Consider the following 48554-nt stretch of genomic DNA (forward strand, 5'->3'; position numbering starts at 1 on the left):
AAGAAATAGTCTTTTCCTTCCAGCCACTCGTCAACAATCTGACAAACAATTTTCTTTTCTATCATAGATTAATCCTATAAGAACGAAAAAGAGGAGCTTTATCGCCCCTCCACCTTTCATCCGTTTCCGGTTGCAAAGATACAAATAATCTGTTCGACTACAAAATATTAGAAGAAAAAAAGAATATTTAGCATAAAAGTGAAGTCTTTATGTCATAATCAACAGATCACTTCTTTCCAATCTTCTACCGTCATCGTCTCGGAAGAGAAATTCACACCGATACAGACTACCTTTCGCTTGTCCGCAATATAGGATTTGGCATAGTTCTTTTCTTCAATCTGACGAAGCGCCTCGTCGGCCGAGCCATTGAGCTTGAACTCGAAGATGTAAACGTAGTCTTTCAGTTCGATAATACAATCCACACGCCCCATAGCCTGAGGTTTCTCATTGATAAGACGGCAATTACCTTCGCCTATCAAACGTAAAATGAGGTAGAATGTGTATTGAAAATATTTCTCGGTAGCTTCAGAAGTCTTCAATGTTGCCGTTCTTAGGCTTCAGATAACTATTGGCTATCATGGTAAGAAAACCTTGACGGACTTCGTTATTGGGGAAGTCCAACAAATAGCTGTCCCTGCGCAGGTCGTAGTCCTTGATGGTGAGGTAAGGATATTCCAGCCAATCCTGCTCCAAGTCAGCAATAGTCAATCCTTCGAAAAGTTCTTTCCGTCCACGATAATAGGCCTCAAGCGTACTCACGAATAGGATATTTCATATTCTTTTTCCTTTCTGTCTTTCATTCCTCTTCTTGCAAAATTAGTCTATTCCTGCGAGTTGTCCAAACATAAGAGGGAAAATCATAAGTCGGAATCCACCTGTCGAACAGCCTTCACATAATGCTTCTGATTTCCTCGTCCACGACTTACAATCACTCCCTTCTCCACAAAGAATTTTAAGTCCTGTGCTGCTTTCCATTTCAGCCGCCCGGTCAGTTCGCTGTAGGTCACTCTATTGATGAACGGATTGTTATCCAGATAGTTCATCAACCGCTTCTCCAACTCATCCATACCCAGACTGCTGGACTGGCGGAACTTTATTGTCGGCACGCGCGATAGTTCTCCGTTCAACGTTTTTTTGAACTTGGCGGAAGGACGGAAATTTACATCGTTAAAACGGATGGACTGTGATCGGATATCTGTTTTCTTCTCCACCAGTCGTTCTCCTTTTACCTTGCCGGTAAAGAAGCCGAACTCACCAACCTCCACGGCAAATCCCTTGTTTATCCAGTCGGTAGCTGTATCGAAGACACTCATCAGCACTCCTTCTATTTCTCCCTTACGGAATCCGAATCGCTTAGATACTAATTCAAGGAACTCATCCGACGGAATAGTTCCTGCTGTAATAGCTTGAACATAGAACAGCTCTTTTTCTCCCTCTTTGGTGGTAAGTGCGGGCTTCTTCTTTAAATCATAATACGCCATATCTATTTATATTTTAAACGTTTACCTCTTGCCGAAAAGAATTAATCTCTGTACTGCGGAAAACTAACTTCCAGATTGCCAAAAACAAGTTCCGTTGTAGCTACAAATAAGTGAGTTGGTAGCAACCAACTAATGAGTCGTCTATAAACAACCGATGGGCTGCCTGCAAACAACCCATGAGTCGTTAGCAAGCAGCCCATCTATTTGTAGTCACAAAGATAATTGTTTTCTCTGACTAAAGAAATACTTTTAAGGGATTCTCGAATTACTGATCAGTATTATTTTTATGTACATACTCAGCAGGTGAAATGCCATAATAATCTTTGAAACAGTTGGAAAAATACTGATGAGATGAAAATCCTATGGCATAGGCTACCTCAGAAATAGATATCTTCTTTCCTTTGAGTAAAGTTGCCGCATACTCAAGTCTTACATTTCGTAAGTAGATACTCGGGGTAAGATTAAATAATTCTTTTATTTTGCGATGCAAGTGTACTCTGCTAATCCCGATTTCATAGCTAATGGACTCTATACTCAAGTCAGAATCACTAATATGTTTTAATATAACCTGATTCAGTTTCTCCACTAATTTATCATTAGCGCTTTTCACTTCCATATTATTCATTTCGGACACTTGTCCAATAGCTTGTTGTGCCTTTATCAAAGCTCGTTTCTTTAACAGGTTTGCTATATTCATCAATAGATATCGCAAGTCAAAAGGTTTGTTTATATATACATCAGCTCCGGCCCCCAAGCCTTCCAGACTGTCATTAACAGTAGTTTTAGCGGTAAGCATAATAATCGGTATATGGCGAGTATGGTTATTCTCATTCAGTTTCCGGGTCATATCAATGCCATTCATTCCCTCCATCATAATATCTGTTATAATCAGATCGGGTAGTTGTGTGGCAGCTATCTCGTAACCTTTCTTACCATCAGAAGCTTCCAACACGTTGAAACGACTCCGCAATTCATTTCTTAGTAAAGCACGTATATCAGGATTATCCTCAACAACCAACACCGTGGGATTATTTTTAGATACCGGAGCATTACTCTCACCCTCAAGTAACTCTGTCTCGTCCAAATGCAACAGAAGATCAATCTCTCCTGAGGATATATGAGTGGGATAATCAACTAACACATTAGTCTTTTCTTCTGCTGAATAATCGGCTTTCAAATAGGGTATAGTGAAAGTAAAGACACTTCCTTTACCAGGTATGCTATCTACGTCAATAGTACCGTGATGCAACTCAACAAGCATCTTACAAAGATGGAGTCCTATTCCCGTACCGGTTCTGGCAACATTCTGCTGATTATTCACCTGATAGAAGCGTTCAAAGACCTTTTTTACATATTCGGGGGCAATCCCCTTTCCGTTATCTTCAATCTTAAAATTCAGTCTATTTTCTTTAGAGATGCTTAGTTGAATGATGATCTTACCACCATTATCAGTATATTTAAAAGCATTCGACAGTAGGTTATAGAGTACTTTATCTATAAAATCAGAATCAAGCCAAACAGTGTCAGGCAAGTCTTTGGCGACAAATTCCAAACGGATATTCTTACTTTGACTCAAGGGGATAAAAGAGTCTACGATGTCTGTAACAAACGAAACGATATCTACTTCGCGCACAGAAAGCTGCATCTGCCCTCGATCTATTTTCCTTATATCCAGCATTTGATTTACCATACGCAGTATTCGGGAAGCATTTCTGTACATAATGTGATATGTAGAATTATGTGCAAGGTTCTTATTTTCTTCAATCAACTTCAGCAAAGGAGCTATTATCAAAGTTAATGGAGTTCGTATCTCGTGAGAAATGTCGGTAAACAATTGTAACTTGGATTGTGACAATTGTTCCCTATGCTCTTTGGCCAGCATAAGTTGTTTTTCTTTTTCACGAATCAGAATGATTCGGTACATACCATACAACATAGATAGAATAAGGATAGCATATAAGACCTTTGCCCACCATGTAAGCCACAACGGAGGTAAAATAGTAATAGCCAATTGACGAATTTGTTCATGACCGGAGCCTGTATATGCTTTTACCATAAACAGATATTGTCCATGAGGAATGTTAGTATAAACGGCCGTCCGGCTACCATCTTCAGATAATTGCCACTCATTATTCAAGCCCTGGAGCTTATATTCGTATTTAATTCTTTCAGGCGCTATAAACTCAAGAGCGTCAAAGCCGATAGAAAAGTTATTTTGATCATGTCGTAAAGTAATCTCCTCAACGCATTGAAGAGATTGAGGTAATATGATGTTCCGATCATAAGCTACTCCTACCGATACCTCTTTATTGAAAAGCATCAGCTTAGAAAAGACTAACCCTGCAAAGGGGATTTCTTTATTCATATCTTGAGGATTAAACCAAGTAACTCCATCAGTTCCGGCAAAATAAAGATATCCGTTGGGACTAGCGGTAGAAGATCGCGGCTTAAATTCAGTATTATTCAGTCCATAGGCTATTCCATAATTAATAAATTTCTCTTTACCTTTTATGTATTGGGCAATCCCATTATTGGTGCTTACCCAAAGATTCCCCTCCAAATCTTTCTGCAGGGAAGCAATTACATTACTTGGAAGTCCGTCTCTTGTGGTAAACAGAGTTATCTTCCGCGTTTTCTTATCCAATCTGCCCACTCCCCACTGGGTTCCTATCCAGATATGCCCGTCATTGTCTTCACAGAAAGCACTTATTACATTATTCATTATCAGTTTATCGTCTTTGGTATAAGACTTCTTTTTATATGTATTCAAGTCCATGCAGCAGAATCCGACATACGTCCCCACCCATAATGTATTATCATTATCAATAATTATCGTGTTGCACCAATCACTAAGCAACACATCATCCTCATTTTGTATGCCTTGCCGGTAATAAGTAAAGCTCTTATTATTTTGTTCCATTTTATTTACCCCTCCGCCGTTGGTCGAGATCCAAATGTTACCCTCTTTGTCTTCCGCAAACCCCGTAATATGATTACAGTTCACTGAGTTATGGTCATTACTCTTATTGAAATTCTTTAGAGTTCCATGCTGCGGACTATATAAATAAAAACCATGAAGATATGTACCTATATATATATTACTTTCAGTATCCTGGTATAAGCAAGTAATTACATTCTCTTCCGGCAGGAATTTGTCTTTTGATACATAGCGGTCTCCATTAAAAGTGAGTCGATAGAGTCCACTTCCATTAGTTCCTACCCATAAAACATTCTCCTTATCCACCAATAGAGAACCTATACTTTGATCTGATATGTTCAGGTTGCTATAAGGATTGTTAGTGAGATACTCAAATCCACTCTTTTGCGAAGGTATAATCAAGACTCCCTTCTCCATATATGAGACCCAGATATTCCCTTGCTGATCTTCATAAATATTTTCTATCTTCCCGGTCTTCGGATCAAAGCCAAAGCTATCAATCATATAAGGAGTAAACGCTTCTTTCCTTTCATCGAAAAGCCACAAACCACCACCATCTGTACCTATCCATATCCTATCTTTGCTATCACGCAGAATAACCTGTGATAGTTTAAGTTCCGGAGCCCCGGACATATCTCCAATAGGTTGTATTATGAGCGTTTGAGCATCCACTTTAAACAAACCTCCTCCCAAAGCGGCTACCAATATATCCCCTCTGTTATCCTCGCAGAGTGAAAAAGCCTGATACTTAGTGAGTACCTCATTAGTGGGATATAGAGTGTTTATGTTTTTCATTTCTCCTGTATGCGGATAGAAGATCCCAACCCCATCATTCTTGTTTGCCAACCATATCTCGCCTTTTGCAGAGAGTATCATTGTCATAATATTCAATTTCTTTATAGCCGGATCATTATACAAACGGGTAGAGTTGTCTTTAAGATTGATACAAAGAAGCCCTTCATCATTCAAAGCTATCCAAACATGCTTATCCCGGTCCTCAATAATACAAGAAACTTTGGTATTCGAAATAAAAGGATACTTCTCTTCAAAACATGAACTAAAAGTTTCAGTTTTATAATCGTATAAATAGAGACCACTCAAAGTACCTACCCAAAAGTTATTCTCGGAATCTTCAAACACCGTCAGTACATAGTCATTAGGAAGAGAATCCTGATTGTCTAAAGATTGGATAAACACTTTTATATCGTTACCGGTAATGCGATTCAAACCATAATCAGTAGCAACCCACATATTACTACGGTTATCTTGAAAGATATAATGTATACTGCTATTCGACAGACCGTCTTTAACCGAAATAAAACGCATGGATGCATGGAGTATACCACCAGACAAGAATACAAGAATCTCAAGAATGATTATCAAGCTTCGATTAATTTTGAGAGAATGACTTTTCATAGCATTTTTCCAATGATAGATAACAGACACAAAATTAGATGAAAAATCGGACTTACAAGATTATTAAGCCTTATTTCAGGGGCATGTTACATAATCTTTAAGATCTGAAACAGTTCCAATAGGAATATTACATAATCACCAGCTTCATGTTACATGGTAACAAAAGCTTTTATTATATTCTCAATACATTTGCCATGCTGATACTTCAGTAAAAAACATATCTAATAAATAACATCAATCTTTAAGTTATGAGAAGGAAAACACTACTTTCTAATTGCAAAGCATTATGCCTGCTAAGGTATACATTATTATGTTTTGCTATTTTGCTCTCAGCATCAATGAATGCCCAAAGCATGAGCAGTCACAAAATTGGTGGGCAAATCACCTCTGCCACTGACGGTCAACCACTCATCGGAGTGAGTGTATTACAAAAAGGCACAACAAATGGAACAATTACTGACATTGACGGTAATTTTGAATTGGCAGTTCCAGCCGGCTCTACGCTTATTGTTTCATACGTAGGGTTTAACACACAAGAAATCGCTGTAACTCCAAACAAGACTCATTATCCTATTCTATTAAAGGAAGATGCACAAATACTGGATGAAGTAGTAGTAGTAGGTTACGGAGTGCAGAAGAAGAAACTAATCACAGGAGCTACCGTACAGGTAAAAGGCGATGATATTCTGAAACAGAATACGGTTTCACCATTATCAGCCATACAAGGTCAAAGCCCAGGAGTAACCATTATGAAGAAATCCGGTCAGCCAGGCGAAGGCTTCAAGGTAAATATCCGTGGTATTGGTACGGTGGGCAACTCACAGCCTTTATATATAGTAGACGGCGTGGCTAGAGATAATATTGATTATTTAAGCCCATCTGACATAGAATCTTTAGATGTACTCAAAGATGCTGCATCAGCAGCGATCTACGGGGCACGTGCAGCCAATGGAGTTGTCTTAGTTACGACCAAACAAGGCAAGGCCGGAAAAGCACTGATTGAATACAATGGTTATTACGGAATACAGAATGTTTATAAAAGAGCGCCACTATTGGATGCACAACAGTATGCCACAATCATGAATGAGGCTCAGGTTAATTCCGGACTAAAAGAATACGCCTTTGACACTCTGTTAGCTCCCGGTGATTGGGACCGTATCCAGAAGGGGACATGGAAAGGAACCAATTGGCTAAAAGCAATGGAGAACGAAGATGCTCCTATACAAAGTCATGCGCTGAATATAGCCGGTGGTACGGAACTGTCTATTTATTCCATCGGCCTTTCATTCTCTTCACAAGAGGGTATCTATGGTAAACCAGTAGAGCCTGAATATTCGCGCTATACAGCCAGAGTAAACACAGAACACACACTATATAAAGCCAATAATCTGGACGTGATTAAGTTTGGCGAGAATCTCTCTTACTCATATACCGAGAAGAATGGAATTGGTATTGGCGACAATTTTTGGAATGATATTAGTAATGCATTACGCGCAGCACCTTTCTTGCCTTTATGGGCACGCGATGCAAATGGTAATGATATTGTAGGACAGTATCATTATGCCTTGCCGTGGAACAACCGTGAGCCGAACCCTGTTGGAGTTATGGACTACACAAGAGGACAGAACATGTCTAAGAATCACAACATCAACGGGAATTTCTATTTTGTGATTCAGCCTATAAAGGATTTGACCTATCGCAGTAGCTTCGGGGTCAACGTTAATGCTTATAGCTACAGGGCATACACCCCTAAATATAAATTAGGACCGGAAACATTCAGTGACGAAGATTATGTAAGCCAGAATTCAGGCAACTCCATAAGCTGGACATTTGAGAACACGCTATCTTATAAGTTCAAGATCAAAGAGAGTCATAGCTTCGATGCCCTGATCGGAACATCTGCCGAACGTTGGGGATTAGGCGAAGGATTATCGGCAGGAAATGCCAACTCATTATTTAATGATTTCAACCATGCTTACCTGGATAACGCAAAGGTTATCAACACCTCTAAAACAACTGTAGGTGGAGCACCAATGGGCAAAGGCGGTATTCTCTCTTACTTCGGCCGTATAAACTACAATTACCAAGAAAAGTATATGGTTACCGTAGTGATGCGTGCGGATGGTTCTTCGAACTTTGCTAAGGGAAACCGTTGGGGATATTTTCCTTCAATATCGGCAGGCTGGGTAATGACCAATGAGAAATTCATGGAGCCTGTGACCCACTGGATGGACTTCATGAAACTCCGTGCAAGCTGGGGACAGAATGGTAACCAATCAATCTCGCCCTTCCAATATTTATCGACTATCTCTTTCGACGGAGCCTACTTCTTCCAAGGAGATGACAAAAACAAGATTCAATTGGGAGGTTATCCCGATATTCTGCCGAATCCCGACGTTACTTGGGAAACATCGGAACAGCTGGACTTAGGCTTCGATGCCCGCTTCTTGGCCGGAAGGTTAGGAGTAGCATTCGACTGGTACAAAAAAACGACGAAGGACTGGCTGATTCAAGCCCCTATCTTGGGTAGCTATGGAACAGGAGCACCTTATATCAATGGTGGTAACATTGAGAACAAAGGTATTGAGTTAGGATTGGACTGGAAAGATAAGTTAGGTAACTTTACCTACTCCGTTGGAGCCAATATTGCATACAACAAAAATGAAGTAACTCGTATTGCAAATAATGAAGGTATTATCCGTTCAGGAGTCAAAGTAGGCTACAATGCTTCTACATTCCCACGGGCAGAGGTAGGACAACCCATCGGATACTTCTGGGGTTATAAAACAGATGGCATCTTCCAAAATGAGCAAGAGGTACAAAACTATAAGAATTCGAAAGGTGAAGTCATTTTACCCACAGCTGTCCCCGGAGATATCCGATTTGTAGATATTAATGATGACGGTATCATTGACGACCGTGATAAAACAAACATTGGCGACCCTAATCCGGATGTAAACTTCGGCTTTAATTTCTCACTGGGTTATAAAGGCTTCGATCTTTCTGTAAATACCAGTGGAGTTCTTGGTAATCAAATCTATAAACAATATCGCGGTGATAACTCTCAAAACAACTACACCACTGAGGTATTAGGCCGATGGCATGGTGAAGGAACCTCGAACAAGATTCCACGTGTAACCAGCGGTGCACATATTAATGAAATCTATGTTTCGGACCGTTATGTAGAGAATGGAGACTATTGGAGAATTAACAACCTAACTCTGGGATACGACTTCAAGAAGCTATTTCCCAAAGTTCCACTTCAACAAATGCGCTTGTATTTCACTGCTCAGAATCTGTACACATTCACCGGATACTCTGGCATGGACCCCGAAATCGGGACAAGTACCAATGATGGCGAGTCGGCATGGGTGAGCGGTGTAGACGTAGGTTTCTATCCCCTCCCAAGAACGTATATGTTTGGCTTAAATCTAAAATTTTAATACTCAAGAAACAATGAAACCAATAAGTATATTACTATTAATTGTAAGTCTGTGCTTTGCAGGCTGCAGTGATTTTCTTGATACAGACAACTTAGTCAAGAAAGACAATTCGAACTTCCCTAAATCGCCGGAAGATGCACTTCAGGCATTGTATGGTGCATACTCCCCTATCTTTGGTATGGGTGCCGCACAGAATCCGGTTCTGATCAGCGATCTACTTTCGGACGACCGATTTGGTGGAGGCGGACAAAACGACCGCGAACCACAAGCTATCAATGTATTCAAAGCCACATCCGACAATCAGTTTAAAGAAGCATGGGGTTGTTTCTATAAAGGTATCTTCCGCTGTAACATGCTCCTTTCATCTATCGAGCAGATTACGACTTGGGAAGGTGAAGCCCAAAAGAACAAGATACTGGGAGAGACCTACTTCCTCAGAGCATTCTATTACTTCAATATGGCTCGCATGTGGGGTACAGTACCTTTGGTTATCGACCCGCTTCCACAAAACAACCCGAAGGCAGAACCGGCAACTTTGTTCGGCCAAATCCTATATGACCTAAAGATGGCTGCAGAACTTTTACCAGCCGTGCAGCAGTCTACTTCCGAACTTGGTCGTGCAACCAAATGGGCATCTGAAGCACTGATGGCTCGTGCATACCTATTCTATGATGGTTACTATAAAGCCAATGCAAAATCGGACGTACAATTGCCTGATGAGAGTACATTAACTTCTGCTAAAGTGATTGAGTACCTGACTGATTGTATAAAAAACAGTGGTCATGAGCTAGCAAGTGATTTTAGAAACCAATGGCCATATTCAGTTAATATACCCGAAGCTGACTATAAGTATGCCAAAGACAACAACCTGAGTTGGCTGGGCGAAGCCGGAGGCAATAAAGAAACTATTTTTGCAACTAAATTCTCGATACTCGGCGGATGGGATCAAAACGATAAGATACCCAACAATCAATTACTAACCTGTCAGGGAATAAGAGATCAGACACTGACTCCTCTTGGTCAAGGCTGGGGCTTTGGTCCCGTAAATCCTAAGTTCTACGAGCAGTGGCCACAAAACGATTTACGTAAACAAGGTTCTATCTGCAACGTAAACGATGCCAGCGAAGGAATCTCTGGCTACAAATGGGGCGGTGACATGATGTGGCAGGAGACCGGATATTGGCAGAAGAAGTACATGCCAATCAATGTCAAAAGAAAAGATAATAATGGTAATGAAGAAATATGCAATTATAGTTGCGTACTGTATGGCAGAGCATCTAACTTCCAAACGAATAATACGCAAGACTTGGTTTACATCCGTTTTGCCGATGTTTTACTAATGCATTCTGAATTAACACAAACAACTGAGGGAATCAATGCTGTTAGAGCACGTGTTAATCTACCTTCAATCAGCGTATATACCGATGAAGCATTAAGACAAGAGAGACGCTATGAACTGGCATTCGAAGGAATCCGCTATTATGATATGCTGCGTTGGTATGGTGCAGAAGCCGGTACCATTATGAAGCAGAACATGACCGGAGCAAAAATCTTCAATATGGGAGCAGAAACTACCATCAACAATGATAGAAACAATGGCTATTTTGACGAAATAGACAAGCGCATTAAAGAAACCGGTGGGTTCCTGCAAATTCCAAATGAAGAAATATCTTTGTCAGGAGGTATTTTGAAACAAAACTCCGGATGGGAAGGATCATCTGTAATGTTTAACTAAAAATTAAGAACAGCAACTATGAAGACGATAACAATTTACCTGTCAATACTCATGTCCTTACTTCTTGCAGCATGCAATACGATTGAGGATAGAGACAATGGAGGAAGGTTACTAACCGAAAATGAACTCCAGTTCGACATGATACAAACCCCCGTCGGCTCTAATACGGTCATACTGGAAAATAAGACTAAAGGTGTTATCCCTTATTTCGATTGGGGAACAGGCTACTCCAATAAGCAAAAAACAGAAGCTTATTTCCCCTTTGCTGGCGAATATACATTAACTTTCACGGCTTACTGTGACGGAGGTGCTGTAAGTACTACCCGCACATTCAACGTAGCCCAGAACGACCCGGCATATTTTGAAAATCCGGCATGGGGATTGCTATCCGGAAATAATAAAGGAAAAACATGGGTATTTGCAACCGATATTCCGAAAAGCAGTTACGAGGGACGTATCTGGGGGAATGGTGGATATAAGAGAATGCCACAAGGGCCCGACTGGTGGGGACGTACTGCTGCAGATGCACACGAGGATAAGATAGACCTCAATGCTGAGATGTATTTTGACCTCGAAGGTGCAGCCAACTTCAAAGTAACCTACAACGGAACTACCACCAATGGCATTTACGACTTGAAGTTAGATGAACAAGTAAAGAATGACGATGGCAGTTTATGGTCGATAGGTAGCCTGCAACTAAGTAGTGCAACCATTCCTCATGGTATCAGCGTCAACGAAGGCAATAAAACCATTTATAAGTTCGACATCTGCATACTGACCGAGGATGAATTAGTGCTGGCCTATCTTAATCCAACAGTAGATTATGGCGAAACATGGTATTGGCGCTTTAAGAGAAAAGGATTTAATTATTAGTTAAAACAGTTTTCAATAGGTATTAAATTATATATTACAGTTTATTTATCATTCAGCTATGAAACCAATTAAGTATATTCTTTTGTTTGTTTTATCCGTTCTTTGTTTGGGGAACTCCTCGTGTACAAAGCCAACAAATGTTTTTGTGACCACCAATGGAAAATGTTTTGAAGTAGACGGGAAACCTTATTACTTCATCGGAACAAATTTCTGGTATGGAGCCATCCTGGGTTCGCAAGGTAAAGGCGGCAATAGAGAACGACTGATTAAGGAACTCGACTTCCTACAAGAAAATGGGGTAAATAACCTCCGCGTACTGATAGGAGCCGATGGACTTGATGGAGTACCGGCTAAAGTAATGCCAACCCTACAACAAGAACCGGGCAAGTATAACGAAGAAGTATTTGATGGATTAGACTTCTTGCTATCTGAAATGGGGAAACGGAAAATGTATGCCGTTCTCTATTTCACCAACAGTTGGGAATGGTCAGGAGGCTACGGACAGTATCTAAGCTGGGCAGGCCATGGAAACGCACCTATTCCCATTGTAGATGGATGGGATGCTTTTACAAAATATGTAGCTCAATATGCCTCTTGCGATGAATGTAAGGAACTTCTAAAGAATCACATTAAAGCAGTCATCACCAGAACGAATAAATATACCGGCAATATCTACTCGGAAGACCCAGCTATTATGGCCTGGCAAATCGGCAATGAGCCACGTGCCTTCTCCGACGAGAATAAACCTCTGTTCGAGACATGGATGAAAGAGGTCACTGCTTACATCAAAAGCCTCGATGCAAATCATTTAGTCTCAACCGGATCAGAAGGGTCAGCCGGTTCTGAAGGAGATATCGACTTATACGAACGCATTCACAGCGATCCAAATGTAGATTACCTGACCATACACATCTGGCCCAAGAATTGGGGATGGTTAGATCCCAAAGATATTCCGGGTTCTATAGACGAAAGCATCGTGAAGACTAATCAATACATAGGTCAACATTTGGCTCTGGCCAAGAAGCTGAACAAACCTATTGTATTGGAAGAGTTTGGATTACCACGTGACCACCATTTATATGAATTATCCGACCTCACTACAAGCAGGGATAAATATTACCGGAATGTATTTGAGCTGATTAATATCAATGCCTCTCAAAAAGATGCTTTAGCCGGATGTAATTTCTGGGCATGGGGAGGGTTTGGCCGCCCTAGTAATAAGTTCTGGAAGCCGTGGGATGATTATATAGGCGATCCGGCTCAAGAGGAGCAAGGGTTGAATGCGGTCTTCAACACAGATTCAACCATACAGCTTATAAAGGAATACACCAATAAGTTACTTACGAAATAATCAATAAAAAAATATGAAACGATTGTTTAGCACAATACTATTGACAATGCTCTTCTTAAACATGATGTCACAAGAGCAGATTCCATTGCCTGAGCATCCCCGGCCGGATTTTGAACGAGCTGAATGGATCAATCTGAATGGTAACTGGAGGTTTACCTTCAATGAACAACTGGCAAACAATGCCTTACAGCAGAACAATATATCCGGATTTGATCTAAACATTCAGGTTCCTTTTGGTTGGGGGTCGAAACTATCAGGAGTAGAGGATAAAGGAGATAAAGGCTGGTATGCCCGCGAAATACAAGTTCCACAAACGTGGGAGGGAAAACGCATTTATCTGGTAATCGGAGCGTCGGAATGGGATACTCACGCATGGATAGATGGAAAACAAGTAGGAGGCCATCAAGGAGGATATACGCCTTTCGAATTTGAGATTACCAATCATATCCAATTTGGTAAATCGCAGCAGATAGTCATCAGTGCCGATGATACCTATACCAATGAACGTTTGGAAGGGAAACAAGGCTATGGCAATGTGCGAGGCATCTGGCAGACGGTCTATTTGGAAGCACGAGGAAATAATTACATAGACTATATCCACTTTTCACCGGACATTGACCAATCGGTTGTTAAGGTAGAATTAGGATTGAATACTGAAATACAAAAGAATACTCAGATACAGATTAGGTTTAAGAATAGTGAGCAGGCTGCATTTACCTACTCGCCTAGAAACAAGAAATCGAAGATTCATCAATTTGAAATCAAATTGGAGAATCAGCAATTGTGGGATCTCGACAATCCTTATCTGTATGAAATAGAAGCCACTCTTACGAATGGCAAACAAGTAATAGATACCGTGAATACCTACTTCGGCCAACGTAAGATTAGTGTCACCCGACTTCCAGGGTTTAACTTCCCGTATGTAGCCTTGAATAATCAACCGATATATCTTCAACTCACACTCGATCAAAGTTATCACCCGGAAGGATATTATACTTTCCCAAGTGATAAGTTTATGCGAGATGAGATACTATTGTCCAAAAGTTTGGGACTAAACGGTAACCGTACGCATGTCAAGGTAGAGATTCCGCGTAAACTATATTGGGCGGATAAGCTAGGATTACTAATTATGGCAGATGTTCCCAACTTCTGGGGACTGCCCACTGATAAGGCTAAAACTGACTGGGAATATTGTATGCGCAACCAAATAAAGCGCGATTACAATCACCCTTCCATATTCTCATGGGTAAACTTTAATGAGACTTGGGGACTCTTCACCCCACAAGAGGTAGAAAGAGTATATCTTGCCGAAACACAGGATTGGGTACGGAAAATGTACCGGGAAACTAAGAAACTGGATCCGACACGACTTGTAGAGGATAACTCTCCCTGCAACCATGACCATGTAGAGACTGATCTCAACACATGGCACGCCTATCTTCCGGGATATGAATGGAAAAAGATGCTGGACTACGTTACCGAACAAACTTACCCCGGTTCAACATGGAATTACAAAGATGGTAATAAACAAACTGACATTCCAATGTTTAACAGCGAATGTGGCAATGTATGGGGATATGAAGGAAGTACTAATGACGTAGATTACACCTGGGACTACCATATTATGATGAACGAATTCCGTTCACATCCCAAAGTTTCCGGATGGCTGTACACAGAACATCACGATGTGATCAATGAATGGAATGGCTATGTACGCTACGACAGGTCGCCTAAAATCGACGGACTGGATTCTTTTGTTCCGGGAATGACAATCGCCGACTTCCACACTGCTTATTACATTGCTCCGCAGGGAGAACTTTGTCAGGAAGTTCACGCCAGTTCTTCTATTGAGGTTCCTCTTTTTGCCTCTTTCATGACCGATTGTGATCCTGGAACTCTAACCTTAGAAACTCATCTCATAGGCTGGGATATTCTTGGACATCCAATTGAACGTACCAACGCAGGAGATTATCCGGTAACCTTCAAACCTTTCAAAAATGAGCTTATCGCCCCTGTACAGTTTCAGGCTCCTGCCGAATCAGGTCTGTATGTACTACAATATGAGTTAAAGAACAATACCGGTCAAATACTTGGACGTAATTTCTCATTATTCATTATAAAAGACGGTAAGCAACCTGCATCAACTAAGAAAATGACATTAACTTCATTTGCTCCAAACTCGTTCCAGAACAATAGTTGGTCACTCAAACAATGGAATGTATTGAATGGGTTGAAAGTCAATGGTGCAGGAGACGGTTTCTTTGAATATGCAATAGCATGGCCCGAAGGTGTCAAGAAGGAAGAGTTAGAGTCCGTATCACTAGTGTTTGAAGCTTCAGCAAAAGAACTCTTTGGAAAAGATATAGAGGGTTCGGATATGACTGACGTCGATATTGACTATATGCGCGGTGGAGGCAGCTTCGATCCATGCAAAGGGCAGAATGCTTATGCAATGACTGATTTAAAAACACATCCTTCAAGGGTAAATATAAGCGTAAACAACCTTTCCTGCGGAAGCACCTACCTTCCCGATGATCCGGCCGACCACAGAGGTGTGCTATCATGGGCATCACAACCTCGCAATAAGACTTTATCCGAAGCAGGTTCATACGGTTACTTAGTTGAGACCATGATACCTAAAGAAATATTGGTAGAAGGAAAACCTATTATTATTCGTATGGAAGTACCCAAAGGTATCAATGGAGGACTGGCGATATATGGCAAGGATTTTGGACGCTATCCACTCGACCCCACTCTTGTATTCACAAAAAAATAACTCATAAATAATCATGAAAGCAATTTTAGCACTCATTGCAATGTCACTCCTTCTTGCCTGCGGAAAACAGGAAGAAGTAATCGCAACTGTTGACAAACAGGCCACAACAGAAACCAAGCAATTATACAATCAATTACAAGGATTACAGCAGAAAGGAATTATGTTCGCCCATCAGGACGACTTAGCGTATGGGCATAATTGGTATAAAGAACCAGAGCGTTCAGATGTTAAGGATGTATCTGGCGATTATCCGGCCATGATTGGATGGGAACTAGGGCACATTGAGATAGCAGCTCCTTTCAATCTTGACTCCGTCTACTTCTCGGACATGAGAAAATATATACAAGAAGGAGACCGTAGAGGTTCTATCAATACATTGAGCTGGCATGGTGATAATATTGTTACTGGCAATACAGCTTGGGATTGTGAGCAAAACACTGTAGTAAGAAGTATATTACCAGGTGGTGAAAATCACAAGCAATACCTGACATGGTTGGATCGGTTATCTGCCTTTTTCTCTAGTCTAAAGAATGATGAGGGCAAACTGATCCCGGTAATCTTCCGAATGTACCACGAGCATACCGGCAGTTGGTTCTGGTGGGGTAAAAAGCAATGTACATCCGAAGAGTACAAGCAACTATGGCGAATGACTGTGGAGCGCCTTCGCGACAAGAACAATGTGCATAATTTGCTTTATGCTTACTCTCCTTCGGATGCGGAAGTAGAGAATGAAGCTGATTATCTAGACCGCTATCCAGGCGATGAATATGTAGACATCATAGGATTCGACTGTTATGCTTCCGGAAAAGATTCGGCATCCATTGAGAATTACAACAACAGAATGGCACTTAATCTGGATATCATCACAAAATATGCTGCTAAAGCTAATAAAATCCCTTGTGTAGCTGAAACTGGGATGGAGAGTGTTGCCGACTCGACCTATTTCAGCGAGATACTGTACCCATTAATCAGTAAGCATAAAATCAGTTATGTTCTTCTTTGGAGAAATGCATGGGAAGAAGATAAGCCTAATCATTATTATGTCCCCTTCAAAGACCATCCGGCAAGCGAAGACTTCAACAAGTTTGTAAACAAACCGGATATCTTGATGTGCAAAGATATTGCTAACTCAAAACTAACAAACGAAAAATAACGATTTCATCAAACTAAAATTGAACTGATATGAAAACAAGAATCTTTTTAGCTTTCCTAATCATGAGTATCTTTACAGCAAAAGCCGCTGTATATAGCGTTCTCGATTTTGGAGCAGACAATTCAGGAAAAGGACTCACAACAAAACACATCCAGGCAGCAATTGATCGTTGCTTTGATAATGGTGGCGGAGTAGTATATGTTCCATTGGGTAAATACCTCACCGGAACACTAAACCTCAAGTCGAATGTTGAATTCAGATTTGAGCATGGTGCCACATTGGTAGCTACAACAGACCTCAGCCAATACCAGCAACATAACGAGCATCTGGCAGGAGTATTCTATACCGAGAATGCAGAGAATGTATCAATCACCGGACAAGGAAAGATTCATGGACAAGGCATGGAGTTTATGTATCAAGATAGTGCCAAGGTAATCTTAGGTGACGTGCTGAACCATGTACGTCAGAAAAAAGACCTAAGGAGAGTAGAAAGTGGGTTGGGTGATGGTCCTGTTCATCCCAAAGACCGTTATCACCAGATGATTGTATTCTCTAACTGCAAGAACATAAGACTTACGGATTTTGAATGTATCGATGCTCCATACTGGACATTTCTACTTGTTCATAGTGAAAGAATATTTGTTTCAAAACTGTCCATAAACAACAATCTTTTGATACCGAACAGTGACGGACTTGATATAAACTCTTGCAGCAACGTAAATGTATCCGATTGTATCTTTACTTGTGGTGACGATGCTATTGTAGTGGCAGGATATGCACATCACTTTGGCGACCCCGGCTATAAGGATATCCTTGCACCTTCAAAGAATATCAATATCTCTAACTGTGTGTTGCAATCACGTTCAAGTGGCATCCGTATCGGGGGATGGGATCAAAACCACATGTCTAATTATAACTTTAACAATATTACCATCTTTGACTCCAATTGCGGAATCAACATAACCGTAAGAGACGAAGGATCTGCACAAAAGATGAACTTCACCAATATCCGCATCGAAACACGCCTCCATACCGGTGATTGGTGGGGAAATGGCGAACCTATTAAAATATCAGCCATGCGTGGTGCTCCCAGTAATCTGGTAGGTATTATCAAGGACATTAAGTTTACTAATGTATCTTGTGTAGGCGAAAATAGTATTCTTATGTATGCTTCAGAAGATTCTAAGCTAGAAAATATTACCTTTGACAACTTCGATTTTACATTACGCGAAAGTCCTCTTGAGAAAAGTACCGGAGGTAATTTCGATTTAAGACCGACCACAGTAATGGGCAAAGAGTTTTTTGCGGCAGACATTCCGGTGGTTTACATTGAAAATGGAGAAAATATAACCTTCCACGAAGGCACTATTAACTGGGAAGGGAAAATGCAACCTTACCACAAACATGCCATTGAGGCTGTTAAAGTTAAGGACATACATATTAATAACGTTAAAGCTCAGCCATCGCCATCTAATAAGAATTTACCGGCGATAAAGCTGACTCAGAGTATAAAATCAAATTAAATCAACTATTATGAACAGATCCTTATTCACACTTTTGTTTTTCTTTCTTGTAGTACCAAGTATGCAAGGACAGCAAAATGAATACCACAACCCGGTTATTCGTGGCGATGTACCCGACCCCTCTATCTTGAGGATTGATGATACCTACTATGCTACCGGTACCTCTGCAGAATGGGCGCCTCAGTATCCGGTATTTGTATCTAAGGATCTGATTAATTGGAAACAAACCGGCCATATCTTTCAGGAAGTGCCCGAATGGACTTCACAGTCGTTTTGGGCACCCGAATTATACTATTATAATAATAAAGTATATTGCTATTACACAGCCCGTAGAAAGTCCGATGGGACATCTTATATCGGTGTTGCAGTAGCCAATAGCCCGACAGAGACATTTACCGACCATGGATTATTGGTAGAGTATGGTACAGAAGCAATCGATGCATCTGTATACAATGATAACGGACAGCTATACATATCATGGAAAGCCTATGGCTTGGATAATCGTCCCATAGAACTGCTAGGGAGCAAACTTTCTTCGGATGGATTGAAACTTGAGGGAGAACCTTTTTCTCTGTTAAAAGATGATGAAGGAAAAGGGATGGAAGGTCAATATCATTTCAAGAAAGGCGATTATTACTACCTCATTTATGCTGCCCATAGTTGTTGTGGTCCTCTGAGCGATTACGATGTGTATGTAGCACGCTCCAAAGATTTCAAAGGACCCTACGAGAAATATGAAGGCAACCCTATTCTTTATGGAGGAGAAAGGGATTTCCAATCTTGCGGACACGGAACAATTGTAGTCACGCCAGACGACAGACTATTCTACCTATGTCATGCCTATCTGCCGGAAGCCGGTTTCTATGCCGGACGTCAACCCATTCTACAAGAAATAGGTGTAGGTGAAGACAACTGGCTACACTTCAAAACAGGTACGGTGGCTCAGATAAAACAGCCTGTGCCATTTAAAGGAACCAAGCAAGAATCAAATTTCGATTTCAAAGATGAATTTAAAGATGAAAGTCTGAAAGTTGATTGGACTTGGAGCTTTCCATTTAGCGATCCACAAATAAACATTGGCAATGGAAAACTCTATCTGAGTGGAAATCCTAAAGGCAGTAATCAATATGGAACAGCACTCTGTGTAAGAGCCAATTCACCTCATTATACCTATGAAACTCAAAATGTGAATCCGAATAAGAGCATTGGTGGCCTGACAATGTATGGCGACGATAAAAACTTGATTATTTGGGGAACGACCAACAATAAGCTACAGCTAAAGCTGGTTGAGGAAGGAAAAGAAACCATTCTTTTTGAGCATTCTTTAGCACAACCCTCTGTATTCTTGAAAATAGAAGTTACGGAAGGATGTCATTCCGATTTCTATTGGAGTAGCAATGGAAAGAAATGGAGTAAAGTGGATACTCCCACAATCAATTTCAAAAAGTTAGTACGCTGGGAAAGAGTACCCCGTCCCGGTTTAATACATATCGGAGATAGTACCTACCCGGTGGAATTCTCTTACTTCAAACTAGAAAACATATAGGTATTATTCCACTCTAAAAATAAATAGCCGCCAGTTTTAAAGTCTGAAACTGGCGGCTACTGTATCTATCAAGGAGATTTTTGCTTATTTATTCGGCGTTTCCCACTTCTTCGTATCCGTACAAACCACATTCAACACTTGGTTACCCGCCTGAATGCGGAAATCACCTTTCTCCAGAATCCATTTGCCGTCATAACCTACAAAAGCAAGATCGCTGCCTTTCAGTTTCAGGGTAACGGTTTTGGTTTCACCGGGTTGCAGTTCTACCTTTTCGAAGGCACGAAGACGACGGTTGTCAGGAGTAAGAGAAGCTACCAGGTCGCTGCTGAACAACAGAACGCTTTCCTTGCCTACACGATTACCGGTATTCTTCACGTCGACTGCGAAGGTCAGTTCATCGTTGGCATTGAAGTTGGGTTTATTGACTTTGAGATTGCTGTACTCAAAAGTGGTATAGCTCAGACCATAGCCGAATGCCCATTGTACAGAAACTTGAGCATCATAGTTATAAGCGCCTTCCATTTGCTTGCCGATGTGTTCGCAAGGCTTATAATCGTAGGTAATCAAGGAATTGATTTCCTTGGGATAAGTGAAAGGCATCTTGCCACTGAAGTTAGCATCGCCGGCTACGAGATTAGCCAGTGCATCGCCACCATAATTGCCCGGAAGCATGATGTCTACCACTGCTTTTGACAATGGTTCAATATCAGCAATCAAGCGGGGACGGCCTTCACTCAAAATCAAGATGACAGGCTTACCGGTCTTCGCAAGGGCTTTCACCAGATTAAGCTGGTTTTCGGAAAGGAAGAGATTGGTCAAGTTACCCGGAGTCTCGCAATAAGAGTTCTCACCGATGCAAGCTACGATGTAGTCGGCATTGGCGGCGGCAGCTACGGCTTTATCTATTTCAGGAGCATTTTCATCCTGCCAGTTACCCTTTTCATTGTAGGTCACACCGGCTTCGTAGATAATATTGTCGGCACCAAATTTGTTAGTGAACGCCTCGAGGATTGTGTTATAATCTGCGGCACATGCCTCCGCATTGCTACCTTGCCAAGTATAAGACCATCCACCGTTCAAACAACGCATAGAGTTGGCATTCGGGCCGGTCAATAAAATCTTCTTTCCTTTTGCTAGCGGCAGAATACCATCTGCATTCTTCAGAAGTACCAAAGATTCTTCGGCGGCTTTCAAGGCAGCGGCAACGTGTTCTTTACCTCCGAACAGAGGATAATCTTTCAGGTCATTATACGGCTTTTCAAACAAACCAAGGCGGTATTTCATACGCAATACACGGGCAACGGCATCGTCAATGCGGCTCATAGGCACTTCGCCTTCCTGTACCAGTTCTTTCAGCAGTGTACAGAACTTCCAGTCATACGGGTCCATAGACATGTCGATACCGGCATTGATGGCAAGTTTAATAGCTTCTTTCTTGTCTTTGGCAATGTGGTCGCGGCTGTAGAGATTATTGATATCCGCCCAGTCGGTAACAATCATACCATCCCAGTTGAGGTCTTCCTTCAGCCATTGAGTCAATAGTTCATAGTTGGCATGGAAAGGCAGACCGTTGTTCATGGCAGAATTAATCATTACGGAGAGTGCTCCGGCTTTCACCATTTCAAGATAAGGAGCGAAATGCTTCTCGCGCATATCCTGCTCAGTGATAGAAGAAGGAGTACGGTCTTTGCCAGAGACAGGGACACCATAGCCCATGTAATGCTTCATACAAGCGGCAACGTTGTTATCGCCAATGCGGTTGGGGTCTTCACCTTGGAAACCGATGATAGCTTCGCGTCCCATTTCGGCGTTAACGTAAGCATCTTCACCATAATTTTCCCACATACGGGGCCAGCGAGGATCACGTCCTAAGTCAGTAACAGGGGCATACGTCCAGGGGATACTTCCGGCTTTGGTTTCGTAGGCAGAGATACGGGCACCTTCACGAGTCAGGGCACGATTGAAAGTAGCAGCCATATTGACGCCTTGAGGGAAGAATGTACCACCCAAGGTATAGGTAGTTCCATGTATCTGGTCTACACCATAGATACAAGGTATGCCGATCTCCTTCATGGACTTCTCTTGAATGCGCTTAATAATCTCCTGCCACTTCTCTACACTTTGAGCGACACCGTTGGGTACATTGAGGATGGAACCCACTTTATACTTGCCAATAATGGTATCAAGCATAGCTTCATCCATCTGATAGCCTTTTTTGCCTTCGATACCTTGGATGCGCATATAGATTTGCATCATAACCTGCTGGTCGGGCATGCCTTTGGAAAGGTCGTATTCCTTCTCCAGCTTGTACGTCTTGAGTATCTTCTTGAGGTCTTCTACTTTAAAGTTCTGCGGATCTACACCGGCAAAAGGGTTGGTGCGTTTTTGCAGAAGGTCGATGGTAAGTTCACACATCTGCCCTACCTTCTCGTCGAGGGTCATCTTCTTTAGCAGAGTCTCAATCTGCTGTTCTATTTTCTCGTCTCTTGGAATGGCTGGAGCAACTTTAGTTTGTGCGGTTGCGGTCAATAACGTCCCAAAGAGGGCAAAAGATAAGATTAACTTTCTATTCATGATTTTGATATTAGTGTTACGTTTGCAAATATAGCAACATCCTGCTACACTCAAGGATATAGCAGGATGCTTTTTAGGGGTTGTTTTGTAATCTCTTCGAGCTATAATCCATTATCTTTTCAGGAGATTGATGGGTTCTTGCAATTTCAGGAGATTGTTAGTCTTTGTAGTAGCAGCGGCCACCTCTGCATCCAGTGTCGCTTTGATGTCGCGTGAAGAAGCTCCGACGAGGAACTTGTAGTTTCCGGCATCTACCATCCAAGACGAATTAGCCTCATCGAAAGAAGCCAAGTCGGCAGCTTTCACGGTCAAGGTAACAGTAGCCGTCTCTCCCGGTTTCAGTTCCTTGGTCTTGGCAAAGGCTTTCAGTTCTTTTTCGGGTTTGTTCATCCGGGCACTATTCGGGGCGGTAACATAAAGCTGAACTACTTCCTTACCGGCAATCTTACCTGTATTCTTAACATCAACAGTAACGGTATATACACCATTATCAGCTTTAATAATAGGATTACCATATTCGAAAGTCGTGTAAGAAAGACCATAACCAAATGGATAAGATACCTCCTTACCAAAGCTATCGAAGTAACGATAGCCCACGTAGATATCTTCCTCATAGCGAGTGTAGTCCACATCCTTGAGGTTTTGCTTCTTTTCACCCTTGTTGCTGTTTACGATATCGATGTCGGACTTCAAGTTTATCGGGAAATTCACCGTTGAAGCATGATCTTCAAATCTCACGGGGAAAGTCATAGTCAGTTTGCCGCTGGGCGAAGCTTTTCCGCTCAGTACGTCTACCACACTGTTACCACCTTCTTGTCCACCTTGCCAAGCGCAAAGAATGGCATCAGGTTGCGACTTCCAAGAGGCGGTTTCGATAGCTCCGCCAATATTCAGGACCACTACTACTTTCTTTCCGGCAGCATGGAAGATGCGGCACACATCACTCAACAGTTGTTGGTTCTGCTTACTTAAATAGAAGTTAGCAGACTCACGGTCCAAGAACTCACCGGAGCCACGTCCGATGGTAATCAGGGCTACATCGCTCTGGCCTGCCAACTCTTTCAAATGGTTGGCATCAATCACCATTTCCGTAGGCAATACCACCGGCATGAAAGCCGAATATTTTCCATCCTTCGGTTCCAGTCTCTCTTTTTCGACGGCAATATGTGTTTCGTATGCAGCTTTCAGGCTCTCATCTGTCTCGTAACCGGCATTCTTCAAACCATCGAGCAGAGAAACCGTATAAGCCCGATTTACATTCCCCGAGCCGGTACCACCTGCAATAAAGTCGTAAGAAGTGCAGCCAAACAGTGCCACACGTTTCACATCTGAAGCCAACGGCAAAGCAGTATTCTCATTCTTCAGCAACACCATACCTTCCGTAGCACTCTGACGGGTGACGGCGGCATGTGCCTTCAAATCAGGCTTGTTAGAGAAGTGATAGCCTTTGAAGCGAGGTGTCTGGAGAATTAGTTCAAGGATACGCTTCACGTTCCGGTCTAATACAGCCTCATCCAGTTTACCCTCTTTGACACCTGCCACAATATCTTGATATTGTTTATCATAGCCCGGTTGCAGCATATCATTGCCCGCCTTCATCTGTGCCACAGCATCTTTTCCACCAAACCAGTCTGTCATCACCATACCCTTGAAACCCCATTCGTCGCGCAAAAGGGTGGTTTGAAGTTCGGGATTCTCGGAGGTGTAAAGACCATTCAAATAGTTATAAGAAGACATTACTGTCCACGGTTCGGACTCTTTCACGGTAATTTCGAAACCTTTCAGATAAATCTCACGCAAAGCACGAGCAGATACCTGCGCATCATTTGCCATGCGATTCGTTTCTTGATTATTGACCGCAAAGTGTTTAATGGATGTTCCCACACCGTTGCTTTGCACACCACGCACGTAAGCTGCGGCAATCTTTCCGCTCACCAAAGGATCTTCGGAATAATATTCAAAGTTACGTCCACAGAGCGGGTTACGATGAATGTTCAAGGCAGGAGCCAACAGCACATCCGCACCGTACTCCAATACTTCGTTTCCGATTGCCTTACCCACGTTTTCTACTAAGTCTTGATCCCAAGTAGAGGCAAGCAGAGTTCCAATAGGGAAATGAGTACAATAATAAGTAGCCGAATCTCCGTCACGCGTGGGACTGATGCGCAGTCCGGCAGGGCCGTCGGCAAGTACTACAGCCGGAATGCCGAGGCGTGCGATGGGATAGGTTGTTCCGGCAGCACCCGGCACCAAGCTACGTGTCTCACCCACTACAGCGCTATCACCGTTGCCAAAGCCTTCCATACCGGTACCTACAACCAAATGTGCCTTTTCCTCCAGTGTCATAGCTCCTATTACATCATCCAAGGAGGCTTTTCCAAGTTGCGGCACGTTAGGACCACAAGCCAGTAGGGTTACTGCGGTAAGCGCCATTGAGAATAATTGTTTTTTCATTGATATATTTTTATAGATTCATTGATATATGGGGGATTTACCCCGCGTTTAAAGGTACTGTGAGGGCGATTTATTGGGCATATATATCCAGCGTGCTGGAAGTATATATCCAGCGCGCTGCATGTATATATCCAGCACGCTCAATATATACATCCAACAAACTGCATCTTACTATCGGAACAACAGAGGTGCAAACTCCGTCAGATAGATGCGCCAGTTCTTCCAGATATGGCCTTCGCCTGTTTCATAATAGGTATATTTGTAACCTTTCTCATCGAGCAACTTGCGATATTCTTCATTGGCCTTATACAAGAAGTCTGTATTGCCGATACCAATCCAGTAGAGAGCCGGTTTCTTAGCGAACTGAACTTTCAACTTACCTTCTATATCGTCATAAACAGGAGATTTCACATTCTTATCAGGCATAATGGCTGCAGAGAACAAACCTACATAGTTGAACATATCCGGGTATTGTTTGGAGATATGCATAGAATGGTAGCCACCCATAGACAATCCTGCAATGGCACGTCCTTGTTTACTCTTGATAGTGCGATAATTCTTGTCGATAAACTTCACTACATCGGGAAAAGCCGTTTCAAAAGAGCCTTCCATCGTCTTGGGTTGTTGCATGCTAGGTGCAGCAAATCCTAATGAAGATTCACCGGGAGCAGCCTCTTGCGCAGCGTTACCATTGGTCATAACTACGATCATCGGTTTGGCTTTACCTTGCGCAATGAGGTTATCGAGAATTTGTGATGTGCGTCCAAGGGCGATCCAGGCTTCTTCATCGCCGCCCATACCGTGAAGTAAATAGAATACCGGATAACTCTTTCCACTGTTTTCATAACCGGCAGGTGTATAGACTGTCAGACGGCGGTCCATTCCCAGTGTCGGGCTATTGTACCATACACGTGAAACAGTTCCATGAGGCACTTTATTGACTTTGTACAAATCGGCCCGATCACCACCTATGATAAATACATTGGTTACAGAAGCGACGTCACGAATCATATAAACATTACTCGGGTCCATCATCTTCAAGTCGTCAACAATAAAGGAATAGCTGTAAAGTTCCGGTTTCAAAGGTTCAGGGGTAGTAAATTCCCAAACACCCTCTTTACCCTCTTTCAAATCGACCACACCCGGTCCGTCGAACTCACCAAAGGGAGTCTTAATCTTCTGTGTCGGCAAGAAATCACCGGTTAGTTGTACTTTCACCGCTTTCGGTGCCTTCATTCGGAAAGTAACCGTGTTATTGTCGTGAATTTCGGGAGAAACTACCGGAGCGCCTCCCCACAGTGCTTGTTGTGCAAAAGTAAATGTACACATCAGCAGCATAACTGATAAAAATAAGATTTTCTTCATACTAATATTTGTTTTATAATTAAGAATCGCATTTACTGATACAAAGGATAAAAGCTTTGTATCATAGGGATATAAGCGGTTGGCGGAATTAATCGGGTCTTCCTCTGCACCCTCTCCGTATCTGGTCCGTATCCGGTCCGTATCTACTCCTTATAAAGGTACCTTTTTACGGAGCAGATACGGAGCGGGTACAGGGTTGTCCCCTTGAAAGACACCTTGCAACTGTGATTTGCAGGTATTTCAATTCCGCTAACAGATTATCTTTAAAATAACTTGGGAGCAAACTCCGTCAGATAGATACGCCAGTTCTTCCAGATGTGACCGCCATCGGTTTCAAGATACTCGTATTTATAACCTTTCTCGTCCAGCAGCTTACGGAAGTCGGTAACACCTTTCATTACAAAGTCCGTTTTGCCACAAGCAATGAAGTAAAGTGCCGGCTTCTTGTCAAATTGCACTTTCAGCTTTCCTTCGAAATCAGCATATACAGGACTGGTAGATTTGTCGTTCTTTGCACTTGCGCCCGAGAACAGACCTACATAGTTGAACATATCAGGATAGAGCTTGGAGATATTGCAAGAATGAAAGCTACCCATTGAAAGTCCGGCAATAGCACGATTCTTCTTGTTGGCTAGTGTACGGAAATTCTTATCCACGAATTTTACGATTTCAGGAAAGGACAATTCGAAACCACCTTCGGGAGCCTTTGCTCTTTCTTCAGGACGCATGGAAGGAGCAACGAAGCCTTTAGGAGACTCTCCTGCCGCAGCTTCTTGCCAAGCATTGCCATTAGTCATTACTACAATCATAGGTTGGGCTTTACCTTGTGCTATCAGGTTGTCAAGAATCTGAGAAGTACGTCCCAGGTTAATCCAAGCTTCTTCGTCACCACCGGCACCATGCAATAGGTAGAATACGGGATAACGTTTGCCGCTTGTTTCATATCCGGCTGGAGTATAGACTGTAAGACGACGGTCCATATCCAGTGTCGGGCTGTTGTACCACATACGTCTTACGGTACCATGGGGCACTTTATTCACCTTATAAAGATCGGCACGCTCACCACCAATAATGAAAACATTCGTTACCGTAGCCACATCACGAATGGCATAGACATTGCTAGGATCCATCATTCGTAAGCCATCCACTATAAAGGAGTAGCTATATAATTCGGGTTGCAACGGAGTGGAAGTAGTAAACTCCCACACGCCCTCTTTACCTTCTTTCAAATCGGCAAAACCCGGACCGTCAAATTCCCCCATCGGGGTTGTTATCTTCTGTGTCGGCAAGAAGTCGCCCGTTAACTGTACTTTCACCGCCTTTGGCGCTTTCAACCGGAAAGTCACTGTATTGTCGTCATGGATTTCGGGAGATACTACCGGAGCGCCTCCCCAAAGTGCCTGTTGGGCAAATGTCAATGAGCACATCAGCAGTGCTACCATTATACTTGATAATTTTTTCATGGTAATCTTATTAATATTAATACTTCTTCATTAGTGATAGGAAACTAAACATAGTTCTCACTTAGCAAAGTTCCGAGTTACGAAAGGCAAGCAGATGTAGAGTGCCGAATGCCAATATTCAGAAGTGTGCCCGCCATCACGTATCCTAAACTGGCAAGGAATACCTGCATTGCGCATCGCCTGAAAGAACTCAATATTGCGATCGAGCAGGAAATCATCGTCGCCGCAATCCACAAACCATTGCACGGAACGAAGCTTTTCCTTTCGGGCATCGTCGGCTTCGGCTACATACTTGATACAACTATGTTCTTGCACCGAACGGGTCAAGACAGCCATTTTGTTAGTCGGGTCAGGATCTTTTCCTGCTTCTTCACCCACAGCGGGGATGTTCATCAGTGCACTCATGGCATAGGCTGCACAATAAAGTTCCGGATAGCGCTGCGCATAACTTGCAGTTCCTCCACCACCCATTGAGAGTCCGGCAATGGCACGGTGCTGCTTATCGGCTTGCACACGGTAGTTCTTCTCTATATAGGGCATGAACTCTTTATAGTAGAAGTCTTCATAAGCCCAGCCCGGCATATTGAAGTAACCATTCCAGCAGGTAGCAGGATTACCACCGGCATTGGGGCTCACGATAATCATCTCACAAGCCTCGCCCGAAGCCACCAATTGGTCCATCACATCCTTCGCACGCTGGTCGGTAAACCAACTGGTATTGATACCCGACATACCGTGCAATAGGTAAAGGATAGGATATTTTCGACTTGTGTCTGCTTCGTAACTTTTAGGAAGATAAATCGTGTAAGCGCGTTGTGCTTTCAGTATCTGACTGTAAATACTATCAGTCATCACTTTGCTTTGCGGTCCCCAACCTGGGTTCTGTGCATTTGCCGCCCACAAGGAGCAGGCGGCCAAAAGGGTAAGTATTAATCTCTTCATGGTATTGTATAATAAAAGGTGCTACAAATTAAGCCTTTTAAAAGATAAGATGGATTGATTTATATCAGTTTTTTCACTTATAGCTTTCACCATCCTTCGTTCTGTACCATATTCGGATTCAAACGCATTTCGGTTGCAGGGATAGGCAACAAGTAATGCTTACTTTTGAAGCCATAGCGTGTCGGGTCTGTATTATATTGTTTATACTCCACTATTACCTGATAAGTACCGTCCTCTTTAGCTTTGTTTATCAACATCGGTGTCTGAATACCTTGAGTTTTGAGCAATGCCTCAGCATCTTTCCAACGAATAATATCTTGATATCTGGTATATTCACAACATAATTCCAAGCGTTTCTCTAACTTGATAGCTTCTATAGTCGCAACCTTGGCGGGCAATTTGGCACGTGTACGTACTTCGTTCAAACAAGCATCAGCTTCCGATTGGCTCCCTGCTTTCAGATTAGCCTCAGCGGCCAGCAACAAGACTTCGGCGTAACGCATCCAACGATAATTATTATAGGAACACCAAAAGGTAATAGGTGCCTCCGAAGAAGAGAAACGACGTTTCCACAAGAAATAGCCTTCATTGATAATACTCTTACCCTTCGACAATTTCACACCCAATTGCGTCATCTGGTCATAGGTTTTCATTGTCTGGTTCAATCGATAACCATCAGCACCTTCTTCTGCAACAAACGCATCGTAAAGAGACTTCTGAGGAACCATAAATCCCCAACCTGTTTCTTTATAATCCTTGAAGGCAGGTGACGACGCTTCCAAATTGTCCATACGCCAGTGGTTCATAACTTCAAAGAAGCCGAATTCATCCCAAGCATTACTCATATCAAGGACACGGTTACTTTCTATCATACTCTCGCAACAGCCTTCTGCCAAATAGGTCAATATATTCTGATAATCACCTTGATAAAGTGCATATTTTCCACTACGACGAACTTCATTCAGAACATCAGCCGCTTCTTTATATTTCTCTTGCCATAAGTAAGCCTTTCCTAAAACGGTTTGAGCTACTTGTTTGGTGATGCGCCATGTAGTATTGTCATTCGCATCTTTCTTTTCTTCCAGATAACCGGAGTTGATTGCTTCTGTTAAATCGGTCTCCACCAACTTCCAAAGATCGGCTTTGGGAGACTTAGCCATCTGATACTCACTTGAAGTCAATTCATGATCGACCAATGGAACTTCACCCCACATAGAGATTAAGTCAAAATAGGCGAATGCACGGAAAAACTTTGCTTCTGCACGAACCTTCTCTTTAATATCCGAATCAGGAGTAATGTGTCCCAAGATTACATTGGCTTTATAAATCAAACTATAATAGCTTTCCCATACACCACGAATAAAACCCTGATCAGAGCCAAAAGAGAATTCATTGCAACCCTCCAGTTCAGAATTGTCATTACGACCTCCACCACCTGCCCATACATCGTCGGACAAAGCAGACTTCAACATAGTATAGTTATAATATGTACCTTTTAACTGAATATAGAGTGCATCGCCCGCAGCCTGAGCTTGTTCATCTGTCCGATAATAGGAAGAATAGTCTAAGACCCCTTTCTGAGGAATGTTAAGTTTATCTTCGCATGAAGTTGTACCTAGTGCAAATAAGGCACTAAGGAGTAAAGAATAGTATTTTGTTTTCATATATCGATTACTTATTTATAGGTTAACGTATTATTAGAATGTCACACTCAAGCCAAGTACTACCTTCTTAGAGTTAGGATAGCTACCTTTATCCACGCCCAAAGCGTTGCCTACTCCTGTTACTTCAGGATCAAAGCCGGGATAGTTGGTGAATGTAAAAAAGTCTTCAAGTGAACCATAGATACGAAGGTTCTCAATTGCAGCTTTCTTGACCAGAACCTTCGGGAAAGAGTAACCCAACTGTATCTGTTTAATCTTAAAGAAAGAACCATCGAATACAGAACCGGATGAAGTCATGAATTTAGTATAGTCAGTAGCATTGGCTCTTGGCAAGCTACCATTCTTATTGCTTTCTGTCCAACGGTCTTCCGTGAAGTAAGTCAATTTATTGAGGTTATAATCCACACGATTCAAACCGCAATAAACATCATTTCCTTGTGAACCTGTACCGAAGACAATTAAATCAAATCCTTTCCAAGCTGCTGTTAAAGTAATGCCATAAGTAAAATCTGCAATACCCTTGCCTATTTCTGTTTTGTCATTATCAGTGATAGCTTCATCACCATCCTGATCTTTGAACATAGGCTCACCAGTTGCTTTATCTACACCTATATATTCGTATCCATAGAAGTACCAGGCCGGCTTGCCTACCTCAAAACGAGTGATAGGTCCATAAGTCACCAAAGAAACACCATCAATAGCGGCCAAAGATTCGTGAATGTAAGTCACCTTATTCTTCAAAGTAGCAATATTGCCGCGAATACCATAGTTGATACCTCCAATTTTATCTTGCCAGCCTACTTCCAATTCAAATCCCTTATTGGTGATATTACCGGCATTGACTGGAGAGAATGTATTGCCTACCACAGTAGAAGCCTTTATACCAGATACAATCAAATCCTTCGTCTCTTTGTTGAAATAGTCGGCTGATACAGACAAACGGCTGTTCAGAAAACGTGCGTCAATACCGATATTGGTTTGTTCCGAAGTCTCCCACTTAAGTGCATCATTACCCGTTGAAGAAGGTGCATAACCATTAATATAATGGAAGTTATTGTTGTCACCCACTGCCAAATGGCCTGTAGAACCTATAGATACATTCCATTTATAGCCACCCAAAGAAGCAGTTGAGCCATTCTGACCCCAACTTGCACGGAACTTCAGTTGTGACAACCAGCTTTCCGTACTCTTCATAAAATTCTCCTGAGAAACGACCCAGCCCAATGATACAGCAGGGAAATAACCCCAACGTTTCTCCTTAGGCAAAACTGAAAGGTCGGCTGCATCGGCTCGCAGCGAGAATTGAGCCATATACTTACCTGCATAGTCGTAGTTGAAACGACCGAAGTAAGCCAATTTGCGGGTATAGTTAGGTTCACCACCAGAAATATCTTTAGAAGCATCTGAAGTAGCATACGCAAAATACAAGAAGAGTGGATCATCTTGAAGAAAACCGAGGTTCTTGTCATCGCCCTTCTTATTGCCGCTGACACCAAAAGTGCGATTTTGGCTGTAAGAAGTACCTACCATGATAGTTCCATTATGCTGTCCGAAAGAACGTGAATAATTAAGGAAATTCTCCCATTGCCAATATACCGGACTATAATCTGAAGCATCTACCTGAATATAATCTTGTTTTGCTGTTCCATGATAGTAATAATCCTGACTTACACCGTAAGAGGAGGTAGATGACATGCGGTATCCCAAGCGAGAAGTTACCGTAAGACCTTTAATCGGAGTAAAATTCAGGAAAGTAGAACCATTGATATTAAAACCTCTGTTCTTCGTATAAGAACGGTCACGCATCACAAAGGGATTGATAGCTTCTGCATTACCCGTAAAAGCAGAAACACCATATAGGTTACCATTACCGTCGCCCAACATATTGGGATGAAGAGCATAGACTGAAGCCATATTCTCCGGCAAATTATTAATAGCATAAACCGGCTTGGTCAACGGGTCAAGTTGTAGTACAGAGAGCAATAAGCTGCCATACTCGTTACCTTCGGCTACAGACTGGGTTTTGTAATGTTCTATTTGATTATTGGTACCTACTTCCAGCCAAGGTTTGATTTTCCAGCTGGCATTGACCATACCTGTCAAACGCTCATAAGTATCAGAATTACCGACAATCATACCATCATTCTTCAGATGAGACATAGACAAGTAGAAAGAACCTTTCTCGCTGCCACCCTGGAAAGTAACATTATGCCGAACCATTGAACTGTTTTCAAAAGCAACATCAGTCCAGTCGGTATCAGTCTTTCCATCCCAATTCAAATCGAATGCGCTTTCAGTAATCTTACCGGATTCAAGGAAGTAGTCCTTATATTCCTGAGCATTCATTACTTCCGGCACCTTGCCCAAACTTTGTGAAGTATACTGGAAATCATAGGTAATTTTACCATTACCTTTACCTTTCTTGGTGGTAATCAAAATAACACCATTACCGGCAGCAGCACCGTAGATAGCAGCCGATGCACCATCCTTTAAAACTTCCATAGACTCAATATCGTTCGGGTCGATACCCCCAATATCTGATGCAATACGTCCGTCGACAACATATAGTGGATCACTGGAACCATTGGAACTCACACCACGAATACGAACCGAAGGAGAAGCTCCCGGTTTGGCAGAAGCGCTGAGTACCTGTACACCGGCAGTCTTACCTTGAAGAGCTTGTTCCGCACGAGTGATAGTACGCGCCTCCATATCCTCAGACTTTACAGAAGAAACGGCACCGGTCAATGAACTTTTCTTTTGTACACCATAGCCCACCACCACTACTTCATCCAATGTTTTGGAATCTTCTTTCAGGGTAATATTCATAATTCCACCTACAGCTTGCTTTTCTTGCGTTACATAGCCAATATAGGAAAACACAAGGGTTGCACCCTTCTTTACAGATAACGCATAATTTCCATCCAGATCGGTAATCACACCATTCGACGTACCTTTCTCAAATACACTTACACCAATCATCGGATCTTTCTGATCGTCAATCACTCTACCTGTTACCTTCACCGTACCCTGTGCCAGCACAAGAGGTATGCACATTAAAAGCAGTATGGCAAACGCCATCGCCCTTTTCACTGAGTTGTTTTTCATAATTCTTTTCATTAGTTATTAATTAGATATTGGTAATAAAAGGTTCTTTTCTTAATCAAAAGCCACGTGTAGGAAATGCTCTCACAATTTCCAACAGCTCTTTGTCATGGTTATTTTTTATCTCAGATGCATTATTGAAGTACATAGTTGCACCTTTCTCTATAGTATAAGGTTCCCAGGTTGGCAAGTCTTCCGCATTGGGATTACCGGTCTTTGCAAAGTTCAGCCAAGCGTTGCTCATCTTTTCGCCTAAGGCTTGTGCCTCGGCACCGCCGCCGGTCATACTGGCATGACGTACTACATTATTAAAGACAAAAGGAATTTCCATGCAGTGAGTGCTGCGGAACATACCATCCAGAACAGGAGATTCCCAAGCAAACATGTACATATAAACCGGTGCACCTTGTTGGGCGGCTTTAAGTTTAGCTTGTTCTACGGCACTGGGACGGAATATTAAATCGATATCAATCAAGTCTTTCGGCTGGTAATTGGGATAAGCTTTCTCAAAGGCTTTCAAGAACTCTTCTGTACGGTTACCGTATTTCTTTTGCAAGAACTCCACCGCTTTTTCTTTAGTCACGGAGCGGAAAGCCGGAACGTATGTGCTCGTAGTAAATTCATGCAAAGTGGTTCCTATCATCAATGGGATATTCTTTGATTGCGCCGGAGCTTGCGGATCGAAAGGCTGTGCAGGAAGCATATCACCCTCTACAGTAGGAGCCCAACCGAAAATAAAAGAAGCTACACCTTCTTTATCTGCTTCGGCACGCACTTTAGTTATTGCCTTTTCGCCGGCTGCAAGTAGTTTCTCGTATGGAAGTTTCTGTATTTCATCTATCTCAGAGGGTTTTAAGCCCAATTCCTCTACCATGGCAGCACCTATACGACGAGAGTATTTTGATTCCATCGTACGAAGCATGGAGCCACTTTGCACAATCGCCTTATGGAACAATCCTTCTGCTGATGGAGTAGCAAGCAAAGTAGACACTTTGCCGCCACCGCCCGATTGGCCGAAAATCGTAACATTGGATGCATCGCCACCAAACGATGCTATATTCTTATTTACCCACTGAAGCGCTGCAACCAAATCAAGCAATCCCGCATTACCGGATTTCGCATACTTTTCACCAAAGGCCGAGAGATCCAAAAAGCCTAGAACATTGAGGCGATGATTTAATGTAACGACTACAACATCTCCTTTCTTTGCCAGATTGGTTCCATCGTAAGAAGGCAGTTCCTGACCGGAACCGGCTGCATAACCACCTCCATGCAACCATACCATTACCGGGCGTTTCTTACAATCGTTTATCCCGGGAGTCCAGATGTTTACCCGTAGGCAATTTTCATCCGGATAGCCGTCGTCCCAATTGAATGCAAAAGCATGTTCATCGCTATACCAACCCATGCGTTTACCTTGCGGGCAAGTAGGACCATAAGTTCGGGAACTACGAATTCCCTCCCATCTGTCGGGAGCCACAGGAGCCATAAACCGTTCGGCTTTGGCGTATGGTATACCTTTATATATATACATGCCATTTTCAATATATCCTCCCACTTTACCCGATTCGGTCTGGACAATAGCTTTGTCCGACGAAGCAATCACCTCTCCTTCTTGTGATATTTGTTTTTCGGCAACTGCCTTTCCTGCACAAGACACAAGAAGCAAAGAAGCAAAAGCCAATGCTGATAAGAATTGCTGTTTCATATACGTATTACATTTAAAGTTTTCACAGTTGCAATATTACATCATTCGTTTTGAAGCTATTTATTCGTTTGTTTTGAAGATTTGTCCGTACGTTTAAAATCACTGTTCTATATGTTCAAATGTTTATCTCTACGTTCAAATAATGCTATTAAGCAGATGATAAGCCAATTTTTATTCCTATTTTCGCAGTGTAGTCACTATGGGAACCGTCCAAAATCTAATTAATTCTAGTAAATGAGAACACTATTTTTGCTAATCCTTTTAGGGTTAATCACCTCCTGCCAACCTATCGATAATGTAAAGGAACAGGAGTTGGAACAACAAAGCCCAGTCATAACCAATGACATATCGAACCAAAAGATAAAAGCTTTTGCCGAAGATGCACAAGGGCACATTTGGATAGGTACTTTTCGCGGACTGAACAAATTCAATGTACACGAGTATCATCAATACTTCTGCACCGACGATTCTCTTGGTTTACCCGACAATCAAATTCAAGATATTCTCCGTGATTCAAGAAATCGTCTTTGGATAGCAACCGTTAATGGAGTATGCCGGTATACCGATCAAGATAACTTCCTACGTATTCCTATAAATTTCAGCAACAAGAACGGACATCAACTGTTGGAGAACAAAGAGGGACGTATTTTTCTAAATGCAGTCGTACAACTTTATGCCTACGATCCCGAGACAGAACAAATTGAATGTGTAATTCCGAACTTCGACCAGCAGCATACCTTCAACGTAAAATGCCATATAGATGCCAATAATAACCTTTGGGCAATCAGTCCATTAGCCATGCGGTGCTATGACTCATCTACCTTGCAACTAAAAGATTCAATCCCCCTAATAGGTTATCCTTATTACTCTTATCTGCATGACGGTAGAGAATTTTGGATAACAGGAAATCACACGATGTCGATCTTTGACATACGAACCCATAGTTTTAAAGAAATTCCCGAAATCATCAGAAAGCACCCGATATTATCATACGCCGATATTGAGTACATACATCCATACGGGAGTAATAGTCTGCTAATGAATACTTCCAAATATGGAATGTTCTGTTACAACTATGTTGAAAGCACCGTCACTCATCAGGACGAAGATGGCTTTCCTTTTGAGATGCCACGCTTCAAGATAAGCAAGATATTTACTGATTCCCAGAAAAACCTGTGGATTGGCTCCATTGACCAAGGGTTTACAGTTCGGTATCATTATAAAGAGCGGTTTAACAACAACAACTATCTTCGCTCAAACATAGAAAACAAATCGGTTATGTCCATAGCCTCGGACAAGGATCAGAATCTATGGATAGCCACACTGATGAACGGAGTATATGTTTATGGAATACAAAACCAGAAGATAGAAATAATAGGAACAGACAAACTCTTCCCACAAGAGAAACAGAAAGCTATTTATGTTAATCAGGTATTTGTAGATGACAGCAACGCTATTTGGATGACGACGTCTAACAGTGAAGTATTCAAATGTCGTTATATTAACGGCTCCCTGCAAATAGAAGCCAAGTACTCTATTTCCATGCCAATGTCCATCACGCAAGACCATAACAAGACTATCTGGATAGGGACAGCCAGCCAGAATATTTATGCCTTACGGGAAGGGGAAAAGGAGTTTCAAGCCGTACCTATTTTCAATGCCCGGTTTACTTTTATCCCAAGTTTGCTCCCACTCAGTGATGGCAATATTTTAGTGGCGGCATTCTATCAACCCATAAAACTTATCAATTCTAAAACCAGAGAGATACAAGACCTAACTATATCTGAAGAAGACTTCAAAGCCTGCATACGCCGTTCCGTACTGATTCCGACGGCCATCTATGAAGATACGCAAGGAGATATCTGGATAGGTACGGTAAGCAATGGATTAATGTGCTACTCGCTTACAACGAAACGAATGAAACCGGTACCCGGCACTGCCTGCCTGGACATTTCGGGCATTGAAGAAGATGCTCAAGGACATTTGTGGGTGAGCACGCAATATGGATTGAGTAAGTACGACCGCACTGTGAATAAGTTCACCAACTATTTCACTGCCGACGGCATCGGCGGAAACCAGTTTTACGACCGTTCTTCATGTCGCCTGGCAGACGGTACGTTGATATTCGGAGGTACTCATGGGCTTACCTTCTTTAATCCTTTGGATGTACCGGCAAAACGAAATATCCCACTCTTGTTTGAAGACCTTAAAATACACAACAAACTGATTCACCCAAGTGAAAGTCAATGTATAGACAGGCATTTGTCTTATAAGCCGGACATTCATCTGAAGCACGACCAAAACAGTTTCAGCATCTCATTCTCAGCGCTGGATTACTGTGAACACGAACGTGTGCATTATCAATACAAGTTGGAAGGTTTTGATAAGTACTGGATTGATGCGCGCAACAACCGGGAGGCTTATTATGCCAACTTACCGGCAGGAGAATACACGTTCAAGGTGAAGATTACAAATAATGATAAAAGTATTGTCGAGGCTGAAAGTTCCATTCTGGTTCATATCTCTCCCGCTCCATGGGCTACCTGGTGGGCATACTGTATTTATATCATTATAGCAGTAAGTATCATCTGGTCACTCGTCAGTGCTTGGTTGCGTATTCGTGCCGAGAAAGCAGTTGCATTGCAAGCCGAACTGGAAAAAGCACAAGAGCAACGTGTAAACAAAATGAATATGAGTTTCTTTGCCAATGTTTCTCACGAGTTCCGTACCCCACTGACTATGATTTCAGGCCCTATTATGCAATTATGCAATAGCACGGCAATCGTAGGTGAGGACAAAAACTTGCTTTACATCGTACAACGTAGTGTGAATAGAATGCTAAAACTTGTAAACCAGTTGATGGACTTCAACAAACTGGAGAACGACACATTAAAGTTGAAAGTTAAACGGGCCGACATCATTATATCTCTGCAACGGTTGGTAGAGATATTCCGGGTAAATGCAAGGAACAAAAGTATCACACTAAATACATACGGATTGGAAGATACATTCTTATTATGGTTGGATGAAGACAAAGTAGATAAGATTTTTGGTAATCTGATGTCTAACGCCTTAAAGTTCACCCCGACCAGTGGAAAAATCAGCGTATGCTTTGATGTTATTAATCGAGAAGAAGCGGAGAAGCTCTTCACTTTACGCAGCTCAGATAAAGATACACAATATATAAAAGTCTCTGTAGCCAATACAGGACAAGATATTCCCGAAGACAAACTGGAAAAGATATTTGAGCGATACTACCAAATGGCTAATTCTACAGAAGGAACTTACAATTGGGGAACAGGTATCGGTCTATACTATGCACGCAGTTTGGCTGAACTTCATCATGGATATTTAAAAGCCTGTAAACCGGAAGAAGGAAGTGGTGCCATTTTTACTTTTATCCTCCCGGTAAACGATGTTTCTTACACGGAAGAAGAGAGAGCTCCCGAACAAAGCAATCAATCGGAAGCATTTCCTTTGTTTGATAAAAAAGCATACCAACCCAATGAATTATCGGAAGGTTCGGAAGAACAAAAAGTCATATTGGTAGTAGATGATGATACAGAAGTAGCCTATTACCTGAAAACATTGTTGTCAACGTCTTATAGGGTTATTTGCCGGTTCGATGCCAACAGTGCGCTTAAAGCCATGAGTGAAGAAGCCCCTGATTTGATATTAAGTGATGTAGTTATGCCCGGAAAAGATGGTTACCAACTTTGCCGTGAAATAAAAGAAGACCTGCAACTCTGCCATATCCCCGTCATATTAGTCACGGCAAAAGCAACCGTTGAGAATCAGGTGGAGGGTTTAAATACCGGTGCAGACGCATACGTTACAAAACCATTTGAGCCAAGCTATCTATTAGCTCTTATCAAATCGCAACTCAACAACCGGGAAAAAGCGCGCACCCTTTTAGGAAAAGCCACGCAAACGGACAACATAGAGGAAAATATACTTTCCCCACAAGATAATGCCTTTATGACGGACCTGTACCGACTCATGGAAAATGAACTCTCCAATCCGGAACTGGACATTGCCCGCATGACAGAGTTACTTAAAATATCGCGTACCAAATTCTATTATAAAGTAAAAGGTCTGACTGGTGAAAATCCAAGTGTCTTCTTCAAAACCTATAAGTTGAACCGTGCGGCAGAGTTAATAGCGGAGGGCAAATATACAGTTTCTGAGATTGCTGATATGACGGGATTCAATACGCTTTCTCATTTCTCCAAAAGCTTCAAGAAGCAATTTGAAGTGACACCTAGTGAATATCAGAAATCATAGTCTCAAATACGCCTACGTTGCTTCGATTCTTCCTCACCGGGGAACGCCTCCTTTCCCGGTGAGGAGCAAGGTGTTCCCCGGTGAGGGACAAATGCGACCTATTTGAACCGATAGTTCAAATTAATTCGTTACATTTGCATCATTCTTAAATAATAAATCCCATGGCACACCGTCTGAATACTAACAAACAGTTCATGATAGGCAACGGCATACTGGCTTTTGCCGTGATTTTCGTAGTTGTAATCTTCGTTTATATGAGTATGCGTTTACAGCAACAGAAGAATGGCGAACGCAATTTTATGGAAACATACACCATTACTCTGACGAAAGGCTTTGCAGGTGATTCACTTTCTCTACTGATTAATGACAGTGTACTGGTAAATAAGAAAATTGCCGAAGAGCCTTTCACCATAGAAGTGAAACGCTTCGCCGAACAAAGTGCATTGATGATAGTAGACAATGCAACTGAAAAGCTCTCCTTATTCGAATTAAGCGAAAAAGGAGGAAAATACAGATTTGAAAAAGAAAACGGAGAAGTAAAGCAGTTGGCTCAAGAATAAAGCAACCTCCAGGAGACTACTCCGCTTTGAAATAGAACTTATGCTTCAATGACTTGCCCGGCATCTTAAACGTAAGTTCTATAAAGTTTTCTTCGTCATCCAGACAATCTTCGCTGCTGTAGGTAATCAGAATTTCTTCTCCACGGGGAATAGCCTTCAACTGTGAAGCACAATTAGATGTCAGTTTGGGCATAACGGAAGTCGTGATTCTTTTCCCATTCAGATACAAAGTCACCAAACAAGCATCTTTTGCATTTGCTTTGCTTTCTGCGGTAATGGATGCAGGCAATTTACGATAATTTTGCAACACACCTTCTGCCCATTCGCGACGTGTTTTATCAAAGAAATATTCCACAGCAGGATTCATCTTTGTAATACATTGATCGATCTCTTCTACCAAAGTTATATCAGATATATGGATTTCCATACTCTTTATCAAGTCTTCCATTTCACGATCCTGCTTCTCAAACTCAGCAATCAAGGCTTTATGCTGACTTTCAGGAAAAGGATAGCGTATAGCATAACAATAGGTAATCTTTCCACTTTTCTTTTCCTGACGCTTTTCCCAATAAGAACCATCAACCTTTGATAAAGAAATCCCTTTGATAAACGGCAAAGAAGCCGCTTTGGTAGAGCCTTCCGCCGTATAACGATCTACAAACTCGGTAATGCGGTCACCATTCCCGGTAACTTGGTTTACAGTGTGGGAGTCTGAAAACTCGATATTCTGTGCGATAGACTGTATAATCTGCCGCTTTATACTCTCCAAACATTGCTGACGGGCTTCTTCCATGTTGCCAGCTTCGGCAGAAGCCACCATATAGCCCGATTCAGCAGATTCATACCACAACGGGGCTTTCTTGTCGCTCTTCTCAACTACTTTATATTGTTGGGCAAACAACATTGTGATACCGAAGCCAAACAGTGCGGCAGTAGTGAGGAAAATTCGAAGTAATTTCATCATTCATTTCCTCCTTCTTGGTTATTATCTTCAGCCGATTCAACGGGTGTCTTGGCGGCAGCTTCTGCAATACGCTTGCGGGCTGTGCGGATGAAGCGAACAAAAGCGCGGTCGGTCACCTTAATCTGAGAGATTAGAGCAGCAACAGCTTGTTCTTCGCCTTCAGTGGTATCACCTTGCACCTCAATGGTTACTGTAGCATACATACTTCCATCTTCCCGGTTACGGGCAGTCAAAGAAAGTTCTCCGGTGACCAGTATCACGTTTCGTACTAAACCTTCCGTACGTTTTGTTTCTCCAAGAACCAACTCCGGCTGAATCACATAAACGTTGCTCTTCGATGCAGTTCCTGCATTATTCCGGGCCAGTATTTGTTCCACTTTCAACTTTAACGCCTCGGCACTTTTCTGGCTTAGCCCTTTCTGAACTGGAGTGCCGGCTATAAAGTGGATGCTCTCCTGTGCTGCCATTCCCAAAGAAAGCACAGCAAACAACGCCCATAAAATGATCTTGTTTTTCATTGTCCTACAGTTTACTTGATTGTGATAGTCAATCCCTGCCCCATGGTAACCACAGAAGCCACATAATCTCCCCCAAGTATTTCATCGAGGAATTTCTTTAGTTCGGAACTAAAGTGGGAAATGGTATAAGCACGTCCTTGCGCTTCGTCCCAAATAGGTACTTGCATAGAAATATCAATCACTTTGTCGTTGCTGCGACTCATATCATATACACCATTCAAAGAATGGGTTTGCAACCAGTCTTCCAACACTTGTTTAAAGTCATTATCTCCACCGGGTGTGGGTTGTTCGAAGTCCCAATCGGTTACAGATTTGGAGAGCACCATTTGAATGGCCATTTCACGACCGTTCTTCACGATGTCATTAAAAGAGGCCTGCAATTTGGTAAAGAACTCTTCTTTGGTTTTCTTCAGCGCATAATCGGTCAGCTTTACAGTATCAGTTGTCATGTACTTGCCACTCTGAAAGGTTGCACTTGCCAGATTACCTGCTGTCTGAAGTTCGGTAGCACTCAGTTCAAGTGTCACTTCGCTCTGACGATTCGGATGGGTGGTTGCTATGGCTTTTGCAGTCACAATAATGTCGGCACCCATGTTTTGTATCATCTTCGTTGTAGCATCGGACTGTGTACCGGCAGTCAGAACATCATTCCTTTTAGCCCGTTTCAATTGGGCTATAAAGTCTTTAGTCTTATAGCCACGGGTACTGAATTCACTTGTCATCTTACTCACGGCATAGCTCAACATCTGATTGTGGTCAAGAATAGTGCGTACATCCTCCCCTTCTTTTGTATAAGGAACCACCGTCACAGTAGGCAATTTCACCTGATTACTGGCATTGCCTACCGCCATTGTGAGATTAGTCTGTACTTTATTCCGATTCAGATCTTTCTGTAAAGCATCAAAGAGTATAGTTACATCAACCGTTGCACGATAATTCTTTCCGACTTTCACCGTGTTCTCAGTTTCTGTGTAATCTTTCACAAAAACGGAGTAACGTCCTTCATCAAAAAATCGACGATCATAATCAGGCTTAGCAGTTGCAATTAGCGGATTGCCATTGTTCACTCCTTCTATCCCCGTATAGAACAGAGTATAGAAAGCGGATTTCAGAGCCATAGGCACAGCCTCTTTCTTTTTCTCGGCTACGCCTGTAGAGTGAACAGAGAGTGTATTTCCCTGCTGTTGCAAGAAGGTGACTTCGCTGGAATAATTCTGTGCATGCACACCCACAGCCAGAAACATCCCCAAAAGGAGCATCCAATAGCATTTCATAATTGTAGATTTATTAATGGAACAAACCACCCATCAGTGTCTGCTCACGTGAGACGATCATTATAGTTTGCCCGTCATTGATGGCCTGCATGATTTCTTCTCCACCCTTCTGGACTTTGCAAAGAGAAATATCTTCTCCTTCAACGGTTTTTGTTGTGAGACGTCCGATTTCCTTTTTAGCAGTTCTGCCGGCAACTTCACGCGCTACATAAACAGTGAATTTTTGCGCTTCTTTCACGCCATGCATAGATCCCAAATTAATATAAACTTCTTCGGCTTTTCCTTTCTTTTCAGTATTTACCTCAAGAATCGTTCCTTCTATTTTGAAGTATTCATCTACAAAGTCACGCATACTATGCACAGCGTAAGTAATGGTATTAGCGATGGCTTCTTCCTTATTGCCTCCTCTACCACCAGTCAGCCCAGCATGTTGTATAGTCTTTGTTCCTATTAAAGTGCCATTTTGAGATTTGGTAACTTTCAACGTATAGGTAATCGAACCATCATAATAACCTTTACCCTCACTATCTTTCTTCCAAGTGGATGTCATGGAAGATACTTGTCCGGTGATAATATATTGAGCACCTAATTCGTTCATCGCAGAAAGGCGGTCCATTTCGTTATCCTCACCTGCTGAAATATTCTCAGATGACCGTCGTTGTGCCTCGATACGTAGTGCATCTTGTGCATCCACATCAATAAGAATAACACGATCCATCTTCTGTATACCTTCAATCACACTATTGCGTAGACCTTCTACCCATGCAAAAGGTGCATTGCTCGAACGACGAAAGTAATCAATAAATACAGTGGGTTTCCCTTTAGGCTCATCAAAACTTTGAGCATATCCTGCTGCTACATAGCATAAACAGAATAATATTAATAGAATCTTTCTCATAAATAGTGCTTGACTTTTAATTATCTGAATATCTGTTTGATTTAATTTTTCAAAAATAAACATTTATTATCAGCCCGCAAAAGTGTTGACGTTTATTAACTCAAAAAAGAAGACAAGAGAGTTATCATGAAAGCATCAGATAGTAGTACGATATTGTTTCAATTCATCCCGCAAAGCTTGCGCTTTTCCATCGGTCAATTGGTTCAACAAAGCCCAAAAGCGTTCTCCATGATTCATCTCACGGGTATGAGATAACTCATGTAACAGGACGTAATCAATCAAATGCTTGGGCAATAAAACCAAGAAATAGGAAAGATTGATATTACCACGACCGGAACAACTTCCCCAACGTCCGCTACTAGAATTAATCTTCACACTTTTATAAGGAAGGTTATGCCGAGTGGAAAGCATATATAGACGGGGAGGAAGAATAATCTTTGCATTTCGCCGTAACGCCTCTTCAATTACTTTATGTAGCCAATCCTGCAATGCCTCATCAGAAAAATCGGCATCAGGAGGACATATAATCTGCATCTCGCCCAGTTCGGAACGGGATAGAAAGCGCTCCCGTTGACCACTAACAAGGCTTAGTTTAAAGAATTCCGTATCAATCCGGTAATTCAAATCGATTAACGGACGCACTTGTTTTTGTTTGGCAGTTTTCAGGCGGGGACGTAACTCTTCAATAGCATTTTTCAGTTCTTTCATTGAGGTGCCGGGAGGCACAGTCACAAATACCCCATCCTCTTTTGTACGGAACGTCAGGCGCCGTGCCCGACTATTCACCCGAACAAACAAACGGCCAAGTTCCTCATCTTCTATAATGTGTTCTGATTCCATTGAATTCTCTATGAATGAACAAAAGAACAAAGATTTGACCGAAAAAACAAGTAATTGCCTCCTAAAAGCGAACGGAGTGTCCGAAAACGAACACTCAGCAATTACAATTAACTGCACATAATCAACACTTTACATTTATGGCACAAATATTGAATATTATAGGCGGATTAAACTTTCTTTCAAAAAAGACACTCGATCATGCAACTTTTTGGAAACTGTTTACGTCTAATAGATAAATGCTAAATCATAAAAACAAATGAATATGAAAAGTTTAACAACATTCATCGCAATCGCTTTTTTAGCGTTCAGTACTACAGCTTGTTCACAACAACATACGTACAGCTCCGGAGGTCTCTTCGGAGGTAAAACCGTTAAGGGCAGCAAGAACTTTGTAACCAAGAACATCAAAGTAGAAAACTTCGAAAAGATCAGTGTCGCTGGTAGCCAAGATGTAATCTATAAACAGAAACAGGGTGCTCCAAGTCTGGAAATTTATACTTCCGACAATATTGTTGATTTGCTCGATATCCAGGTAAAAGGCAATACGCTCGTTATCGGATTCAAAAAAGGAGTAAATGTTTCATACGACAAACTCGAAGTACGTGTCACTTCTCCTAATTTAACAGGTGTTTCAGTGGCCGGTTCAGGCGATTTCAATTTTGCCAACGGATTGAAAAGCCAAGATGACCTTTCTCTCAGTGTTGCCGGTTCGGGCGACATCAAAGGAGCAAACATCGGTTGCAATAATATGAAAGTTTCCATTGCAGGATCAGGTGATATAAATACCAGCTCTATCTCTTGCAATAGCTTGAAAACATCGGTTGCCGGCTCGGGTGACATGAATATTAAGGATATTACAACTAGCAATGTTGAAGCAAGTATCGCAGGCTCCGGTACTATCCTGTTGAGTGGTAAATCACAAGAAGCCTCATACTCTATCGCCGGTTCGGGCGATATCTTCGCAGACGGTCTGGAAGCCAAGAATGTAAATACCTCCATTTCAGGTTCAGGCGACATTAAATGTTTCGCTACTGATTTTCTGAAAGTTCGTACCAGTGGAAGCGGCAGCGTAGGTTATAAAGGCGAACCGCAACTGGACATTCCGAAGAAAGGATTATATAAACTATAAAGAAATTGCATTAACTTTGGATTAATAAATAGAAAACCTAAACTAGATTCTCTCTAATAAATTACCTATAGAAAGATGATTTCTAAAAAATGGCAAAAGGCTTCCGTGAGGAAGCCTTTTGTTCGTAAAACACTCTCTACCACCGGAGAGTAAAATCAATCAATTAATAAAATGTCTGTGGTATATTTTACTTATCAACATTCAGGATACCTGATTCACTATCACTGTTATTGATACGTTTCTTCGATGATTTGTAGCTCTTGCCAAACTCAAAATTATAGTTAAGCCGCAAAACAAACATTTGACCGAGTTCCTTAGCATATGTCCACGAAGAGTTGGGAGCAACCTTACTGATCCGTTCTTTTCCAGTTTTATAGTTATTGGTAAATGGGAAAAGTGCACCAACTCCTAACTGAAACTGTTTATGGGTATAAGTAGCCATGAATACAGTCTTATTCTCACCTTTGTAAATGGTCTCTCCAAACAATTCATTTTTATTCTTGCTATACTGCCCTATCAATGAAAACTTTTTATAATTAAGTATTCCCATCAAATTATAATAGAAACAGTTATAGGTATGGGTGTAGTCATTTCCATTAGACCAGTATCGTGCAAACCCGCCTTCAGCACTCAGAGTAAGGAAATTCTCCAGGTTACCCACTTTCAATCCACGGAGTACAAAAGTAGGTCCCAACAGAAATGCTTGCATGGATCGTTGATTCTCATCCATTATAATAATCTTATCGCCTTCAGCAAAGACACTCTCCATAATAGCATCCTTCCGATACAGATGTCTCACATTCAGCATAAAAATAAAGGCCTTTTTCATATACGAGTAGTTCAGTGTATTGTTATAGGTACTATAGGTCTTCAAAGACGGATTTCCACGCATAATCTGAATGGTATCGATGGGCTGCTCCACATCGGTAAGTGCACTAAGCGAAGGGATGGAAGGCTCTACATTGAAACGGTAGTTGATATTACCGTTCTTATGGGGTGCAAAGTTCAATCGTACAGTAGGTGTAAATGTATAATAAGTATGCTTTTGCCCTCCTTCTTCAAAATAAGAACGGGTAAGACCGGCACTGACGCCATAGCTTACTTTCTTAATATTTCCCTGTATTTCTGCAAAAGCTGATGACTTGGCTTGATTCATCTCGGAGGTCATGGGTGAAGAACCTGCATACTTATTCTCGGCATACATCTGATAATGGCGCAAACCGGCACTGAAGGCCAATGATTTAAACTTTTTATCATAGATTGCTTCACCGATAATAGAACGTTTATTTCCTGTCACATCTGTTTCAATAGCGGCCAAAGTTTTGTCCTGAGTAGTATATTCACTGTACTGCCTGTTAGAAGTAGAATGAATCAGCGTACCAGTTACATCAAAAGTCAATGTCTGGTCGTGCGGTAACATACGTTGATAATACACATCAAGAGAAGGCGTATAGCTGAACTGCTTGTTATGCAGTTTAGAGAGAATATAACTATCAGTATTAGATGCGTCATAAAGTTTATTTGACTGATCCAAGAAAGGAGCATCATTTATACTGTTACGGAATGTCACGTTCAGCATATATTTATCAGGTTCGGAAAGATTGTACGAGAGGTCAACATTGTGATCAAAATGTTTGCTCTTATCGTTTATACCTTCTTGTACACGGTGTATAGTCTTGTTATCCAAGTGATATTCTTCCGTCATATCCGTACGTGTTTTCTTGAATCCTCTGTCATTCAAGTTATAAAACACTCCCCACTGTGATTTTTTATAGTTGTATTTGGCAACCACGCTATTTTCTCCAAACAGCATTTGAGGAGAGTTTAGCGTTTGTATATTCACCAATCCACCTGATTCGCGTTGGCGCACAATAATATTGACTACTGCGCCCAAGCTACTGTCACCATAACGTTCTCCCGGATTCTCGATAAACTCTATTCTTACGATATCTTTGGGTAACAAAGCTGCCACTTCGGTGGAGGTAGCAACAATACCATTGATGCGAGTCTGTACGGAAGCACCATTGGCTTCCATACTTTTATTTATTGAATTTACCTGCAACCGTGGAATAGAAAGATTCAGCATCAAGTCGTATGGATTATAGGCGTTCTTCATTGCCGCACTCGTGGGAACAATCACCATTCTATCTACTTTCTGCGTGATGCTATTCCCCGAAACAACGACCTCATTCAGTGAAACTGATGCCTCTTGCAAAAGGATATCACCCATCTGAATAGTACCATGGGGATTACTTATTACGATTTGTTCACTGTTATAGCCGATATAAGACACTTTCAATAAAAGATCGGAACCAGCATTCACCTTCAGTGAGAACTTCCCTTTACTACTTGTTGTACCTCCGGTAATAAAAGTAGAATCGGGTAAAGAAACAACCGCTACATTTACATATTCAATAGCTCGATTATTATTATCAACTACTGTGCCCTCCACTTTAACTGTTTGTGCTATTGCTGTAATATTCACCAGCAATATCAATATATTTATTATAAATACTTTTTTCATAATATGATTTTCTATACGTAAATTATCATGTTTATTTCTTCAAAGCCTCTTCA

Annotated in this window: 27 protein-coding genes and 3 pseudogenes; 11 read left to right on the top strand and 19 right to left on the bottom strand. The window is 41.8% G+C overall.

What is annotated here, in order from left to right; all coding sequences use genetic code 11:
* The 5 genes and pseudogenes from Q1W14_RS10760 to Q1W14_RS10780 all read right to left on the bottom strand — a co-directional run.
* A pseudogene (locus Q1W14_RS10760) lies at positions 1-65 on the bottom strand (ribosome assembly cofactor RimP); the annotation flags it as partial.
* 153 nt (positions 66-218) lie between these two features.
* Positions 219-666, bottom strand: a pseudogene (locus Q1W14_RS10765) (PD-(D/E)XK nuclease domain-containing protein); the annotation flags it as partial.
* Positions 667-705: 39 nt separating this feature from the next.
* A pseudogene (locus tag Q1W14_RS10770) lies at positions 706-759 on the bottom strand (hypothetical protein); the annotation flags it as partial.
* Positions 760-857: 98 nt separating this feature from the next.
* Positions 858-1481, bottom strand: a complete 624-nt coding sequence (locus Q1W14_RS10775) for an HU family DNA-binding protein (protein ID WP_300701405.1) — start codon at positions 1479-1481, stop codon at positions 858-860.
* 265 nt (positions 1482-1746) lie between these two features.
* Positions 1747-5835 carry a two-component regulator propeller domain-containing protein gene (locus Q1W14_RS10780; RefSeq protein ID WP_300701406.1) on the bottom strand — a complete coding sequence of 1363 codons (4089 nt, stop codon included), beginning with the start codon at positions 5833-5835 and terminating at the stop codon, positions 1747-1749.
* A 353-nt stretch (positions 5836-6188) separates the two neighbouring features.
* Between Q1W14_RS10780 and Q1W14_RS10785 the strand changes: the two genes are divergently transcribed.
* The 8 genes from Q1W14_RS10785 to Q1W14_RS10820 are packed head-to-tail and all read left to right on the top strand — an operon-like array spanning position 6189 to position 20235.
* A complete protein-coding gene (locus Q1W14_RS10785) occupies positions 6189-9278 on the top strand; it encodes a TonB-dependent receptor (RefSeq protein WP_300701407.1) in 3090 nt (1029 codons plus the stop codon).
* A gap of 13 nt (positions 9279-9291) precedes the next feature.
* Positions 9292-11013 carry a RagB/SusD family nutrient uptake outer membrane protein gene (locus tag Q1W14_RS10790; protein WP_300701408.1) on the top strand — a complete coding sequence of 574 codons (1722 nt, stop codon included), beginning with the start codon at positions 9292-9294 and terminating at the stop codon, positions 11011-11013.
* 18 nt (positions 11014-11031) lie between these two features.
* Entirely contained in the window at positions 11032-11886 is an 855-nt protein-coding gene (locus Q1W14_RS10795; RefSeq protein ID WP_300701409.1) for a hypothetical protein, read from the top strand.
* 58 nt (positions 11887-11944) lie between these two features.
* A complete protein-coding gene (locus Q1W14_RS10800; RefSeq protein WP_300701410.1) occupies positions 11945-13237 on the top strand; it encodes a cellulase family glycosylhydrolase in 1293 nt (430 codons plus the stop codon).
* A 13-nt stretch (positions 13238-13250) separates the two neighbouring features.
* Positions 13251-16013, top strand: a complete 2763-nt coding sequence (locus Q1W14_RS10805) for a glycoside hydrolase family 2 protein (RefSeq protein WP_300701411.1) — start codon at positions 13251-13253, stop codon at positions 16011-16013.
* Between the two features lie 13 nt (positions 16014-16026).
* Positions 16027-17166 (top strand): glycoside hydrolase family 26 protein, encoded by a 1140-nt coding sequence (locus tag Q1W14_RS10810; protein ID WP_300701412.1) that lies wholly within the window; start codon positions 16027-16029, stop codon positions 17164-17166.
* 29 nt (positions 17167-17195) lie between these two features.
* Complete coding sequence (locus Q1W14_RS10815; protein ID WP_300701413.1) at positions 17196-18689, top strand: glycosyl hydrolase family 28 protein; 1494 nt, start codon at positions 17196-17198, stop codon at positions 18687-18689.
* 10 nt (positions 18690-18699) lie between these two features.
* Positions 18700-20235: a family 43 glycosylhydrolase gene (locus tag Q1W14_RS10820; protein ID WP_300701414.1), complete on the top strand. Its 1536-nt coding sequence runs from the start codon at positions 18700-18702 to the stop codon at positions 20233-20235.
* Positions 20236-20319: 84 nt separating this feature from the next.
* Here the strand turns inward: Q1W14_RS10820 and Q1W14_RS10825 are convergent, their stop codons facing one another.
* From Q1W14_RS10825 to Q1W14_RS10860, 8 genes are all read right to left on the bottom strand, one after another.
* On the bottom strand, positions 20320-22809 hold the full coding sequence (locus Q1W14_RS10825; RefSeq protein WP_300701415.1) for a glycoside hydrolase family 3 N-terminal domain-containing protein: 2490 nt from the start codon (positions 22807-22809) through the stop codon (positions 20320-20322).
* 111 nt (positions 22810-22920) lie between these two features.
* Positions 22921-25263, bottom strand: coding sequence for a glycoside hydrolase family 3 C-terminal domain-containing protein (locus tag Q1W14_RS10830; protein WP_300701416.1), 2343 nt, complete (start codon positions 25261-25263; stop codon positions 22921-22923).
* Positions 25264-25434: 171 nt separating this feature from the next.
* Complete coding sequence (locus Q1W14_RS10835) at positions 25435-26628, bottom strand: esterase (RefSeq protein WP_300701417.1); 1194 nt, start codon at positions 26626-26628, stop codon at positions 25435-25437.
* 263 nt (positions 26629-26891) lie between these two features.
* Positions 26892-28091, bottom strand: a complete 1200-nt coding sequence (locus Q1W14_RS10840; RefSeq protein ID WP_300701418.1) for an esterase — start codon at positions 28089-28091, stop codon at positions 26892-26894.
* A 57-nt stretch (positions 28092-28148) separates the two neighbouring features.
* A complete protein-coding gene (locus Q1W14_RS10845) occupies positions 28149-29033 on the bottom strand; it encodes an alpha/beta hydrolase-fold protein (protein WP_300701419.1) in 885 nt (294 codons plus the stop codon).
* Positions 29034-29119: 86 nt separating this feature from the next.
* Positions 29120-30697, bottom strand: coding sequence for a RagB/SusD family nutrient uptake outer membrane protein (locus Q1W14_RS10850; RefSeq protein ID WP_300701420.1), 1578 nt, complete (start codon positions 30695-30697; stop codon positions 29120-29122).
* A gap of 33 nt (positions 30698-30730) precedes the next feature.
* Positions 30731-33817: a TonB-dependent receptor gene (locus Q1W14_RS10855; protein WP_300701421.1), complete on the bottom strand. Its 3087-nt coding sequence runs from the start codon at positions 33815-33817 to the stop codon at positions 30731-30733.
* A 43-nt stretch (positions 33818-33860) separates the two neighbouring features.
* A complete protein-coding gene (locus Q1W14_RS10860) occupies positions 33861-35510 on the bottom strand; it encodes a carboxylesterase/lipase family protein (RefSeq protein WP_300701422.1) in 1650 nt (549 codons plus the stop codon).
* A gap of 234 nt (positions 35511-35744) precedes the next feature.
* Here Q1W14_RS10860 and Q1W14_RS10865 point away from each other — a divergent pair, with 234 nt between their 5' ends.
* Together Q1W14_RS10865 and Q1W14_RS10870 are read left to right on the top strand one after the other, a co-directional pair.
* Positions 35745-39794 (top strand): hybrid sensor histidine kinase/response regulator transcription factor, encoded by a 4050-nt coding sequence (locus Q1W14_RS10865; protein ID WP_300701423.1) that lies wholly within the window; start codon positions 35745-35747, stop codon positions 39792-39794.
* A 161-nt stretch (positions 39795-39955) separates the two neighbouring features.
* Positions 39956-40354: a hypothetical protein gene (locus Q1W14_RS10870; protein ID WP_300701424.1), complete on the top strand. Its 399-nt coding sequence runs from the start codon at positions 39956-39958 to the stop codon at positions 40352-40354.
* 16 nt (positions 40355-40370) lie between these two features.
* On the opposite strand, the gene Q1W14_RS10875 is transcribed toward Q1W14_RS10870, so the two are convergent.
* The 5 genes from Q1W14_RS10875 to Q1W14_RS10895 form a co-directional block, all read right to left on the bottom strand.
* On the bottom strand, positions 40371-41318 hold the full coding sequence (locus Q1W14_RS10875) for a hypothetical protein (RefSeq protein ID WP_300701425.1): 948 nt from the start codon (positions 41316-41318) through the stop codon (positions 40371-40373).
* Positions 41315-41836 (bottom strand): hypothetical protein, encoded by a 522-nt coding sequence (locus tag Q1W14_RS10880; RefSeq protein WP_300701426.1) that lies wholly within the window; start codon positions 41834-41836, stop codon positions 41315-41317. Before Q1W14_RS10880 ends, Q1W14_RS10875 begins: the two co-directional genes overlap by 4 nt.
* A gap of 11 nt (positions 41837-41847) precedes the next feature.
* Positions 41848-43110, bottom strand: coding sequence for a DUF6175 family protein (locus tag Q1W14_RS10885; protein ID WP_300701427.1), 1263 nt, complete (start codon positions 43108-43110; stop codon positions 41848-41850).
* Between the two features lie 13 nt (positions 43111-43123).
* Complete coding sequence (locus Q1W14_RS10890) at positions 43124-44008, bottom strand: hypothetical protein (protein ID WP_300701428.1); 885 nt, start codon at positions 44006-44008, stop codon at positions 43124-43126.
* Between the two features lie 135 nt (positions 44009-44143).
* Complete coding sequence (locus Q1W14_RS10895; RefSeq protein WP_300701429.1) at positions 44144-44848, bottom strand: SprT family zinc-dependent metalloprotease; 705 nt, start codon at positions 44846-44848, stop codon at positions 44144-44146.
* A 262-nt stretch (positions 44849-45110) separates the two neighbouring features.
* On the opposite strand from Q1W14_RS10895, the gene Q1W14_RS10900 reads away from it, so the two are divergent.
* Complete coding sequence (locus tag Q1W14_RS10900; RefSeq protein ID WP_300701430.1) at positions 45111-45977, top strand: head GIN domain-containing protein; 867 nt, start codon at positions 45111-45113, stop codon at positions 45975-45977.
* A gap of 187 nt (positions 45978-46164) precedes the next feature.
* On the opposite strand, the gene Q1W14_RS10905 is transcribed toward Q1W14_RS10900, so the two are convergent.
* Positions 46165-48501 (bottom strand): TonB-dependent receptor, encoded by a 2337-nt coding sequence (locus Q1W14_RS10905; protein ID WP_300701431.1) that lies wholly within the window; start codon positions 48499-48501, stop codon positions 46165-46167.
* Positions 48502-48554 lie beyond the last annotated feature (53 nt).

The organism is Bacteroides sp., from assembly GCF_030151085.1.
Classification (GTDB): domain Bacteria; phylum Bacteroidota; class Bacteroidia; order Bacteroidales; family Bacteroidaceae; genus Bacteroides.

What these genes read in the sequence shown, in the direction of transcription:
- Q1W14_RS10775 (WP_300701405.1), bottom strand. Translation starts at nt 1,481, where the DNA reads ATGGCGTATTATGATTTAAAGAAGAAGCCCGCACTTACCACCAAAGAG.
- Q1W14_RS10780 (WP_300701406.1), bottom strand. Translation starts at nt 5,835, where the DNA reads ATGAAAAGTCATTCTCTCAAAATTAATCGAAGCTTGATAATCATTCTT.
- Q1W14_RS10785 (WP_300701407.1), top strand. Translation starts at nt 6,189, where the DNA reads ATGAGCAGTCACAAAATTGGTGGGCAAATCACCTCTGCCACTGACGGT.
- Q1W14_RS10790 (WP_300701408.1), top strand. Translation starts at nt 9,292, where the DNA reads ATGAAACCAATAAGTATATTACTATTAATTGTAAGTCTGTGCTTTGCA.
- Q1W14_RS10795 (WP_300701409.1), top strand. Translation starts at nt 11,032, where the DNA reads ATGAAGACGATAACAATTTACCTGTCAATACTCATGTCCTTACTTCTT.
- Q1W14_RS10800 (WP_300701410.1), top strand. Translation starts at nt 11,945, where the DNA reads ATGAAACCAATTAAGTATATTCTTTTGTTTGTTTTATCCGTTCTTTGT.
- Q1W14_RS10805 (WP_300701411.1), top strand. Translation starts at nt 13,251, where the DNA reads ATGAAACGATTGTTTAGCACAATACTATTGACAATGCTCTTCTTAAAC.
- Q1W14_RS10810 (WP_300701412.1), top strand. Translation starts at nt 16,027, where the DNA reads ATGAAAGCAATTTTAGCACTCATTGCAATGTCACTCCTTCTTGCCTGC.
- Q1W14_RS10815 (WP_300701413.1), top strand. Translation starts at nt 17,196, where the DNA reads ATGAAAACAAGAATCTTTTTAGCTTTCCTAATCATGAGTATCTTTACA.
- Q1W14_RS10820 (WP_300701414.1), top strand. Translation starts at nt 18,700, where the DNA reads ATGAACAGATCCTTATTCACACTTTTGTTTTTCTTTCTTGTAGTACCA.
- Q1W14_RS10825 (WP_300701415.1), bottom strand. Translation starts at nt 22,809, where the DNA reads ATGAATAGAAAGTTAATCTTATCTTTTGCCCTCTTTGGGACGTTATTG.
- Q1W14_RS10830 (WP_300701416.1), bottom strand. Translation starts at nt 25,263, where the DNA reads ATGAAAAAACAATTATTCTCAATGGCGCTTACCGCAGTAACCCTACTG.
- Q1W14_RS10835 (WP_300701417.1), bottom strand. Translation starts at nt 26,628, where the DNA reads ATGAAGAAAATCTTATTTTTATCAGTTATGCTGCTGATGTGTACATTT.
- Q1W14_RS10840 (WP_300701418.1), bottom strand. Translation starts at nt 28,091, where the DNA reads ATGAAAAAATTATCAAGTATAATGGTAGCACTGCTGATGTGCTCATTG.
- Q1W14_RS10845 (WP_300701419.1), bottom strand. Translation starts at nt 29,033, where the DNA reads ATGAAGAGATTAATACTTACCCTTTTGGCCGCCTGCTCCTTGTGGGCG.
- Q1W14_RS10850 (WP_300701420.1), bottom strand. Translation starts at nt 30,697, where the DNA reads ATGAAAACAAAATACTATTCTTTACTCCTTAGTGCCTTATTTGCACTA.
- Q1W14_RS10855 (WP_300701421.1), bottom strand. Translation starts at nt 33,817, where the DNA reads ATGAAAAGAATTATGAAAAACAACTCAGTGAAAAGGGCGATGGCGTTT.
- Q1W14_RS10860 (WP_300701422.1), bottom strand. Translation starts at nt 35,510, where the DNA reads ATGAAACAGCAATTCTTATCAGCATTGGCTTTTGCTTCTTTGCTTCTT.
- Q1W14_RS10865 (WP_300701423.1), top strand. Translation starts at nt 35,745, where the DNA reads ATGAGAACACTATTTTTGCTAATCCTTTTAGGGTTAATCACCTCCTGC.
- Q1W14_RS10870 (WP_300701424.1), top strand. Translation starts at nt 39,956, where the DNA reads ATGGCACACCGTCTGAATACTAACAAACAGTTCATGATAGGCAACGGC.
- Q1W14_RS10875 (WP_300701425.1), bottom strand. Translation starts at nt 41,318, where the DNA reads ATGATGAAATTACTTCGAATTTTCCTCACTACTGCCGCACTGTTTGGC.
- Q1W14_RS10880 (WP_300701426.1), bottom strand. Translation starts at nt 41,836, where the DNA reads ATGAAAAACAAGATCATTTTATGGGCGTTGTTTGCTGTGCTTTCTTTG.
- Q1W14_RS10885 (WP_300701427.1), bottom strand. Translation starts at nt 43,110, where the DNA reads ATGAAATGCTATTGGATGCTCCTTTTGGGGATGTTTCTGGCTGTGGGT.
- Q1W14_RS10890 (WP_300701428.1), bottom strand. Translation starts at nt 44,008, where the DNA reads ATGAGAAAGATTCTATTAATATTATTCTGTTTATGCTATGTAGCAGCA.
- Q1W14_RS10895 (WP_300701429.1), bottom strand. Translation starts at nt 44,848, where the DNA reads ATGGAATCAGAACACATTATAGAAGATGAGGAACTTGGCCGTTTGTTT.
- Q1W14_RS10900 (WP_300701430.1), top strand. Translation starts at nt 45,111, where the DNA reads ATGAAAAGTTTAACAACATTCATCGCAATCGCTTTTTTAGCGTTCAGT.
- Q1W14_RS10905 (WP_300701431.1), bottom strand. Translation starts at nt 48,501, where the DNA reads ATGAAAAAAGTATTTATAATAAATATATTGATATTGCTGGTGAATATT.